We start from the raw sequence: 55,368 nt of genomic DNA on the forward strand, positions 1-55,368 counted from the left end.
GGCCATCAGCAGCGCGCCGACGGCGAAGATCGTCATCCCGAAGCCGGCCGCCCTGATCTCGCCGTGCCTCGTGATCGCGGCGGTGGCGGTGAGCGCGCCCGCGATCGCCCCGACGCCCTGCACGGCCATCAGCACGCCCACGAACGAGTCCGGCTTGCCGAGCTGGTGCGGGAGCTCGAACAGCAGCGTCTCGCTAAAGCCGATCACGAGCATGCAGGTCGCACAGCCGATGACCATGCGCTTGAGCTCAGCGCTGCGGCCGATGTGGCGTGCGCCGGCGGCGATGCCGGGGTCGGCGTGCGGCTCGGGGTCGGGCTCGCGGGTCCTCAGCGCCAGCAGGGCGCCGGTCGCGAGCAGGAACGTCGCCGCGTCGAGGATCGCGACCGCCGCGCCACCCGCGAGCGTGTACAGGCCCGCGCCGGCGATCGGGGTGATCAGCCGCAGGGACTCCCTCACGGTCTGGAGCGTCGCGTTGGCCTTGGCCAGCTGGTCCTGCGGGACGAGCGTGTGCAGCAGCGCGGACTGGCCGGCGGCGAGGACGACGTAGGAGGCGCCGTAGGCGGTGGCGACGGCGTAGATGATCCAGACGTCGCTTTGGTCGTGCACCGCGAGCAGCGGCAGGATCGCGAGCGCGGTGAGCGGGTTGACCGCGAGCAGCAGGCGGCGCCGGTTGACGCGGTCGACGAGCAGCCCCGCGAACGGGCTCGCCAGCTGCGGCGCCACGATGCACAGGATCACCAGACCCGCGGCGCTGCTCGAGCCTGTGAGGTCCTTCGCCCACAGGCCGAGCGCGAGCCACAGCGCGGTGTCTCCGAGCAGGCTCAGCGACTGGCCCGTGAGGAAGATGCGCGTGTCGCGGCTCATACGCGGTACGCGAACGTGAGGATCTCGACGCGCTCGGCCTCGGCCGGCTGCTCCGGGCTCGGCGTCCGGCGGTCGGCGAACCGGTTCAGCAGGATCTCGACGATCTCCTCGTCGACCGCCTTCAGTTCCTCGGGCGTGAGGTAGAGCCGCATCTGGTTGACGCCCGTGACCGCGCGCCAGTCCTGCGGCAGCGCATGGCGCTCCTCCAGCCCGCGGCGTGCGCGGTCGAGATAGCGGTCGAACGTGATCCGGCCGAGCTGGCGGGCCGCACCCGCGAGCTCCTGGTCGTCGTGGACGTCGGTCCAGCGCATGCCCAGGTGCTTGAGCCGCCACGGCCGCTTGCGGCCGGTGCCGCCGGGCGCCTCCTCCACGAAGCCGTACTTGGCGAGCTGCCGGAGGTGGAACGAGGCGTTCGCGGGGCTCTCCCCCACCCGCTCGCCCGCTTCGGTGGCGGTCAGCGACTGCGCGTCGGCCAGCGCCTCGAGCAGCGCGAGCCGCACCGGATGCGCGAGCGCCCGCATCGCCTTGGGGTCGTCAAGCTCCCGCGGCTTGTCGAAAGACATGTTTCGAAAGATAGCTTTCGATGCTCGTCAGTCAAGGGCGATCAACTCGAAGGTCAGCGTTGTGCCATCGATGCGGGCCAGCCCCATCGTGTGCCGCGGCTCGCGCCGGCGTTCCGTCGGCGAGCCGGGGTTGAAGATCTGAAAGCCGTCCCGTTCTTCGTGCAGCGGGATGTGGCTGTGCCCGAACACCACCGCGTGCGCGTCGGGAAAGCGCCGCCGGAGCCGGTCCAGCCGTCCGTCGCGCGGCCCCGCGTCGTGGATCATCGCGATCCGGACGTCCCCGAACTGCACCGTCGTCTGGACCGGGAGCCCGAGGATCAGCTCACGCGAGTCGACGTTCCCGCACACGGCATGCACCGGCGGCCCCAGCGCCTGCAGCTCGTGCAGGACGCTCGGCTCGCTGAAGTCCCCGGCGTGCAGGATCGCGTCCGCGCTGCGCAGCCGCTGGACGCACCCCTCGGGAATCCGCCGCCTGCCGCGTGGCAGGTGCGTGTCCGAGATGACCGCGACGATCACACGAGCCGCGGCGTCAATGCGAGCCCCACCAGTGTGAGCGCGATCCACGCAGGGGCACCGAAGATCCCGCCCGCGACCACGAAGGCGACGATGGCGGCGATGTCGGAGCGGCGCATACCCGGAACCCTACGTGACTTCGCATCGATCCATGCCCGACTTTCCGCCAGCGCTAAGCTTGCGACCCCGAGCGCCCGTAGCTCAGTGGATAGAGCGCGCGCCTCCGGAGCGCGAGGTCACAGGTTCGAATCCTGTCGGGCGCGTTTCTCAGCGGTTTGGGCCAGTCAGTTCCGGTTGGGGCCAAGGTGTAGCGCGCTGGCGCGTTGTGGCGCGGTTTGGCGCACTTGCCCGTCGCCATTCCGCGTCGCGGCGCGAACCCCGTTTCGAGCGCCGCAAGTCACGCCGTGAGTCACACCGGCGTCCGTGACTCAGCACCGTTGCGGGCGTTCTACGGTGGCCGTGCGGCGTGGGTTGTCTCCGCGTCGCCACGCCCCCGGACGTTTGCGGCGTCGCGGGGGCAAACTCATGCCGCGCAAGCCGCGTTGCACCGTCGGTGACTGGTCGTCCAAGTTGAGACGAAAAGTGTCTCGTGGCCTGGACTTCGAGCCGCCGTGCGCGGCCGTGGGTATCTGGCCTGATACGCGGTCAGAAAGCCGTCTTGGGGCCGCGCGTCGCCCTGGCGCGGTGGCCGGCCGGATGGGCGAAAGCGACGACCGACCTCAGCGAACGGGCTGGTTGGCCGTCGTGGCGCGAGCGACCGAATTGGTGGACACCGCGCCGGCGGGTGTGAACCTCCGTGGACTCTTCAAGGCGTTGGTGGACGAAGGGCTGTTGCGAGATACGGAGAGCCAATACGTCGGACTTTCCGAGAGACGCTGAAGGCGCGCCGCGAGGGACGGTTCCCGGCGCTGCGCGAGCCCGGGTAGTTACGCGTCCGGTTCGACGCCTTCGACGATGTCGGCGAGGCGATCGAACCCGTTGGCGCGCCAGTGCGTAACGGTCTCGCGTTTGAACGCATCGGCGTCCACTACCACGACCTGATGGCCGGGTGCGACCTCACGCCGTCGCGGGTTCAGGAACTTCGTCCGCCTCCATTCCCACCGCAGGGTGAACGCGACCGCTCGCAACGTTCGCAAGCGGCGCGCGTATTCAGCCGTGTCGGGGATGGGCGGATCGGGGTTCCACGCGAGATGCACGGCGATCTCGAAGGTTTGGGCGTCGTCACGTTCGAGTGTCAAGGCAACTGGGCGACCGATTGGCATGTCGAGCCGGTCGATACCGCTCCACAGTCGCCGGCCGGCGTTGTCTTCGTGAAAGTCCGTCGTATCGAAACGCGTGACGACGGTTCCGGTCGCGCCCGTGTTGGCAAGGAAGAGGTACACCGCCGCGTATGCGCCTGCGGGCATCCCGTCGCTGTTGGTCCCGCCCTGACGCAGACCGCCGATCTCGTGCAGGCGATCAACCTCGACTTTCGCCCGCCGCAACGACGTAAGCCACAACGAAGCGAACGACACGATGAATGCGACGCCGGCGAGCAAGACCGAAGCCGAATCGGTCCACGACACGTCACCCGAATTCGCCGCAGCCGCAACAATCACGCAGCAGACCTTGACCGGTTCGGCGGACGGAATCTGACTGGACCGCCGCGCCGGCGCGCACAATCATCCGTAGACGCCGGCGATGTTGTCGGAGCGCCCTTCGGGATGCCGGGGCGCTCGGCGCTCCCCGTGGGAGTTCGACGGGCGCGACGTTGTCGGATCGTCAGGGGCTAGTTGGCTTCGGGGGCCACTCAGTCGTCATCCCGGACTGAACGAGCCGAGCATGCTCGAAATCGATGTCGGGAAACAGCTTCCTCCACACCCGCCCGACCTCCGGGAATTTTGGCCTCCGTCGAATCAGTGTCTTGGGCGTGTACGCGGCGCCCGCGTGCGTCCGGTAGTGCGCGAATCCTTCGGCATCTCGATAGCTGACTATCGCGGCAAGGTCCGGTAGATCGCCACGTGTGGCGCTGGTGTCAACGGGTCCGACAAGGCTTCCAACAGATACGCGCTGATGCGGGACGATGAAGCCGTCGGCCAGGACACCTTCCGCGAACAGCCCGCCGCCGTGCAGGACGTAACGCGCGCCGCGCGCAACACCGCGTCCGGTGTTGATGACGGAGAGCCCCAGCATGCCGGACAAGGGGTCCGCGAGAACTTGTGGTTCGAGAAGGGGTCGATCCGCCGCTTCGATTGTGTGTCGCCCTTGCCGGGTGGTAGCCCAAGCGGCGGCAGCGGCAACGGCCGCGAGGAACGCGCTGGCACTCCCGGCAATGGCCTGGACATCGTCCGCTGAGAGATTCCCGATGAGCAGCATCCGCGCGCGGATGGTAGGCAGGGCGGCGCCGGTACGTTCGCCCGCACCCTGTCATCGCGGCGCGAGTTGCGGGGCTGTCGTTGGGTGACGTATGCGTGCTGGCCGCCGCATACCTGCGCCACCACCCGGCCGGCTGATTACGTCGGCCGCGCCGGGTAGTTTCCAGCGGCTTTGTTCACGCGCGATTCGCTTCGAGAATGGCCGATCATCGCGGCCGGTACGTTCGTCGTCGGCGCCGGAACCGTGTACGGCGCGACCAAGACGGACTACACCGCGCCGATCCTCACCTTCGCCGGCGTCTTGTTAGTGGCGCTGATCACCGCGTTTACCGCGACACGCGCACGCGAAGCCGAATCGCAACGGCAACGCGAACGACTCGACGCCGAGTCGCATCGGCAACGTGACGCAATCGCCGGCGAACGCGACCGGCTACGGCTGCAGCTTGCCCACGAACGCGCGATGACCGACCTTGAGCTTCTGCGAGCGTTGCTCGACGAGGCGGCGGTGAACCTCCACGAGGTTGACCATACGCTCACGAGCTTGGTGGTCCTCCGAAGTAGGCGTGGCGCCGCGACCGGCGATGAACCCGCGCCTGAAATCGTGCGGAGCCTGACTCTCACGAAGGACCTTGACCGACTCAAAGAGCGACTCGCTGTTCGACTTGGCCGGAATCATGACGCCGTGAAGGCGTTGAATGCGGCCCAATACTCGCTCTTGCAGACGATGCAAGCGGTGGACAGGGCGCCGAATTCTGCCCAGGAAGAATTGGAGGAAGCTCTGAGCAACGCGGGCGCACGGTTCTTAGATGCGCGGGCCGAGTTTCTGGACGCCGCTTCCAACACGGCGGGTGTCCAAATTCCCGACGCGGCACCACTCGACTGACCGCCGTTGACGAGCCACACGTTGCCGTCGTGGGAGCCTCCCGAGCGCGGACCACGCAACCGAACCTCAATGTTCGGTGATAGGTTCACAAACTATGGCTTCGCTTCCGCCCCGTGCATACGTGCGGCGTTGCCCGCATTGCGGAACCCAATCGCGGTTCGAGTTCGCCAGTGAGCAGCGGGTGTCCGACGCCAACGGGGAAATGCGTGCGTGGCTGACAGTTACATGTCCAGCCTGCGGCGGAGCGGTGTTGTTGGAACTCGACCCAAACCGCGACGACATCGTGCAGCGAATGGTGCCCGAGCACATCGGCGAATGGAGCGTTCGGCACCTTCCTGACGACGTCGCCGCCGATTGGGCCGAAGCCGTGAAGGTCTTCGACGTCGCCGCCCATCGAATGACGGTGGTCGCCTGCGGACGTACCTTGGAAGCCGCCGCTGATGCGCGCGGCGTTGAAGGCAAGACCCTGGAGCGCCGCATCCGCAAGATGCTGGACGACGGGGTAATCACGACCGAATTCGGCGCGGCCATGACGTACGTCCGGTTCATCCGAAACACCGGCGCCCATGCCGGTCAGGACGTCCCGGCCGACGCGGCGGAAGGCACCATGCAGTTCACCTTGCAGGCCCTTCGATTGCTCTTCGAGGTTCCCGGCGAGCTAGCTCGGCTCCAAGGCCCACCGGCCGAGCTTGCCGACGGACCCGCCCATCTGGAGTGAAGGCGAGACGCCGGGATCGTGTTTCGGCGCGATCTTGACCACCGGCGTGGGCGTCACTGCGGCCAGGCGGCTCGAATGTCGATCGTGAGCGTGCGCGGCTTCAGTGGCGACGGGTCAACGCGGCCGTATGGCGGTGCCGCGTGGTAGCCGGTGGCGACGGTGCCGCCGGTCGGAGGAACTTCCGGGCTGAACCTCAGGTGCCCGTCGGGAACCGCCGCGCCGGCCGTCACCGGCACCGACGGCGAGTCGAACACCTGCCGCGCCAGGGTCACGCCACCGACGGCGCCAGCAAGAACCAACATGCTCACAGCGAGTGGCCGTCGCCACGGCTCGAACGCGGTCGGCCGCATGAACGGACGTTCGTAGTGCGCGGGAACGGTGGCGGCCGATGAAGCAATCATGAGTTTCTCGCCAGGCTAGGCGCATTCCCGGACGGATCGCACGGTCACTCCAACGCGTCGGCCGGGAAGACGAAGCGCCGATGGTCAGTCGTGTCGGCCGGCGCGACCGCGCGGCCAGGCCGTAGGCCGGTCCATTCGGGTGGTCGCGGATTGTCCACGTGGCCGCCGCGCTCTTCGACCCACGCTTGGACGGCTTCAAGATCGCCGCCGTGCGCTTCCACGTGGCCGAACGGCGCCGATAGCCACCCTGGCCGCATGTCCATGGTCTGGCGGCCCACCGTGGCCAGTAGATCGCGGATCGGATCGGCGCTCATGCGTAGAAGTCTGCGGCCAGGAGCGGACGGCTATCGACGGCGACGACGCACCTGGCGGACGGCTACCACCCAACCGGCGACGAAGCCGACCCCTTCGCCCCACGCGGCGCCACCCGTCAGGACACCGCCGACGAATCCGCCCGTCGTGGCCATGCCGGCCACGTACATCGTTTCGTGAGTCGGATCGACCGCTTGGCGGATCGCCTGGCCGACTTCGTAGGGCACGATGCGAAGCGACACGTCGCCGCCGCCAGCGAAAGCCCCACCGCCACCGCCGCTTGCGGTGAGGCGAACCGACGCCGACGGCGCGAAGCCGCTTGAGAACGCCGGAACGGCGTGAACCGTGGCGTCCCGTCGCATCACCAAGGCCGGCGCACCGCGAATCCCGCGCACCGCGTTCTCAATCTGAGCGATGCGTGTTCGACGGCGCGGCACCCCACCAGATATTGCGGGTCGCGGGCGACGGAATAAGGTCCGTGCGCCTTTCGCCCGACTTCGATCGCGCTATTCCTCTGGGCTTCGTCCGGCTATTCGGCTGCTGGAACCCTCAACCGCGCCGTGGCGCACCGTGTGCACCGGCGTCGCGTAGGCCGTCACGCCGTACAGATTTCGTGCGCGATGGGAGAGGCGGCGCACGAGAGGCGCCGAGGGGGTTGACCCCCTCCCCTCACACGTCGAAGCCTGACCCGTGGCCGCGTGAGGCCGCGACGATGGCCACGAGCGTTTCCCCATGCGTCATCGGCGCTTGCTCGGGCACGACGGCACCGACGACGCCGTGGCTCGTGCTCCTGGCTCCACCGTCGAAGCCTCCCGTCCGCGCCGGTTCGGGTTCGGCCGGGGCGATCTGGCCGCCGGTGAGCGCGGTCAAGAGGCTGGCGCGCTGCTCGGCGTTGGCCTGGCGTGCGGCGTCCACGATGCTCACGACGCCACCCGCTCGGGTTCGAGCACGGCGCCTTCGATCACGCGCCTGACCGGGACGGGCGCGACTTCCCCGCCGGCGAGCAACGCCGCATCGACCGCTTGGGCGACGGCTTCGAGGCGTGTATGCGGCACGGACCCAGCGCGCGGTCCTCCCACGAGCGAGAGGAGCGCAAGCGCGCGTTGCTCGACATGCGCACGCGCCTGGTACGCGTCCGAGATCTCGCACAGGGCGGCATCGCATCGCACCTTCACTTCGCGCGCGTCGTCGGCAAGCTCGGCCGCCAGGTCGCGCCAGTGCTCGCCGGCGAAGCGCCCAACGGCGTCGCTGGCGTCTTGAAGGGCGCGCGAGAGGCCGTCGCGGCGTTCGCTCCACGGTTCACCGGCCTTGGCCTTGGCGTCGGCCACGGCACGTTCGGCGTGCTTGCGTTCGGCGTCGCCGACGGGCTGGCTGGCGGCGCGGCGCTCTAGCTCGGCCAGGCTTGCCGACGCGTCACGGGCGGCGCTGGCCGCGTCGCGTTGGGACTGTTCGAGCGCGCGCAGTTCGCTGGCGATCCGGTCGCGTTCGTCAAGCGCGGCGTTCAGGCCAAGGCTGGCCGCGCTGCTCGGGCTCGGGAATCTCAGGGCGTCCATGCTTCCCATTCTCCGCTCGGTTGCTCGGGTGGCCGTAGCGCTCGGCCTGGATCGGTCGGCCTGGCCATGGTCATGGCCCACGCCGTGCCGTGCAGGTAGCCGGTCTGGACGTGCAGCCGATCCGGTGCGCTTGGCTGGCGACGGCGTGACGCCAGCGCCGTGCGGTGTCGGGCGGTAGCTCGCGCTGGACGTAGCCGCGCACCACGAGCGTGTGGAAGTCGTGCGCGGCTTGCTCTCGGATCGCCAGCAACACCCTGACGCCACGGTACTGGCCGGGTAGTTCGTGGCCGATCCACGAATCGTTCCCCGCGACACGTGCGCCACGCTCGCGTTCGGGCCTAAGATCGGCTGTGGATCGGAGTGGTGTCCGTTCCACGGCGCCTGGCCAGCGCTGCTTTCGTTCGAGTAGGCCGCCCGGTTTTTTCGTCACAGTTCCTTCCGGGCGGTCACTCGAATTACCCGTGCAAACGCGCGGTTTTCCGCCGCGTTAAGACCGTCGGGTTGCCTCCGAGTGGCGCGCAAGGGTTCTCCGCGTCGGCTCCACCACCGACGCGGAAGGAACCGTGACCCGCGCGACCCTCACTCCCACCGATCCGGCCGAGACACCGGTCGAAGTCCTGCGCCGCCTCCGCGCCGCGTGGACGCCGGACGACACGGCGCATGACCCGGCCGAGCTTGCCGTCGTGCTCGAACGCAACGCCGAGCTTTTGCGCACGATCGTGCGCGAGCACCGGCGTCGGCTACGCGCTCGGACTCGGGCATTGCCCGGTACGACTTGCCGTTCTATCGCTCGCCGCCCGCGTGCCCGTGGCGCCGGCCGTCCGGCTGGTCGACGTGTCCGCTCCACCACGAACCGTGATTCGGATGGCGACTCGGAACGCGCGCGGGCTCCACCGGGACGCGTCTTCGTCCAGTCCGAAGAGGCGCCCGAGCGGCAACGCGGTGCGGTCCGCTCGGAGCGCCATGTCCGTGTGGGAGTCAGACACTTTGAATCGTAAGACACAAACCGAACCGTCCACCGATCGCCGCCAGGCTCGGCGCGCGGCGCTTGCGCACGCCAAGGCGCACGGGTGCAAGTGCGCACCGGGCTTCAAGCTGATGCGTACCGACGACGGCCGCGACGCCGGCGTGATCGCGCACGAGGCGTGGTGCCCACGCCTGCGCGAACTTCGCGCTCTGGCCGGCGTAGAGCGCTTGCCGTTCCCGCTCGTGACGGCCGCGATCGAAGGGCGGCGGTCGTGATCGCGCTGACCCTCCCGACGCGCAAAGGGTGGTCAGGCGCGCTCGAACGGCTCGGCGTGGGCTTCGAGGCTGGCCGCTTCGTGTTCCGCTTGGAGGCCGACGACGGAACGCCGGTCGGCGCCGTGCGCTACGCCGACGATGGACGCGAGCCGAAGATGCTGGCCGACAAAGGCACGACCCGTGAACTTTGGCCGCGCCCGGAAGTCGTGCCCGGACGCACGATCTTCGAAGTCGAAGGCGAGCCGGACGCGCTGACGATGGCCGAACTTGACCTACCGGCGAGCGGCTATCCCGGCACGGGCAAGACCGATCCGGAGTGGCCGCGCCGGCTGATCTTCGGGCCGGAGGGGCGCCGCGAACGCGTCGTGTTCATTCCCGATTGCGACACCGGCGGGCGCGCTAAGGCGCGTGCGTTCGCATCCGATGTTGCGGCGCTTGGCGTGCCGGCGTTCGTCGCGGACCTGGCGCCCGAGCGCCACGACGGCTTCGACGTGGGCGACCTGCTGACCGAAGCGCTGGCCTTCGATCCCGAGCATGGCCGCGAAACCGCGCGACGTTGGATCGAAGCGTGCGTGGAGGCGGCCGAGCCCGTGCCGCCGGCGCTCCACGACGCGGCCGAGCCGGCGCCACGGACACGGCGCACCGTGACCTTGACGCCGGCGAGCGCGATCCGTTCCGAACGCGGCCGATGGCTCTGGCGTGATCGCTTCCCGCTACGCGGCCTGACCGTCGTGGCCGGCGAGAAAGGTCTAGGAAAGTCGATCCTGACCAACGCGCACATCGTCGCGGCGATCACGCGCGGCACCGTCGAAGGCGAGCTATCCGGCACGCCGGCCGACGTGCTGATCGTGACCGCCGAAGACGACTGGCGTTCGGTGGTCAAGCCACGCCTGATGGCGGCCAACGCCGACCTTGACCGCGTGCACCGTGTCGAAGTCCACGACGCCGACGGCGCGTCAATCCTGACCCTGCCCGACGACGTGGCCGCGCTCGAAGCCGAGATAGCGCACTTGCGCGACGCCGGCCGGATCGTGGCCATGGTCGTGGTCGATCCGATTGGCGCGTTCGTGCCCGAGACGGCCAACACGCACGCCGACGCGCCCGTGCGGCGCATCCTTGCGCCGCTGGCCGCACTGGCCGACCGTCAAGACCTGGCGGTGATCGCGGTCATGCATTTGACCAAGGACGAAGCCAAGCGGCTGATTCAGCGCGTGAGCGGCGCCGGCGCGTTCGTCAACGCGGCGCGTAGCTACCTGGCGATGGTCAAAGACCCCGACGACGCCGACGGCGAACAGGGCACGCGCCGGCTGATCGTGCACGTAGCGACCAACTGGGGGACCTACGCGCCGACGCTGCTCGTGCATGTCGAGGCGCGCGCTGTGGACACCGACGACGGCGAACGCGCCGAAGTCGGCTATCTGATCGTGGACGGCGAATCGACCGCGACCGTTGACGACGTACAGCGCGGCCGTGACGACGAAGACGACCCGACCGACACCGAAGAGGCGATTGGTGAAGCGCTCAAGGCGGGCGAGCGGCGAAGCCTTGACGTGAAGGCGGAAGTGGCCGAACGGCTTGGCTGTTCGCGCAAGACGGTGCAACGCGCGGCCATGCGGATGCGCGATCGGGGCGAATTGACCGTGGAGAAGTCGGGCTTCCCGCCGACCTCCACGTGGACCCTCGTGCGCGCGCACGAGGGCGGTTCGCGTGTCCCCAATGACGAAAACGACGCCGTAGAGCCAAATCCCCGTGTCCCCAACGGGAACGATTCGAACGGCGCGTGTCCCCAACGTGAGAACGGCGCCGTAGAGCCAAATCCAACCACTTCCAGCGCCATTGGGGACACCCACGCGGCCGTCGTGCGCGCGCACGTGCGCGGGGCCGACGCCCACGGCACGACTCCCGACCTCCGAGCCGAGCTCGCCGCTCGCGCCGGCGGGCACACCTTCGACGCACCCGTGGACCCACCCGAGCGCGACGACGACCGCGAGGATTGGAGGCAACGGTGACCGCGCCGGCGCTCACCTTCGCCGACGAACGGCGTGCCAGGCGCAACGTCGAGCGTTCCCGTAAGACCTACGCCGCCGCCCTGGCAGCGTTGGACCTGGCGCACGCCGGACGCGTGCTCGCCGCCGAACACGCCGACCGCATGAGCGGCGCGGCGGCTCCGGTGTGCCGGTGCGCCGGCGGCTGGACCGACGACGGCTTTTCGTGCGGCCGGTGCGGCCGAAGCATCTTCAACGGGAGCGAGGCAGGATCGTGAGCGATCTACGAAGCATCGACGCCAGCGGCGAAGCGTACGTGGACATGCGCGAGCTTGCCGCGCTCATGGGCGTGTCCACGCGCACGATCAAGCGCATGGTGGCGGAAGGAATGCCGTCCGAAACGTGGGGCATGGCGCGCACGCGTCGGTTTCTGCCGTCCGTTGCCATGGCGTGGGCACGCGAGCGCCGATCTAGGATGTTGACGAACAACAAGCGCTCGATGCCGCCGCAAACGACAACGGGCCGACCGTGAGAAGGAGACAACCCTTCATGGCTGACCAACTTCCATCCGGACGGTGGCGTGGCCGCGTCCGTGACCCCCGCACCGGTAAGCAGGTGACGCCGCACGCCGTGATCGGCGGACCCAAGACGTTCCCGAGCAAGCGGGAGGCCGAGCGCGCCGAAGACGCCGCCCGCGACGTGCTGACCGACATGGCGGTACGCGGCAAGACGGTCGCCGAGTTCTGGCAGGAATGGACCACCGATCCGTTGTGGGCGCGTGACGCGGAATCCACGAACCTGCACAACAAAGAGCGCACGAAGGCTTTCGCGGATGCCTACGGCGATCGGCCGTTGCGCGCGATCGACGCCACGGTGGTGGCCGAATGGCTCAAGGGCGGTAGGAATCTCGGCACGGTCAATTCCCTGCGTGCGATGTTCAACGACGCGCGCCGACCGCACGCCGGAATGTTGGTTACGACCAACCCATTTGCGGGGCTCGGGCTCAAGCGCTCGAAGGGTCGGAAGCACGTCCAGCCACCGGCACCGGGCGAAGTCGCGCGCCTCATCGCCACCGCCGACGCGCTCACGCCACCGAGCTTCGCGGCGTACCTGCTCACGGCGTGCTACACGGCGATGCGGCCTGGCGAGCTTGACGCGCTCATGTGGACCGACCTGGACTTCACGCCGGATGCGGAGTCAATCCGGATCGAACGCCAATGGAACGTGAAGACCAAGAAACTCACGCGGCCAAAGCACGATTCGTGCGGCACCGTCGCCATGGTGGAGCCGGTGCGCGAACGGCTGGCGAACCTCCCCCGCGAATCGGAATGGGTGTTCACGACCCTGCGCGGCCATCACTACGTGCCGTCCACGCGCAACCACCATTGGAACCGCGTCCGCGCCGGCGTCGGGCTCGGCAACACGGCGTTGTACGAGGCCACGCGGCACTACTTCGCGTGGTACCTGCTCAACGTCTTGGAGTTGCCCGATCACGTCGTGGCCGCCCAACTGCGGCACTCGGACGGTGGCACCCTGGTGCGCGAGCTTTACGGGCACCCTGACGCGGCGATGGCGCGCGACCGAATCCGTGCCGCGTTCCGGGACCAAGCGACGATCAAGGCGTTGCCCGTGAGTCACGAAACGAGTCACGACGGCTTGCGAGCCGTGGTCTAGAGCCAAACCTGTCCTTTCGGGCGCGTCACGCGTGGTCATCGCCGCGACACGGACGCGGTGTACGTTGTGGGCGTGACCTTCGCCGCGCCGCACCGCTGCAGTTCCTCGTCCTCCCACTGAACCAATCCACGGAGGGCGCGCCGCGGGGTGCGGCACGCGACTGCTAATCGCGCGGCCTAACTAGCCTGCCGGGTTCGACGCCCGGGCCCTCCGCCTCGCCTTGGAGGGCGCGGCCGGGGACGGTCCCGGCGCCGGTCTTGAAAACCGGTCAGGCTCATCACCTGGGGGTTCGACTCCTCCGCCCTCCGCTATTCGTACGTGATGTAGCCCTCGAACGGGCGCGTCACCAGGTGGGAGAAGGCGTCGCGGACGTCGATCGACTGCTCGGTGACGCGGACGAAGAGGCCGCCGCGCAGGGAGCGGAGCAGACCGACGACGTCGGCGGAGGTGGCGTCGGAGAGCTTGAGGGCGTCGGCGATCTCGCGTGGGTGCACGACGACGACGTGCGGGACCTCGAGGATCGCGCCGAGGAGCGGCGGGCCGAACTTGTCGAGCCACCAGGTGCGTTCGCGGTGGGTGTCGCGGTCGATGAGGCGGAAGGCGATCGCGTCGGCGGTGCCGTTCTTGCCGGCGCCCCAGACGCCCCAGTAGTTCGGGCTCGGGACGCTGTTCTCGCGCGCGAAGGCGGCGGTGAGGTCGTCGTCGGCGCTGTCGTCGACCACCCAGACGATGATCGGGGGTGTGCCCGAGGCGCGGATCAGATGACAGCGGACCGCCGGTTCCATGAGTGCGCACTGTATGCAGGACTCGACTATCGAGCGGTGGTCGACACATGTAGCGTTGGCGGCGATGGTGTCCACGACCAAGAGCCTCCAGCAGCAGGTCCGGGAGATCCAGAAGCTGATCTCGGACGCCGAAGAGACCCTCGCCCAGGCCAAGTGGGCGCTCGAGACGCTGGTCTTCCGGCTCGCTCAGGAAGACGACGAGGCGGCACCCTCCGGCTGACCGCGGCCCGCGATGGCGCCGCCCGCGGCGCCGAGCAGCGCTCCGCCGAGCAGGAAGATCACGAAGACGGAGGCGTCGTCGGCGTCGCCGTGGAGCAGGCCGCCGGCTCCGACGACGAGGACCGCCATCGCGAGCGCCCACGCCGGGCCGGTGAGCGCGCCCCAGAGAGCGCCCCGCCGGCGCGTGGTCGCCCCGACCGCTCGGGCCGCCGAGACCCCGCCGTAGAGCGCCGCGAGCGCGACCATGCCCATCAGCAGCACGATCGCGGGGACGAGCACGCCTGTGGGGATCGCGCGGTCGTAGGAGAAGATCCTCAAGCCGCCGTCGCCGCTCGGGACGGCGTTGGCGTCGGCGACCGGGAACGGCAGGCCGAGCGGGCCCGTCGCATCCGTCGTGAACCGCGCGCCCGCGGCCAGCGCGTTCAGGTGGATGCCGTGCTCGCCGACGTAGGCCGCCTCCTCGACCGCCGCGGTGAGCGCTGGGCGGCCGGCCCGGACGCCGCCCGCGTCGCGCGCCACCTGGACCATCCACCCGGCGAGCCCGAGCGCGGTGCAGACGATCAGGACCGCGGCGAGCGGACGCAGTGCGGCGAGGGCGGCGTCTAGCGCCGTCCGCGCACCCGGCGGGACCCGCTCGAGGACGTCCTCGAGCCCGAGCACGGTCGCCGCGCCGATCAAGCCGCCGAGCGCGCCCCAGAGCAGCCCGAGCGCGAGCGCCCCGCCGGCCGAGGTCGAGATCCGCGTCGTGTCGCTGTCCCCGCCGATCAGCGCGAACGCCAGCATCAGCAGGCCGAACGGCACCGCCGCCAGCGCCGCCCACCCGAACCGCGCCATCGTCGTGGCGCCCTCGGTGCGATACAGCTGGCGCCGGGTCATCACGATCAGCGTCCCGAGCGGGATCGCGAGCAGCAGCAGCGGGTGGATGCGCCGCGTGCCGGAGACGAGCAGCCCCGGCTCCTCAACCATCGCGGTCAGCTGCGTCCCCACCGCCTGCCGGAACGCTTCGGTGACAAAGCTCGCGTCGATCCCGACCGCGCCGAGGATCGAGTTGTCCGGCGTGATCAGCGCGAGCAGGGCGCCGGCGACGAGCACGACGGCCGCCGACACCCCCGCGGTGATCCCCGCCGCCACGATCCCGGGCGCGAGCGCGCGCTCGCCGGTTGCCTCCATCGCGCCGTATGGGTATCACTTGCGGCCGATGGAGGCGACGTGCGGGTTCTGATCATCAGCGACATGGAAGGGGTCGCGGGCATCTGCCGCTGGGAGCAGGTGAGCGCGGGCAAGGCCGGCTACGAGGAAGGCCGGCGCCTCTACACCGAGGAGCTCAACGCGGCGGTGCGCGGGGCATTCGCGGCCGATGCGACCGAGGTCGTGGTCATGGACTGCCACGGTGCGGGCGGGGACTGGTCGTTCAACTCGCTGATCCCGGACCAGCTCGACCCGCGGTGCGAGTTCGTCGTGCAGAACGAGTGGACCGAGTACACCGAGATGCTCGAGACCGGCTGCGACGCCGCGCTCTTCGTCGGCCAGCACGCCCGCGCCGGCGCCGAGCGCGGCGTGCTCTCGCACACGGTCAGCTCGACCAAGTGGCGCAACCTGCGCTTCAACGGCACCACGGTCGGCGAGGTCGGCATCAACGCCGCCCTCTGTGGGACCTGGAACGTCCCGGTGGCGCTCGTCACGGGCGACGACGTCGTCTGCCAGGAGTCGACAGAGCTCCTCGGCCCGAACCTCCACACGCTGGCGGTCAAGCGGGGCCTCGGCCGCTTCAGCGCCCGCCACCTCTCCCCCGCCAAGGCCCGCGAACGGCTCGAACGGGCCGCCAAGGAGGCGCTGGAGAACGTCGCGAGCGCCCCGGTCTACAACCCCGGGGCGCCCTGCACGATCGAGGTGGAGCTCGCGACGTCAGATCACGCCGACGTCTACCGCCACCGGCCGAACGTCACGCTGACGGACCCGCGCACGATCACGATCACGGCGCCCACCTGGTGGGACGCCTGGCGATCGGTGTACCTCTAGCCGCAGAACGGGATCTTCTTGGCCATCGCCTGGTCGTTCTCCTTGATCAGCGCGACCGTGACGTTGCGGCACTCGTAGTCGGCGGTCAGCTGCGCGGCGAGCGCGAGGTCCTGGTTGGTCAGCGGGAACGTCACGCCCACGGTGCCCGCCTTGGGCGCGCCGCACGAGGCCCAGTCGTCGTCGCCGAACGCCGACCAGCAGGCGGTCGCGATCCCGGGCGGGCGGAACCACGCGGCCTTGAGCACGCCGCAGCCGGAGGTGAGCAGGCCGGTGAAGCTCTTGTCGCCGCCGAAGAACCCGACCTGGACCTGGCAGGAGTCGGGCCACGGGACCTCGGAGTTCTCGGTCGTGTCGTCGGCTCCGCCGCAGCCGGGGTCGGGATCGGTCGTGCCGGCCGCGTCGCGCGAGTCGACGAGCCCGTCGCCGTCGTCGTCCTTGCCGTTGCGGCACTGCGGCGGCGGGGCCGGGAGGTTCTTGCAGTTGTTGACCGGCTCGCGCAGCTCGGCGACCTCGCCGTTGGGGCGGAAGAACGCGATCGTCGCGAGCTTCGTGCAGTCCACCGGGGCCTTCAGGTGCAGGTCGACGTCGACCATGTCGGTCGCCCCGGCCTTGCGGTCCGCGCTCGCGATCGGGTCGAAGACCGTGCACTCGAAGCCGTTGTTGGCGCTGCAGGAAGCGATCCCGGGCGGAACGTCGACCTCGACGCTCGTGAACTGACCGCAGCCCTGGTTGATCCCCGCGCCGAGCCACGTCGGGTCGTCGGCCATGCCGACACCGGAGCTCGCGGCGCACTCGGCGGACACCGGGACCTCGGAGTTCTCGGTCGTGTCGCCGGCGTCCGAGCAGCCCGGGTCCTCCCAGTCGGTCTGACCGTCCGCGTCATTGTCGATGCCGTCGTCGCAGGCCTTCTTGCCGCCGCCGACCGGGGTCGCCGTCGGCGTCGGGGTCGCGGTCGGGCGCGGCGTCGTGGCCCCCGGGCGGGTGATCGTGCCGCCCGTGGGGGGCGCCGGGGAGCTCGGCCCCGGCGCGGGCGCCGCGGGCGCGCCGAGCCCGGCCTTGGACAGCACGTCGGCAGCACCCGCGGGCGCCGTCTTGCCGCACAGCTTCGCCGCCAGCACCGGCGCCAGCGCCTTCATGTCGGCCGTGCCCTTCAACCGCTTCGCCAGCAGCGCGCCGAGGTCCGCGCAGCCCGGCGCCTTGCCGCCATCGAGCGCCTTCGGGAACGTCTTGACGCCCTTCAGCTGGCCCTTGATCGTGAAGACGACCTTGCCGGACGCGGCGACGCCGCGCGGACGCACGACCGCGACGGCGATCCGGCCCTTCTTCACGCCGCCGGAGACGGTCACGCCCGCCGGGGCCGACTTGACCTTCACCGACTTCGCGCCGGAACCGATCGCCACCGCGACCTGACCCTCGGGCGGGACCGTCACGGAGAGCCCTTTGGCCTCGGCGGCGGTCGTGGATATCAGGAGAACGGCCAGTGTCACCAGCGAAAGGCGCAGGGCGGGGAGCATGCCGCCGAAGCTACGGCCGGCGGCCCTTCAGCGCATCGGGGTTCTCCCTAGACGTGGGTAGTGCTGACTCGATGGCGTTGAGCGACCTCCACAGGTAATTACCTGATTCCCGATCAGCTTTACGTAGTCTGCGCCTCTCGTCAAAACACGAGGGGGTCTACGTGTCCATCAAGCGCACTTTTGCGCTTTCCGTAGTCGTATCACTGCTCGCGGCGGTACCCGCCGCGGCGGCACAGGAAGAACACATCACGCCGTACACGACGACGGTCTCCACCGAGGAGGCCCAGTTCATCGCGGACCAGACGGGCACCGAGCTCGACCACGTCGGGTTCGACCCGGCCGAGAACACGCAGCACCTGAACCTGGAGCTGTTCCCGTCGCAGGCCGCCAAGCTCGAAGACGAGGGCTTCGCGCTGCAGCAGCAGGTCCTGCCCAAGCTCGGCCCGAAGGCCGCGCGGGCGACGGGCGGCGACAGCCCGAACCCCTACTACGACGTCTTCCGCTCCTACTCGGAGGCGGGCGGCATCGCCGACGAGCTGCGGACGCTCGCGCGCGACAACCCGGAGGTCGTCAAGCTCGTCCAGATCGGCACGTCGCTGCTCGGCAAGCCGATCCTGACGATCAAGATCACCGACAACGCGCGCAACACGCCCGACGGGACGCGCCCGGCGATCCTCTACGGCGCGACCAACCACGCGCGCGAATGGATCACGCCCGAGGTCGTCCGCCGCGAGGCGCACTGGGTCCTGGACCATCGCGACGACCCGCGGGTCCAGCGGATCCTCGCCAAGACCGAGCTCTGGTTCCTCCCGGTCCAGAACCCGGACGGCTACGACTACACCTTCACGTGCGGCCAGGGCACCGCGGTCAAGGTCTGCGGCCCAGGCGAGGCGAACTCGAACCGCCTGTGGCGCAAGACGCTGCGCGACAACAACAACAACGGGATCTACGGCGACTCCGCCGACGGCGTCGACCCCAACCGCAACTTCCCCGAGCAGTGGGCGCTGGACGAGGAGGGCTCGTCCGCGAACATCTCCAACGCCGACTACCGCGGCCCGTACGCGAACTCGGAGCCGGAGAACTTCGCCTATGACCGCCTGCTGCGCCGGATCAAGCCGGTCGGCAACCTCAACTACCACTCGGCCGCGCAGCTGCTCAACAGCTCCTTCGGGTTCATCACCAACCGGCCGGCCGACGACAACACGCTCGCGCGCTCGCTGACCGGCACCGATGGCGACGCGGCGGTCGACCCGTACCAGCCCGACCAGGCGTCGGACCTCTACGTGACCCACGGCGAGACCGTCGACTGGGCGTACTTCCAGTTCGGCACGATCGGCTTCACGCCCGAGCTCGACACCGCCCAGACGGCGGGCTCGAGCGCCAACTCGTTCGTCTTCCCCGACGACGAGGGCAAGGTCGAGGCCGTCTTCGAGAAGAACCTGCCGCTGGCGCTGAACCTCGCGTGGTCGGCCACGAGCAAGGACTTCGACCGCCCGTCGAACTTCTTCGACGACGCCTCGCGCTACAAGGTCAAGGCGACGCTCGACATCGAGCCGACCTCCTTCGACGTCTCCTACGGCGGCGACCAGATCGTCGAGGCCGTGGTGCGCCGCTCCCTCGGCCAGACGGACTTCCAGGTCTCGGTCTCGGGCCCGGGTGGCCGCAACCAGACGCTGTACCTGCCCGGCCAGGACTACGCGGGCGGCGAGCGCTACGGCGACGTGCCCGGGAAGTACTTCGGCCGTGAGCGGGCGGTCGTCCCCGCCTCCTTCCCGCCCACGAGCACCACGGGCAGCGGCGCCACGCCGCGACCGGTGATCGCGGGCGACACGGTCGCGGTGACCGTGCGCGCGGGCGGCCAGGAGCAGAGCTTCACCTACAAGGTCGTCTCCACCCGCCAGGACGCCGCGAAGAAGCGGATCCTGGTCGTCGCGGCCGAGGACTACAGCGGCACGGCGCCGAACAAGACGCCGTACGCGACCGCGCCACGCTACCTCGCGCAGCACGTCGACGCGTTGAAGGCCGCCGGCTATGAGGTCGACACCTACAACATCGACGCCCCTCCGGGCACGATCAAGTACCCGACGTTCCTCGGCGTGCTCTCGCACTTCGACGGCGTCCTCTACTACACGGGCGATGACCTCGTCCCCCAGGACCCGGGCCTGACGAACTACCGGCGGCTCTCCAGCGCCACCGCGCTGACCGGCTCGACGCTGATCTCTCAGTGGGGCGCCAAGGGCTGGTTCAACCTGCGCGACTACCTCAACGAGGGCGGCAAGATCGTCATCGACGGCCGCAACGCGCACCAGACGTTCGCGTCCTCGTCGACCAGCCTGACCGCGTACTCGGGCTACCAGTTCAACCCGGATCCGTTCTACGGCTTCTACTACCCGGCCGACAACCTCGGCGACGACCACCGCCCCGGCACGGCATTCATCCGCCAGCACGAGGTCAACAACGACATCGAGCAGTACTTCTTCGGCGTCGGCGCGAGGCAGGGCGGCGCGGGGACGACGACCTACAACGCGGCGACGATCTCACCCACGGCGGACTCGATCTTCGCCGGCGTGACGCCGTTCACGGTCGACACCGCGGCGGGCAACGACCCGACGCAGGACCTCGACGGCAACGCGACGCCGCGGGCCAAGTCGATCACCCGCCTGCGGACGTTCACGAGCGTGCTGTCGACGCCGACGCTGCAGCAGCCGCTGCGCCAGGAGAAGGCCGAGCTCGACGTCCCCGGCCAGACGACGGGCGGCGGCGTCGCCGTCTCGACGCGTGACACGGTGGCGTTCGGGTTCGGCCTGGAGCAGGTCGACCAGGCCACGCGCGAGTCGCTCGTGGCCAAGGCGTTCGCATACCTGTTGCCGACCGCGGCCGACACGACCGCGCCGGTGGCGGAGTTCACCTACCCGGCGGAGCTCAAGGAGGTCACCGCCGTCGACCCGGTCGACCTCGAGGTCAAGGGCTACGACGAGCGCGGGGACATCAAGGAGGTGCGCCTGTACGCGAACGACTCGCTCGTCAAGGCCAAGCGCTCCTTCCCGTTCCAGTTCCGGTACTACGTCCCGTCCGGCGCCGCGGCGAACTCGATCATCACGTTCAAGGCCGAGGCCGAGGACAAGGCGGGCAACGTGAAGACGATCACCCGCCAGGTGCGCGTGGTGTCCGCCCAGGCGATCGCGCAGACGCCGATCGCGGTCGGAACGCCGGTGCTCACCGGCACGCCGACGGTCGGCTCGACGCTGTCGATCACCGGGATCGCCTTCATCAACACGCCGACCAGCACGCGCTACGTCTGGCTGCGTGACGGCGAGCCGATCGCGGGTGCCACGAAGGCCACCTACGTCCTGACGAACGACGACCTCGGTCACCTGGTGAGCGCCCGCGTGTACGCCGGCAACGCCGACGGCGAGGGCGACGCCAAGACCAAGGGCCTCTACGTGTCCGCCGCGCCGATCGTCGGCCCGACCGGTCCCGCCGGTCCCACCGGCCCCGCGGGTCCCACCGGCGCGGCCGGCCCCGCCGGCCCGACGGGCGCCGCGGGTCCCGCCGGCCCCGCGGGTCCGACCGGCGCCACCGGCGCGACCGGCTCAGCCGGCGCGAAGGGCGACAAGGGTGAGAAGGGCGACAAGGGCGACACGCCCAACGTCCGCGTCACGTGCGACCTGGCCGCCGACGGCAAGTCGATCACCTGCACCATCTCGGCGATCCCGCCGACCACCACCAACGCCACGATCAAGGGCACCGTGCGCATCGCGGGCTCTAAGACCAGCAAGCGCGTGAGCGGCACGGGCAAGGTGAAGGTCCGCCTGCGCTCGGCCAAGAAGCTCAAGAAGACGCCGAAGGTCGTCGTGAAGATCGGGTCCGCCAAGACCCGCACCGTCACGGCGCGCTAGACCGCGCTCCAGGGCGCTCCGCGTTCGCGCGGGGCGCCCTGCCCGGCGTAACCCTTTATGCCGCGTCGCGGAACGCCGAGCGCGACGCGAAGCGACCGGAGACGAAGGCCGCGTACGTCGCCGCGGCGTCGGCGCTCATCCCCGTGACGTGCGCGACCTGGCGGCTGGCTTCGGTCTCTTCGAGCCGGGTTACGTCTGGATCCGTCCGGTCTTCTGACTTGTCCTGCTCCATTCCCTCACGCTACGGCACGGTCCGGCGTCATGGAACGAGCCGTAGGTCCAGGGTTGCTGGCATGCTGACGTCGTCGTGAGCGTCCAGGAGCACCGTGACGCGTTGCTCGCCGCCCTGCTGGCGCGGGATTCCGCGCGGGCGCGGACGGCGGTGGAGACCGCGCTCCAGGAGGGCGTGCCGATCCCGGACATCTACCTCGAGATGCTCGAGCCGGCGTTGCGCGAGGTCGGGCACCGGTGGGCGATGGGCGCGCTCAACATCGCCGAGGAGCACTACGCGACCGCGGTCGCCCAGTCGATCCTCGACGGGCTCTCACGGCGCATGACCCGCGCGCCGAAGGACGGGCGGCTGGCGGTCGTGTCGGGTACGCCGGACGAGCTGCACGCGGTCGGGCTGCGGATGGTCGCGGACTTCCTCGAGGCCGACGGGTGGGAGGTCATCCTGCTCGGCCCGGGAGCGCCCGCGCATGACATCGCCGCGCTCGTCGAGTCCGAGCAGCCCGATCTGGTGGCGCTCTCGACCGCGACCGCGGGGGTGATCGAGGGCGTCGTCGAGGTGCTGCGGTCGCTCCACGCGATCGAGCCGCGGCCCTGCATCGTCGCGGGCGGCCAGTTCTGGACGGCCGAGACGAGCCCGACCGCGCTCGAGTTCGGTGCCGACCTCGTCTTCCAGGACCCGCGCGAGTTCGTCGCGGCCTTGCATCAGCGCATTCCGCCGCTAGGACAGTGCGAATGATCATCCGGGAGGGCACGCCGGCGGATACCGCGACCGTGCTGGCGCTCTTCGACGAGGCGGTCGCGTGGCTCGTCGCCCGCGGGCAGACGGGCCAGTGGGGCTCGACGCCGTTCTCGGCCATCGACGCCCGGGTCGCCGCGGCGGCCGAATGGGCGGCCTCAGGCGGGTTGCGGATCGCGGAGGAGGGCGACCGGGCGGTCGGCGCGATCGTCCTGGGCGCGCGGCCGGAGCACGTGTCTCCCCCACCGCGGCCCGAGCGCTACATCACCGCGCTGGTCACGTCGCGCGCACACGCCGGCAAGGGCATCGGCGCGGCGCTCGTGCACCGCGCGGTCAAGGAGACGCGCACGGCGGGCCTGAAACTGCTGCGCGTCGATTGTTGGGCGGGCGCCCCGGCGCTCGTCGGCTGGTATGAGCGCCAGGGCTTCCGCCGCAGTGGGACCTTCACCGTGCGCGACTGGCACGGTCAGGTTCTCTCGATGGAGCTGCCTTAGGCTTCCGGGGCGTCGCGGTGATGCAGCCACCGCATGCCCGTGTGGAAGTCCAGGAACGTCTTGGCGGAGTCCGCCGTCATGCCGGTGAGGCCGGAGACGCGGGTCTCGTCGTGCGAGTCGAGCGGGTCTGGGCCAGGGTTGGGATTCGGGTTTTCCATATTTCCCTCCTGAGCACGGTTATCGGCCCCTTGATACGGGGGTCACAATCGGATTTCTGTCCGATCGGGCGCGTAGGTTCGCGCCATGGCCGCGATGACCATGTGCCCGCGTTGCGGGTCGACGTTCCTGCAGCCGCTGCGCTGCGAGGCCAAGGGCTCCGATGTGGTCGTCGTCGAGCTGCGCTGTCCCGATTGCATGACGTGGCTCAAGGCGCCGCACACCCGCGCCGACATGCGCGAGCTCGACCGCCGCCAGGCCGAGTTCCGCGGCGAGATCGTGGCGAGTTACGAGAAGCTCGTCGCCGAGAGCATGGAGGCGCTGGCCGAGTGCTGGGGCCGCGCGCTGGAGCTCGACCTCGTCGGCGCCGACGACTTCGCGATCACGCCGGTACGCGACGGCCGATCAGGCCCCAGATGATCAGCCCGATGCCGCCGAGCGCCAGGAACGCGCCGCCGATGATCGACAGGATGCTGCGCAGGATGCCCGTTCCGCCGGGCGTCACGACGTAGTCGTCGGCCGTCGGCCCGGCGCAGACGATGTCGATCGTCCCGGCGGTCCCGTCGAAGCGGCCGACCGAGGACGCGCTGCCGAGCGTCACGCTCGTCCCCTGCCGGGCGCCGCTGAAGCGCCCGCCGCTTGAGGTCTGGCAACCGGTCCGGCTGACGATCAGGTCCGCGCGCCGCGAGATCACGTAGACCGTGTAGCGAACCCCGGCCTCGCCTTCGAAGCTCGTCGGCTGGCCGAGCGGAGCCCGCGCGACGGCGTCGTCCTCGATGTCCGAGCGTGCGTTGACCGCGCCCGCGATCCCCACGACGACCCCGAGCGCGCCGAAGCCCACCATCGCGAGCCCGATCAGGACGCGGACCCAGCCGCGCCGACGCCGCGTCATCGGATCGGCGGCCAGCAATAGCGGTACGGGATCGGTTCTTCATCCAGCCCGTCGAACCAGTTGTCCCAGTGCAGGCGCTCGAGCAGCTCGGCCGCGCGCTCCAGGCGGCCCGGCTCATTGGACTCGACCCGGCGCGGGATCCCCGTTCCACGCTCGAGCTTGGCGTGCAGCTGCTCGCCCGCGTACGCGGCCCAGCGCTCGCGGCCGGCGACGTACTCCGGGCGGTCGCGGTAGACGAGCACGACGAGCTGGCAGCCGTGCGCGCGCATCCGGTCCTTGCCGTCGGCGCACGGCTGCTTGGGGCCGAGGTTCGTGTGCGCGCCGCCGAGCATCCGCACGCCGTCGACCGTCGCCTGTGCGCTGTAGGAGTCCTCCGGCCGGACGCCGACGACCTCGAGATAGGCGCGCAGCAGCTCCTGGGGCGTCGCGGGGAGGTACGGGAACGGCGAGGGAACCGGCGGCGGGTGGGTCGCGCGGGTGTGGACGGCGGCCGCGATCGCCGCCCAGTTGAGGATCTCGACGTGGATGCCGGTGGGCTCGTGCAGGAGCAGCGGCGCGGCGGCGCGCATCCGCTCGTAGGCGTCGGAGTCGGTACGCGGGTGGACGGCGACGACGCCGCGCACCAGCGTGCAGACCGGGCTCATGCCGTCGGCGTCGCCGTCGTGCAGCGCCCGGAACTCGGACACCCGCGCGATCCCGGCGCAGTGCTCGGGGCCGATCCCGGCGGAGAGGCAGAAGGCGAGCGCCAGCTCCTCGTCGAGCACCGACGGCTCCCCCACCCGCCGCGCCACCCACTGCTCTTCCGCGGCGAACGCGGTGGCCACGAACGGCGCGGAGGTCCCGTGCGGATCGGAGTGCACGACGTCCCACTCGACCGGCCGGCCCTTCTCGGAGTGCGGCGTGACCGCCTGGCTGATGCGGTCGGGAACGCGGTAGACGCCGAAGATCCGGTCCGGCGCCAGCCCGCTGGCGTTCAGATAGCCGAGGACCTGGTCGAGCTGGGTCTTGCCGCGAGTGGTCAAGCGGCTGACGTGGATCGGGACCGCGTGCGGCCCCCGGTACGGCGCGCGGGCCTGGTCGCGGGCGGCTCGCGCGGCGGCGGCGTGGTGCGCGCGCTGGACCGGGTCCTCGATCTGCGGCACCTCGGGCCGGCCGACGACCTGGCGGACGGTTCGCCTGAACTCGACGCGGGCGAAGCGCAGCGACGCGCCCTGCTGCTCGTCGATCGTGGGGCCGTGGACGGCGGACCCGGCTGGGCCGAAGAGCACGCGCCGCGCCTCGTCGCGGCTCTGCGCGTCGCGCGCCGCCGCCTCGGCCCGCTCGACCTGGGCGAGGTACGCGGCGCGCTGCTCGGGCGTGGCGGCTTCGAGCACCGCCTCGACGTCCTCCGAGCTCGCCGGCCGCAGCCCTCGGGCCAGGTTGGCGGGCTTGAAGGCCTCGGCGGCGAGCTTGATCGTCCGCTTCATGAGAAGCGAACGTACACGAACCTAAAGGGGCCTGACCCCTTTAGGTGCGAGCGCGCCGTGGGCGCGCAGCGCGGAGACGATCGCGCGCGTGGCGGGCGAGCGGTTGAGCGTGTAGAGGTGGACGCCGGGCGCGCCGTCGGCCAACAGCTCGGCGGCCTGGGCGGTCGCGTAGGCGACGCCGAGCTCGGCCACTGCCCGCGGGTCGTCCTGCCGGCGCTCGAGCTCTCGCCGCAGGGCGGTCGGGATGCTCGCGCCGCACAGCTGCGCGATCCGCTCGATCTGGGCGATGCTCGTGACCGGGATGATCCCCGGCAACACCGGGACGTCGCTGCCGAGCGTGTCGACGAAGCGGGCGTAGTCGGCGTTGTCGAAGAACAGCTGGGTGACGAGCACGCGGGCGCCGGCGGCGAGCTTGGCGCGCACGTGGTCGAGGTCCTGCGCCGCCCCGCGCGAGTCGGGATGCGGCTCCGGGTAGGCGGCGGCGAGCACGCAGAAGCCGGCCTCGGCGGCCAGCTCGATCAGCTCGAGCGAGCTCTTGACGCCGCCTTCCGGCGCCGTCCAGGTCGATTCGCCGCGCGGCGGGTCGCCGCGCAGGGCGAGGACGTTGTCGGCCCCGCCGGAGCGGGCCTCGGCGAGCAGCTCGACGAGGCCCTCGCGGGTGAAGCCGGTGGCGGTGACGTGCGGGACCGCCTCCAGCCCGCGCTCGCGCGCCAGCCGGCGCACGACCGCGAGCGTCAGGTCGCGCGTCGTCCCGCCCGCGCCGCAGGTCACCGACACGAACGCGGGCTCGAGCGCGGCGAGCTCCTCGATCGCGCTCCAGAACGCCAGCTCGGCCTCGACCGTGCGCGGCGGCGAGAACTCGAAGCTGACGATCGGCTCCCCGCCGCGGAGCTTGTCGTCGAGGCGCATCTAGCCTCCCGCCACAGCCGGGAGGATCGTCACCTCGTCGCCGTCCGAGACCGGGGTCTCCAGCCCCTCCAGGAAGCGGATGTCCTCGCCCTTGAGGTAGACGTTGACGAAGCGGCGGAGCGCGCCGTCGCCGTCGGCGATCCGCTCGCGCAGCTCGCCGTGCTGCTCGTAGAGGGCGTCGAGCGCCTCGCCGACCGTGCTGCCGTCGACCTGGGCCGCCGTCTGGCCGCCCGCGGCATCGCGCAGCTGCGTCGGGAGCTTCACCGTGACGGCCATCAGACGGCCACCGCGAACTCGGCGTCGAACGCGTCGAGGCTGGCCGGGATCGTCGTCACCTCGAACGTGTCGCGGACCGCGTCGATCGTCTTCAGGCCGTCGCCGGTCACCATCGCCACGACGCGCTCGTCGCGGCCGATGTCGCCGCGCTCGGCCAGCTTGGCCAGCGTCGCGATCGTCACGCCGCCGGCGGTCTCGGTGAAGATGCCGGTCGTCTCGGCCAGCAGGCGGATGCCCGCGCGGATCTCGTCGTCGTCGACGGAGTCGATGCTGCCGCCCGTGTTCCTGGCCAGCTCGATCGCGTACGGGCCGTCGGCCGGATTGCCGATCGCGAGCGACTTGGCGATCGTGTCCGGCTTGACGGGGCGCACGATGTCGTGGCCCTCGGCGAACGCGGTCGCGACGGGCGAGCAGCCCAGCGCCTGGGCGCCGTTCATCGTCGGCACGCGGCCCTCCACGAGGCCGGCGTCGATGAACTCCTGGAAGCCGCGGGCGATCTTCGTGAACTGCGAACCCGAGGCGATCGGGCCGACGATCCGGTCCGGGAGCTCCCAGCCGAGCTGCTCGACCGTCTCGAACGCGAGCGTCTTGGAGCCCTCGGCGTAGTAGGGGCGCATGTTGATGTTCACGAACGCCCAGCCCGGCCGCTCGCCGGAGACCTCGGTGCAGAGGCGGTTGACGTCGTCATAGTTGCCCTTGACGGCGACGATCTGGGCGCCGTAGGCGCCGGTGGCGAGGATCTTCTGCTCCTCGAGGTCGTGCGGGATCAGCACGTAGGCGGGCAGACCGGCGGCCGCGGCGTGCGCCGCGACGGCGTTCGCCAGGTTGCCGGTCGACGCACACGCGAGCGTGTCGAACCCGAGCTCGACTGCACGCGCCAGCGCGACGGACACCACGCGGTCCTTGAAGGAGTGCGTCGGGTTCGCGGTCTCGTTCTTGATGTAGAGCTCGCCGAGACCGAGCCGCTCAGCGAGGCGGTCCGCCTTGACCAGCGGCGTCCAGCCCGTGGGCAGCGCGCTGCGCGCTGGACCCTGGAGGGGCAGGAAGTCGGCGTAGCGCCAGATGTTGTGCGGCCCGGCCTGGATCCGGCGCTTCAGCGCGGCCGGGTCGTCGCTCGCGATGGTGTAGCTCACCTCGAGCGGGCCGAAGCACCGCTCGCAGACGAAGCGCGCCTCGAGCGGGTACGTGGTCTGGCACTCCTTGCACTTCAGGGCATCTGCCGGCATGTCGTTTGGTCCTCCGCCCGGGGTGTGCGGCGGAGGTTCCAGTCGGCGAGGTGCACCGGGGAGAAGCCCCAACCGCATCTCCCAGGCCTTCTTGTTTGGAGCCTGATGGAATTGCCACCTTGCGTCCCGGCGTGCGACCGGGAGCAGGTTGGCGGGGTTTCATTGGGCCAATCCCTCCACCCCTCTGGATGCGTCCAGCTATGTATTCGGAAGCGTAGCGAACTTCTTTGACGGAGTCGTACACTTCCTGACGTGATGCTGCCGACCGAAGAACCCCTCAGTCCCGGTTATGCCGAGCCTGCCCCGGAGTCCGTTCGGTCGTCGCGGTCGCACGACCGCTGAGGCTGCGCCTGAGCGCACCGAGCCGCGCGTCGAGATCGTCGAGTCGCCCGGCCTGCGCTGGATCAACATTGAGCGCCCGCGTTCGCTCGAACAGACCTGGCTCGAGGAGCACTTCGACTTCCACGCCCTCGACTATGAGGACGTCCGCTCACGCAATCAGCGGCCGAAGGTCGACGAGTACGACGACTACCTGTTCATCGTGCTCCACTTCCCGCGCTACGACAAGAAGGTGTCGCGCCTCAACGCGGCCGAGGTCGACATCTTCGTCGGCCCCGACTTCCTGATCACGCTGCCCAACGAGCCGCTGGAGCCGATCAGCTACCTGTTCGAGCGCTGCCGCGCGAACGAGGAGCTCCGCGACGGGCTGTTCTCCAAGGGCCCGGGCTACCTGCTGTACAAGATCGTCGACGACTGCGTGGACTCGTCGTTCCCGATGCTCAACAAGATCGGGCTCAAGCTCGACCGCATCGAGGAGGAGATCTTCGAGGGCGACGGGGACGATGTCGTGCGCGACATCTCCAACGCCAAGCAGGAGATCATCAACTTCCGCAAGATCATCCGGCCGCAGCGCCTCGCCTTCCGCGATCTGGAGCGCAACAAGGCGCGCTACATCGCCGAGGACCTCGACATCTACTTCGACGACCTGATCGACGGTTCCGAGCGTGCCTGGGACATGCTCGAGAACTACAAGGAGGTCGTCGAGGGCCTGGAGTCCACGAACGAGTCGGCCATCGCGCACCGCACCAACGAGACCTTCCAGGTCCTGACCGCGATCTCGCTGATCTTCCTGCCGCTGACGCTGATCGCGAGCGTCTTCGGCATGAACGTGCCCGTGCCGGCGGAGCACGGCGCGCACGCGTTCTGGATCATCATCGGCGCCATGTTCGCGATCGTGGTGGCCGTGGCCGCCTTCTTCAAACGCCGCGGGTGGTTGTGAGCGACCCACTTTCGGGCGACGAACGCCCGAAACGCATGCTGGTCATCATCAACCCGGTCGCGACGAAGATGTCCGAGCGGGTGCGCTCCCTCGTGGTCTACGCGCTGCAGGGGCGCTTCGAGGTGACGACGCGGCTGACCGACGCCAAGGGGCACGCGATCGAGCTGTGCCGGGAGGCTGCCGAAGCGGGCTACGACATCGTCTGCGCCTTCGGCGGCGACGGGACGGTCAACGAGGCCGCGAACGGGCTCGCCGGCACGTCGACCGCGTTGACCGTGCTCCCGGGCGGGTCCAACAACGTGGTCGCGAAACTGCTCGGGATCCCCACCGACCTGGTCGACGCCACGGAGCACATCCTGCAACTCGCCGACCGCTGGGAGCCCCGCGTCGTCGACCTCGGGATCGTCAACGGGCGCTACTTCACGTTCGCGGCCGGCATGGGGCTCGACGCGTCGGTCGTCGAGCGCGTGGACCGCAACCCGAAGCTCAAGAAGCGCTTCGGCCCGTTCTACTTCGTCGAGTGCGCGATCGTGACCTTCCTGCGCAAGTACGTCGTCGACCCGCCGCGACTGGCGGTCACCGTCGACGGCCGCACGGTGAAGGGCGTGTCGCTGTTCATCCAGAACGCGGAGAACTACACGTACTTCAATGACCGTCCGGTCCCGCTGGTCGAGGGCGCGCGCTTCGATTCGGGCAATCTGGCCGGCGTCGTATTGACCAGGGCACGACCCTATGACGTGCCGACCGTGACCCTCCGGGCGCTGTCGGGCGCCGCGCGGATCGCCGCCCACCGTGGGATCGACGCGTTCGGCGCGTTCCACGAGGCCGTCGTGCGGTCGGCCGACGACCGCGCGATCCCGATCCAGGTCGACGGCGACCACATCTCCGACGAGCTCGAAGCGCGCTTCAGCGTCGCACCCGGCGTGCTCACCGTCGTCGCGTAACGACGACCGGGCGGGCGGCGTCCTCGACCAGCGCGTCGAGACAATGACCGCGGCGGAGCCGGAGTTCGTTCGGGCAGCTTGGGTGGAAGAGCCCATTTTGCAGCGCTGAACGTCCCCTTAGCGTGCAGGCACATGGTCTTGCCCGTCGCCGTCTTCGCCGGTTCCATCGCCTTGATCGCGTCCGAGAAGGTCGATCGGACGAAAGTCGCGTTGCTCGGCGCCGCGCTCGTGGTCGTGTTCGGCGCGATGGACCAGGAGGTCGCGATCGCCGCGGTCGAGTTCGAGGCGCTGGGGCTGCTGGCGGGGATGATGATCGTCGTCCGGTTGCTGGAGACGACGGGCGTGTTCTCGTTCGTCGCCATTCATGCGGCGCAGCTGTCGCGCGGGCAGCCGTTCGCGCTGGTGATGCTCCTGGCGTGCGCGACCGGCGTGATCGGCGCGTTCCTGGACAACCTGACGACGATCCTGCTGATCGTCCCGGTGACGTTCATGCTGGCGCGGACGCTGGATCTCGACCCGCGGCCGATCATCGTCATCGAGGTGATCGCGTCGAACCTGGGCGGGACCGCGACGCTGATCGGCGACCCGCCGAACATCATGATCGGCGGCCACACGGGGCTGTCCTTCAACGCGTTCATCGCCAACCTGGCGCCGGTCGCGTGGCTGTGCATGCTGGTCGTGACCGCCGCGCTCTACGCCACGCAGCGCAAGCAGCTGCGCGTGCCGAAGGAGGTCCGGCGCCGCGTCCACGACCTCGACGCGGGCGGCGAGCTCACGGACCGCGGCGAGCTCAGGCGCCTCCTCCCCGTCTTCGGGCTGATCATCGTCGCCTTCTTCATCCATCGCCCGCTGCACATGGAGCCGGCGACGGTCGCACTGGCCGGGGCGAGCCTCATGCTCGCGGTCTCCAGGCAGCGCCTGGACGAGGTCCTGCGCGGGATCGACTGGCCGACGCTGTTCTTCTTCCTCGGCCTGTTCGTGATGGTCGGGGCGCTCGAGCACGGTGGCGCGATCCACTCGCTCTCCCAAGCCCTGATCGACCTGACCGGCGGCGACCGGACGGCCGAGCTGCTCGGGATCGCGTGGATCTCAGCGCTCGTCGGCGGCGTCGTCGACAACATCCCGCTGACCGCGGCGATGATCCCGGTCGTCGAGGACATCTCGCGATCCGGCGACCCCGCCTACTGGTGGGCGCTCGCGATCGGCGCGTGCTACGGCGGGAACCTCACGCTCGTGGCGGCCGCGGCGAACGTCGCGGCGGCGGGGATGGCGGCCCGGGCCGGCCGGCCGATCGGGTTCATCTACTTCCTGCGCCTGGGCGTGCCGGCGACGCTGTTGTCGATGACGATCGCGACCGGCTACATCCTGCTCAGGTACGCCTAACGGGCGATGAGCAGGGAAGCGCGGACGAGGTCGCGCTGGCGGTCGTGCGCGGAACGGCCCGGAAGCAGGGCGGCGGCGACGACGTTGGCGACCTTCGGTTGGGGCTTGGCGGCGGGCATGGAACAACTATCTCGCCAGCCAGATGAGAGAGCCAGGCGACTACCTGGCCAAAGGGCCGGGGGTTGGCCGAACGAACGAAAAGTTAGTCTCGACCGCGGAGCCCGAGCAGCTCCCGCGCCTGCGCCGGCGTCGCCGGCTCGCGGTCCAGCTCGCGGGCGATCCGGACCGCCCGCTCGACCAGCTGGGCATTGGAATCCAGCGGTTCTCCACGCCGGTAGAGGACGTTGTCCTCCATCCCCACGCGGATGTTGAGCCCCATCGCCAGCGCGATCGTCGTCAGCGGCAGCTGCGTCGGCCCCATCGAGGACACGTTGATCCGCACGTCCTCCCCCAGCGCGCGGATCCGCCCCACCGCGTCGAGCAGGTTCTCCGGCGTCCCCCGCGTCCCGCCCTGGGTCGGCGTGTGGAAGACGAGGTTGATCACGTAGGGCGGCGACAGCACGCCCAGGCCGATCAGGTGCGCCACCTCTTCGAGCATCGCCGCCGAATAGACCTCGAGCTCCGGCTTGACGTCGCGCGCCGCGATCTCCCGCGCGAAGCGCTCGATGTCCGACCGGTGGTTGGCGAAGAACACCTGCTCGCCGCGGATGAAGAAGTTCAGCAGCCCCATGTTCAGCGAGCACATCTCGGGCGAGAGCAGCACCGTGTTGAGGCGTTCGGAGACCGGGAGGGTCGGCGAGCCGCCGGTGGTCAGCTGGATCACCGCGTCCGTCTCGGCGCGCAGCCGATCGTGCAACTCGCCGTAGATCTGCGGCGACATCGTGTTCGAGCCGTCCGGGTTGCGGGCGTGGACGTGGAGGATCGCCGCGCCCGCCTCGGCCGCCGCCACCCCCTGCGCGACGATCTCGTCCGGCTGCTCCGGGAGGTTCGGGTTCGCCTCCTTGCCGTGGATCCCGCCCGTCAGGGCGCAGGTGATGACGACCGGCGAGGGCATGCCCTCACTGTCGCACGCGTCCGGCCGTGTCGCGGACCACGAGCGTCGGCTCGACGATCCGCGTCACCCGCTCCTGGCGCCCCTCGATCCGCTCGATCAAGAGCTCCAGCGCCTGGCGCCCCATCGTCTGGCGCGGCTGGTCGACGGTCGTCAGCGACAGCTGCCGCAGCTCGGCGATGTAGATGTTGTCGTAGCCGACCAGCGAGACGTCGGCGGGAATCCGGATGCCGCCGCGTAGGAACGTGTCCATCATCCCCGCCGCGGTCAGGTCGTTGGCGGCGAAGACGGCGGTCGGGAGCTCGCCGCGGGTGAGGATCGTCTGCGCCGCGCGCACGCCCGCCTCCTCGGTGAAGTCCCCCGGCAGCGTGCGCCCCGGTCCGAGGCCGGCGGCCTCCATCGCGGCGTGGAAGCACGCCACTCGTGCCGCGGCGCCCGCGCCGTCGCCGCCGGTCACGTGGAGGATGTCGCGGTGGCCGAGCCCGGCCAGATAACTGACCACGGCGCGGACGCCGAGCGGCTCGTCGATCACGACCGTGTCGAACTCCGGCGCCTCCAGCTCGCGACCGATCACGACCGTCGGGATCCGGCTCGCGGCGGACACCAGCGCGTCCTCGTCGAACCGCGGGCTGACCAGGATCAGCCCGTCGACCCGGTAGTCGGCGAACGACGACACCACGGTCCGCTCGCGTTCGGGCCGGCGGCGGCCCGTCCCCAGCAGGAGCTGGTAGCCGAGCTCTGAGGCGAGCGCCTCGATCCCGCCCGCGATGTCGGCGAAGAACGGGTTGTGCAGGTCGTTGAGCAGGACGCCGATCGTCATCGTTCGCGACGACGCCAACCCGCGCGCCATCGCGTTCGGGCGATACTGCAGGCGCTCGGCCGCGTCGAGCACCGCCTGCCGGCGGGCCTCGGAGACCTTCGGGCTCCCGCGCATGACGAGCGACACGAGCGCGCGCGAGACGCCCGCCGCTGCGGCGACGTCCTCCATCGTCGGCGGCCGGCCTGGTGCTGCCATGCGCACGAACCTTAGAGATAGCGCGCTCTAACAGCAACTCCTTGACAGATCGGCCAAGTCGTGCGAACAATGGTGGAGCGGAGAGTAGAGCGCTCTAACGCTGTGCGCTCAGAACGAGGAGAGCTGTTCTTGTGACGAACCACCGCCGCTTGGTCGCGGCGCCGATCTCCTGGGGCATCTGCGAGGTGCCCGGATGGGGACGCATGCTCGATGCCGAGCGCGTCCTCGGCGAGATGGCCCAGCTGGGCATCACCGCCACCGAGCTCGGCGCGCCCGGCTTCCTGCCCGACGATGCCGACGCGCTGCGCGTCGTGCTCGCCCGCCACGGCATGTCGCTGGTCGGCAGCTTCTGGCCCGTCGTGGCGCATGAGCCGTCGGACGCCGTGGCCTCGGTGCGCGAGACCGCGCGCAAGCTCGCCGCGCTCGGCGGCGACGTGATCAGCCTCGCGCTGGTGCAGGATCTCGACTGGAGCGCTCCACGCGAGCTCTCCGATGGGCAGTGGGCGACGCTGGGAGCCACCGTGGCGCAGTGCGAAGCCGCAGCCGCGCAGGAAGGCGTCACGCTCGCGATCCACCCCCACGAGGGAACGCTGGTCTACACGGCCGAGCAGGTCGAGCGGGCGCTGGCCGAGACGTCGTGCGGCTGGTGCCTGGACACCGGACACCTCTATCTCGGCGGGGTCGATCCCGCCGCGTTCGCCGCCGAGCACGCGGAGCGCGTCGTCCACGTCCACCTCAAGGACGTCGACGCCGCCGTGGCCGCGCGCCTCAACAGCGGCGAGCTGTCGCTGCTCGAAGCCGTACAGGCGGGCGTGTTCGTCCCGCTGGGAGAGGGAGACGCGGGCGTCGCCCGCGCCATCGCCGAGCTCGACCGCGCGGGCTACTCGCGCTGGTGGGTGCTCGAGCAGGACACCGCGATCACCGGGCCGGAGCCGGCGGTGGGAAGCGGGCCGATGGTCGCCGTCAAGCGCAGCATCGAGTTCATAGAGACCCTGGCTCCGACCGAGGAGAGTGTTGCGTCGTGAGCCGTTTCCCGAAGCGCCTGGTCCTGCTGGTCATCGCCGCCGTGGCCGTATTCGTCGTCGGCTGTGGTGAGGTGAAGAACGCGGACGGAACGTCGAAGAGCTCGACCCCGGCGGCACAGACGGCGGGCGGCAGCGAGCCCACGAACCTGACGATCGCGATGGTCACCCACTCCGACGAGGGGTCCTTCTGGTCGGTGGTCAAGAAGGGCGCCGAGGCGGCCGCGAAGTCCGAGGGCGTGAAGCTGATCTGGAGCCCCTCCGACAACGACCCGCAGAAGGAGGCGCAGCTGATCCAGGCCGCCGTCTCCCAGAAGGTCGACGGGCTCGCGGTCTCGGTGCCCAACGCCGACGCCATCAAGGGCGCGCTCAAGCAGGCCACCGACGCGGGCATCCCGATCATCACGCTCAACTCGGGCGCGGACAAGTCCAAGGAGCTCGGCGCGATCACCCACGTCGGCCAGGACGAGGTCGTCGCCGGCCGCGCCGCCGGTCAGCGGCTCAAGGACGAAGGCGCCAAGAAGGTGCTCTGCATCATCCACGAGCAGTCCAACGTCGGCCTCGCACAGCGCTGCCAGGGCGTCAAGGAAGGCTTCGGGGCCGCCGTCACCGATCTGCAGGTCAAGGGCACGGCGGACATCGCCACCACCCAGACGGAGATCAAGTCCAAGCTGCAGGCCGACAAGTCCTATGACGCCGTGATGGCGCTCAACCCGGACATCGCCGAGGCCGCCAAGACCGCCATCAAGGGCGCCGGCTCCTCCGCCAAGCTCGCGACGTTCGACCAGAGCGGCCCGGTGATGAAGGACATCCAGGCCGGGACCATCTCGTTCGCCGTCGACCAGCAGCAGTACCTCCAGGGCTACCTGCCGATCGTCTTCCTCAAGCTCTACAAGACCAACCTGAACACCGTCGGCGGTGGCCAGCCCGTGCTGACCGGCCCGGGCTTCGTCGACAAGACCAACGCGGCGCAGATCGAGAAGCTCGCCGAGGCCGGGACCCGATGAGCCCGAGCGTCGTCAAACATCCGATCTCGGAAGGCGTCGGCGCCACCGAAGCCGTGCCGCCGAGCGACGAGCGCCTGGCGAACATCTCGCTCGCGGCGCGGGCACTGCGGCGCCCGGAGCTGGGCGCGGCGCTGGCGGCCGTCGTCGTCGCGGTGTTCTTCTGGACCCAGAACGGCCTGTTCCTCCAGCTCGCGGGCATCGCGAACTGGACCGACGTCGCGTCGACGATCGGCATCCCGGCCGTCGTGGTCGCGATGCTGATGATCGGCGGCGAGTTCGACCTGTCGGCCGGCGTGATGACCGGCACGGCCGGGCTGTTCATGGGCATCCTGGCCACCGAGGTCGGGATGAACATCTGGCTCGCGATCGTGTTCACGCTGATCGCCGCCGGGTGCATCGGGTTCCTCAACGGGTACCTGGTGATGCGCACCGGGCTGCCGAGCTTCATCGTCACGCTGGCGACGTTCTTCTGCCTGCAGGGCGCGAATCTCGGCGTCACCAAGCTGATCACCGACACCGTCTCGGTGGGCGGGATCGACACCGCGGCGGGCTACGCGTCCGCCAACAAGGTCTTCGGCGGCTCGTTCTGGGCGCCGTACGACTTCCGCATCACGGTCGTGTGGTGGATCGTGATCACGATCGTCGCCACGTGGATCCTGACCCGCACGACGATCGGCAACTGGATCTTCGGCGTCGGCGGCGACGCCAACGCCGCCCGTAACGTCGGCGTGCCGGTCAAGCAGACCAAGATCGGCCTGTTCATGGCCACGTCGATGGTGTGCGCCTTGACCGGGATCATGATCGCGCTGCGGCTGGCCTCCACGCAGGCCGGCCAGGGCGTCGGCGACGAGTTCACGTTCATCATCGCCGCGGTCGTGGGCGGCTGCGTGCTCACCGGCGGCTTCGGTTCGGCGATCGGCGCCTCGCTCGGCGCGACGATCGTCGGCATGGCGTTCATCGGCATCCAGTTCTCGGGCTGGAACACCGACTGGCGCTTCCTGTTCCTCGGCGTGATCCTGTTCATCGCCGTCCTCGTCAACACCTACATCCGCAAGCGCGCGGAGGGCATCCGCTGATGAGCTCGCTGCTCGAGGTGCGCAACGTGTCGAAGTTCTTCGGCAACGTGATCGCGCTCAAGGACATCTCGGTCGGCGTGGGCGCGGGTGAGGTCACCTGCGTGCTCGGCGACAACGGCGCCGGCAAGTCGACCTTCATCAAGATCCTCTCGGGCGTGCACGTGCACTCCGAGGGCGAGCTGTTGGTCGAGGGCAAGCCGACGCACTTCCACTCCCCGCGCGAGGCCAAGGAGCACGGGATCGCGACGGTCTACCAGGACCTCGCGACGGTCCCGCTGATGTCGATCTGGCGCAACTTCTTCCTCGGCTCGGAACCCACGAAGGGCCGCGGGCCGCTGAAGCGGCTCGACGTCAAGAACGCCAAGCGGATCATGCACGAGGAGATGCGCAAGATGGGCATCGACGTCCGCGACCCGGACCAGCCCGTCGGCACGCTCTCCGGCGGCGAGCGCCAGGCGGTCTCGATCGCCCGCGCCGTCTATTTCGGCGCGAAGGTGCTGATCCTGGACGAGCCCACTGCCGCGCTGGGCGTCAAGCAGTCCGGCGTCGTGCTGCGCTACGTCGCGCAGGCGCGTGACCGCGGGCTCGGCGTGATCTTCATCACCCACAACCCGCACCACGCGTTCCCGGTCGGCGATCGCTTCGTGATCCTCAACCGCGGCCGGCTGATGGGCAACTGGGCCAAGGGCGAGATCACCCGCGACGAGCTGATCCTGAAGATGTCGGGCGGCGCGGAGCTCGAGGCGCTCGAGCACGAGCTCAAGCGGCCTGTGGAGGCGGCATGAGCACCGCGGTTCAGGCCACCCGCGGGCCGCTGGGCTCGGGCGCGCGCCGCCAGGTGGGCATCGGCGTGATCGGGCTCGGCTGGCTCGGGCACGCGCATTCGCGCTCGATGCAGCGGATCCGGACCCACTTCGAGGACCGCACGTTCGACCCCGTGCTCGCCCATTGCGCCGACACGGTCCCGGCGCGTCGCGACGAGGCGCTCGGCTCGTTCGGGTTCGCCTCGGCGAGCGCGGACTGGCGCGCGGTGATCGACGATCCGGCCGTCGAGGTCGTCGTCATCACCGCGCCGAACATGCTCCACCTCGAGCTGATCGAGGCGGCCGCGCAGGCGGGCAAGCACATCTTCTGCGAGAAGCCGGTCGGCGGCACGCCTGCGCAGACGGCGCGCGCGGAGCGGGTCGCCCGCGACGTCATCACCGGCGTCGGTTACAACTACCGCTGGGCGCCGCTCGTGCGCTACGCCAAGCAGCAACTCGAGGCGGGCGCGCTCGGCACGCTCACGAACTACCGCGGCCGGTTCTTCAGCATGTACGGCGCCGACCCGCTCGGCCTCCTCTCGTGGCGCTTCCGGCTGGACGAGGGCGGCTACGGGGTCACCAGCGACCTGCTCTCGCACGCCGTCGACCTCGCCCACTTCCTGATCGGCCCGATCACGCGGCTGGTGGGGACGACCGAGACGTTCATCCGCGAGCGGCCGATCGCGCTTCCGGGCGCCGGCCACTACGGCCGCGGACGCCCGGAGGACCCGCACGGCGAGGTCACCAACGAGGACTACGCGGCGGTGCTGTGCGAGTTCGCGGACGGCACGCGCGGCACGTTCGAGGCGAGCCGCGCGATCGTCGGCCCGGAGAGCCAGATGGCGTTCGACGTCTACGGCACCGAGGGCGCGATGGGCTGGAACCTCGAAGACCTCAACCGCCTCCGTCACTACCGGCGCACGGAGGACCCCTCGTCCGGCTACACGACGGTCTACGGCGGCGATCGCTTCCCCTACCACGGGGCGTTCGTGCCGGGCGCGGCGAACGGGATCGGCTTCGAGGACCTGATCGTGATCGAGGACCTCGAGTACCTGCGCGCGGTCGTCGAGGATCGGCCGTACGAGGTCGCCTTCGCGCAGGCGGTCGACTGGGTGTCGGTGCAGGCCGCGCTGCTGAAGTCGGTCGAGACCGGCCGGTGGGAGGATGTCGTGTCCCTGCGGGAGGAGTGAGGATGGCCGTGGCCACCGGAACACTGCGGATCGGCGTGCTCGGCGTCGGGCGGATCGGGCGCATGCACGCGGAGCTGCTCGCGCGCCAGGTGCCCGGCGCGGCCGTGACCGCGGTCTACGACGCGTTCGAGCCGACCGCGCTCGACGTCGCCGCGCGCCTCGGCGTGCCCGCGACCGAGACGGCGGAGGAGCTGATCTCGGCGTCCGACGTCGACGCCGTCGCCATCTGCACCCCCACGGGCTTGCACGCGCCGCAGATGATCGCGGCCGCCGAGGCGGGCAAGGCGATCTTCTGCGAGAAGCCCGTGTCGCTCGATCTCGCGACCGTGGACGAGGCGCTGGCCGCGGTGGAAGCCGCGGGCGTGCCGTTCCAGATCGGCTTCAACCGGCGCTTCGATCCGGCCCACGCGGCGGTCGCGGCCGCCGTGGCCGACGGGTCCGTGGGCGAGCCGCACATCGCGCGGATCACCAGCCGCGACCCCGACCCGCCGCCGCTCGAGTACGCGCGCACGTCGGGCGGGCTGTTCCTGGACATGACGATCCACGACTTCGACATGGCGCGGTTCGTGGTCGGTTCTGAGATCGAGGAGGTCTACGCGCGGGCGTCCGTCCGCGTCGATCCGGCGATCGGCGAGTTCGGCGACGTCGACACCGCGGTGATCACCTTGACCCACGCCAACGGCTGCCTGACGACGATCGACAACTCGCGCCGCGCCCGCTACGGCTACGACCAGCGGGTCGAGGTCTTCGGGTCGGAGGGCATGGCGGCGTCCGGCAACCCGCTCGGCCACACCGCGACGGTCGCGACCGCCGTGGGGACGACGTCGGCCACCCTCCCCTACTTCTTCCTCGAGCGCTACATCCCGAGTTACCTGCGCGAGTGGGAGGCGTTCGTGGGCGCCGTGGCGTCGGGGGCGAAGCCGCCCGTCGGCGCGGTCGACGCGCGAGCCCCGTTGGTCGCGGGCCTGGCCGCCTGGAAGTCCGTGCGCGAGGGCCGCGCGGTCCGCACGGAGGCGATTTGATGGATCTGCGGTTGGACGGCAAGGTCATCATCGTCACGGGCGCGACGCAAGGTCTCGGGGCGGCGTTCGCCCGCCGCTGCCACGCGCTCGGCGCCCGACTCGTGCTGACCGGGCGCGACGCGGCACGCGGCGAAGCGGTGCGGGAAGAGCTCGACGCGGTCTTCGTCCCCGCCGAGTTGCAGGATGTCGACGCATGTCGAGCGGTGGTCGCCGGCGCCGAGCGTGCCTACGGGCGGCTGGACGGGCTTGTCAACGCCGCCGGACTGAGCTCTCGCGGGACGCTCGATTCGACCTCGGTCGAGCTGTGGGACACGCTGTTCGCGATCAACGTCCGCGCGCCGTTCGTGCTCACGCAGGCCGCGGCGCCGCTGATGCGGCGCGCCGGCGGCGGCAGCGTGGTCAACATCATCACGATGTCCTCGCACGGCGGACAGCCGGAGCTGATGGCGTACTCGAGCTCCAAGGCGGCGCTCGCCGGGTTCACCCGCAACGTCGGCAACGCGCTGGCGCGCGACCGGATCCGGGTCAACGGCCTCAACATCGGGTGGACGGCGACCGACGGCGAGCACGTCGTGCAGACCGGCGAGGGCGCCTCGGAGGACTGGCTGGCCGAGGCCGACGCCTCGCGCCCGCTCGGGCGTCTGCTCCGGCCCGAGGACATCGCGCCGATGGTCACCCATCTGCTGTCGGATGCGGCGGAGATGATCACCGGCTCGGTGATCGACTGGGACCAGACGGTGGTCGGGACGTGAAGGTGCTGATCACCGGCGCCCGCGGCTTCGTCGGCTCCAACCTCGTCCACGTCTTCGGCGAGGCGGGCGACGAGGTGCTGGCGCCCTCGCACGCCGAGCTCGACCTCGAGGACCGCGCCGCGACGGACGCCTACGTGCGCGAGCACGCGCCCGGCGCGATCGTGCACGCCGCGATCTGGAACGCGTTCGCGGGCCTTTTGAGCGACCGCCGGCGCGCGTGGTCGTCCTTCGTGGACGCCACCCGCAACGTCACCGATGCGGCGAACGCGGTCGATGCGCGGATGGTGCTCGTCTCGACCGACTGGGTCTTCGACGGCACCCAGGGGCCCGCCGCCGAGGACGACCCGCCGAACCCGACCTCGGCGTACGGGGTGCTGAAAGTGGTTTCCGAGAGCGTGGTGCGCGAGCGGGCGGACCGCGGCACGATCGCGCGGATCGCCGGCGTCCAGGGTGCGCACCGCGCGCAGGCCAAGACCGTGCGCGAGCAGGATGCGGGCTTCGGCTACCTCGTCGCCTCGGTGATCGACACTCTGCGCGAGGGCCGCGAGTTCACGGTCTGGGAAGGGCCGGAGCTGAACACGTGGGCCTCGCCCGTGAGCGCGATCGACGCCTCGCGGCTGATCCGGCGGGCGATCGACCGCGACGTCGACGGCATCCTGCACTGCTGCGGGGCCGAGCACATCGATCGCGTGTCGCTCGCCCGGCGCGCCGCAGCCGCCTTCGAGCTCGACGTCGGCCTGATCAAGACCGGTCCCGCTCCCGTCGAGGCGGGCGGCGGCCCGTTCGACACGCGGCTCGCGTCCGACGCCACCGCGGCCAAGCTCGACATGGCGCTCCCGGACCTTGACGACCTGCTCGACGTGTTGCGAGAGGAGCTGAGCCCCGCGTGGACCTCCTGACGATGGGCCGGATCAGCGTCGACCTCTATCCGGAGCAGATCGACGTGAAGCTCGAGGACGTCTCGACGTTCGCGAAGTCGCTCGGCGGCTCGCCCACGAACGTCGCGGTCGCGGCGGCGCGGCTGGGGGCGAAAAGCGCCGTGATCACCAAGGTCGGCGACGACCCGTTCGGCGTCTATTGCCGCCGCGCGCTGCGCGAGTTCGGGGTGGATGACGCCTTCGTCGGCGTCCACCCCACGCTGCGCACGCCGCTGGCGTTCTGCGAGATCCACCCGCCCGACGACTTCCCGCTGCTCTTCTACCGCGAGCCGAAGGCGCCGGACCTCGAGATCCGCGCCGACGAGCTCGACCTCGACGCCGTGCGCGCCGCCCGGATCCTGTGGGTGACCGGCACCGGGCTGAGCCAGGAGCCGAGCCGCGAGGCGACCCTGACCGCATTGCGCGCCCGCGAGGGCGGCGACGTGATCGTCGATCTCGACTACCGGCCGATGTTCTGGCCCGACGCGGCCGAGGCCACCGCGATGGTCCGTGAAGCGCTTCAGTACGCCACGGTCGCCGTGGGCAACCGCGAGGAGGTCGAAGTCGCCGTCGGCACCCGCGAGCCCGACGAGGCCGCCGACCGGCTGCTGGGTCTCGGCGTCCAGGTCGCGATCGTCAAGCAGGGCCCGGCGGGCGTGCTCGTCGCGACCCGGGACGGACGGACGAGCGTTCCTCCCGTCCCGACCGAGGTCGTCTGCGGGCTCGGTGCCGGCGACGCCTTCGGCGGCTCGCTCGCGTACGGTCTGCTGCAGGGTTGGCCGCCCGAGCGCGCGGTGCGGATGGCCAACGCGGCCGGATCGATCGTGGCCTCGCGGCTGGCCTGCGCCGACGCGATGCCGACCCTCGAGGAGCTGGAAGGAGTCCTGGCATGAGGTTGACCGTGGCTCAAGCGCTCGTGCGCTTCCTGGCCGTCCAGCGGCTGGAGCGCGACGGCGAATCGCAGCCGTTCTTCGCGGGCTGCCTGGGGATCTTCGGGCACGGGAACCTGTCCGGGATGGGCCAGGCCCTCTCCGAGGGCCAGCTGCGCTACGTGCCCGCCCGCAACGAGCAGTCGATGGTCCACGTCGCCACGGCCTACGCGCGCCAGCGCAACCGGCTCGCGACCTGGGCCTGCACGTCTTCGGTCGGCCCGGGTGCGACCAACATGGTCACCGGCGCGGCCGTGGCGACCGTCAACCGGCTGCCGGTCCTGCTCCTGCCCGGCGACACGTTCGCCACCCGCGCGCCGCACCCGGTGCTGCAGCAGATCGAGGCGCCGCACGACGGGATCCTGTCCTGCAACGACGCCTTCAAGTCGGTCTCGCGCTACTTCGACCGGATCACGCGGCCGGAGCAGCTGATTGGAGCGCTGATGGAGGCGATGCGGGTCCTGACCGACCCGGCGGAGACCGGCGCCGTCACGATCGCGCTGCCCGAGGACGTCCAGACGGAGGCGTTCGAGGTCCCGGACGCGTTCCTCGAGGAGCGCGTGTGGACGGTCTGGCGACGTCCGGCGGCGGCCGGCGCGGTGAAGCGCGCGGCGGAGCTGATCGAGACCGCCGAGCGGCCGCTGATCGTGGCCGGCGGCGGCGCGATCTACGCCGAGGCGCTGCACGAGCTGCGCACGTTCGCCGACGCGACCGGCATCCCGGTGTGCGAGACGCAGGCGGGGCGCGGCTCGATGCTCTCCGACGACCCGTTGGCCCTCGGCGCCGTGGGCGCGACGGGCACCGCGGCAGCGAACGCGCTGGCGGCTGTGGCGGACGTCGTGATCGGCATCGGCACGCGCTGGGGCGACTTCACGACCGCGTCCAAGACCGCGTTCCAGGACGAGAATGTTCGCTTCATCAACATCAACGTCGCGTCGTTGGACGTGCACAAGCACGGGGGCGTGGCGGTCGAGGCGGACGCTCGCGAAGCGCTGAGCGCGTTGCGGCGCGCGTTGGAGGGCCGCCACGCGCCGGCCGCGTGGACCGCGCGGGCGGGCGAGCTCTCGCGGGCGTGGGCGAAGACCGTCGCGGAGCTGGTCGCCCCCGGGCCGGAAGACCGGCCGCTGCGCCAGTCCGCCGTGATCGGCGCGGTCAACGACGTCGCCGGCGAGACGGGGGTCGTCGTCAACGCCGCCGGCTCGGCACCCGGCGACCTGCACAAGCTCTGGCGCGCCCGCGACCCCGAGGGCAAGGGCTATCACGTCGAGTACGGCTTCTCGTGCATGGGCTACGAGATCCCGGGCGGCGTGGGGACCAAGCTCGCCGCGCCCGAGCGCGAGGTGTGGGTGCTGGTCGGGGACGCGTCGTGGCTGATGTCTCCGGGCGAGCTCGTCACCGCCGTCCAGGAGGGCGTGCCGATCCGGCTCGTGCTGGTCGACAACCACGGCTACGCGTCGATCGGCGCGCTGTCGCGCTCGATCGGCTCCGACGGCTTCGGAACGATCCACCGCGCGTCGGCCAACGGGCACCTGCCGGTCGACGGCGAGGCCGTGACGGCGCCGCTGCCGGTCGACCTGGCGCTCAGCGTCGAGGCGCTCGGGGTCCCGGTCACCCGCGCGGCTTCCCTGGACGAGCTGCGTTCCGCGTTGGAAGGCATGCGCGGCGCCGCCGGGCCGACCTGCGTCTACGTCGAGACCGACCGCCACCAGGGCGTGCCGAACTTCGACAGCTGGTGGGACGTGCCGGTCGCCGAGGTCGCCTCGCAGCCGTCGGTCAACGAGGCCCGCGCGGCCTACGAGCAGGCGCGCACGCGCCAGCGGCTCTACACGTGAGTCACGAGCTTCGAGTCCCCCCGTCGGAGGGCGAGACGATCGTCTCGATCTCGCCGGAACGCGCGGGCTGGACCTATGTGGGCTTCGAGGCGCTGCGCCTGAACGGCTCGCCGGTCACCCGTGAGACCGGCGAGCGCGAGCTGTGCGTCGTGGTGATCTCCGGGCGGGCGCGGATCGGCGAGTGGGAGCTGGGCTCGCGACCGACGCCGTTCGAGGGCGCGCCGGACGCCGCCTACTTCCCGCCCGGCTCGACGGTGACGCTCGACGGGGACGCCGAGATCGGCCTGTGCTGGGCGCCCGCGCCCGACGGCGGCGCCGAGGCGCGGGCGCTGCCGGCGTCCGAGATCACCCCGGTGACCCGCGGCACAGGGTCGATGCAGCGCACGATCCACAACATCCTGATGCTCGAGCGCGAGGCCGATTCGCTGCTCGTGACCGAGGTCCAGACCCCGCCCGGGAACTGGTCCAGCTACCCGCCGCACCGCCACGAGCGCGACGCGCTGCCCGAGGAGTCCCTGCTCGAGGAGACGTACTACCACCGGGTCGATCCGGCGCACGGCTTCGTGGTGCAGCGCGTCTACACCGACGACCGCTCGCTCGACGAGGCGATCACCGCCCGCGACCGCGACACCGTGCTCGTCCCGCGCGGCTACCACCCGGTGGGCGTCCCGCCGGGCTACCGCTCCTACTACCTGAACGTCATGGCCGGCCCCCGCCGGACGTGGGCGTTCCACAACGATCCCGACCACGAATGGCTGATGGCATGACCGCGACCGACGTCCAGATCCTCGACAACTACGTGGGCGGTGCCTGGGTCCCGTCCTCGGCCGCGGAGCGTCTCGACGTGGTCAACCCGGCGACCGGCGAGCACCTCGCCGAGGTGCCGCTCTCCACCGCGGCCGACGTCGACGCGGCCGTGGCGGCGGCTCGCGCCGCGCTGCCGGCCTGGCGCGCGGTCTCGGTCCTCCAGCGCTCGAAGCTGCTGTTCACGCTGCGCGAGCGGCTGATGGAGCGTGTCGACGACCTCGCCCGCTCGGTCACGATCGAGATGGGCAAGACGCTCCCGGACGCGACCGCCGAGGTGATGCGGGCGATCGAGATGGTCGAAGCCGCCTGCGCCGTCCCGACGACGATGCAGGGGCGAATCCTGGAGGACGTCTCCCGCGGGGTCGATGCCGAAACGATTCGGCAGCCGGTGGGTGTGTGCGCCGCGATCGCCCCGTTCAACTTCCCCGCGATGGTCCCGTTCTGGTTCATGCCGTTCGCGATCGCGTGCGGGAACACGTTCATCCTCAAGCCGTCCGAGCAGGTGCCGCTGACCCAGCAGCTCGTCTTCGGCGTCCTCGACGAGCTCGGGCTGCCCGACGGCGTCGTGAACCTGGTCAACGGCGGGCGCGAGGTCGTCGAGTCGCTGCTCGACCACCCGGGCATCGACGCGATCTCGTTCGTCGGCTCCGCCCCGGTGGCCAAGCTCGTCTACCAGCGGGCGGCCGCCGCGGGGAAGCGGGTGCAGGCGCTCGGCGGCGCGAAGAACCACATGGTCGTGATGCCGGACGCCGTGGTCGGCAAGACCGTCGACGGGCTGATCGCCTCGGGGTTCGGTGCCGCCGGCCAGCGCTGCATGGCGGGCTCCGTGGTCGTGACCGTCGGCGAGGCGCACGAGCGCGTGGTGCCGGAGCTGGTGCGGGCGACAGAGGCGCTCCGGGTCGGTGACGGGCTCGAGACCGGCGTCGACGTCGGGCCGGTGATCTCGTGCTCGGCCCGCGACCGCATCCACGGTTTCATCGACCGCGCGCAGGCCGACGGCGCCCGCGTGGTGGTGGACGGCCGCGGCGCCGGCGGTCCGGATGGCTCGTCGTTCGTCGGCCCCACGATCATCGACAACGTCGCGCCCGGCTCCGAGCTGGCCGCGCAGGAGGTCTTCGGCCCGGTCCTCTCGATCGTCGCCGTCGACACGCTCGACGCGGCGATCGAGCTGGTCAACTCGTCGCCGTTCGGCAACGGCACGTCGATCTTCACCGAGTCCGGCGCCTCGGTCCGCCGCTACCGCCATGACGTCGAGGTCGGCATGATCGGCGTCAACATCGGGGTCGCGGCGCCGGTCGCGTTCTTCCCGTTCTCCGGCTGGAAGGACTCGTTCCTGGGCGACCTCCACGCCCACGGCCCGGACGCGGTCGAGTTCTTCACCCGCAAGAAGACCGTCACGAGCCGCTGGTTCTCGGACGGCCAGGGCCACGGGTCCTACTTCGTGGAGTCCGCCTCGAGCTGATGTATTCACATATCGCGCATCGTGCTCTGACTCCTAGACATGATGCTGCTTACGCTCCAAGCCAACGAGTGGGTGGGGATGTTCACGGCGGTCGTCGGGATCATCCTGTCGGCCACGAGCCTGGTCCTCGGTCAGCGCCAACGCGCCGCTGAGGCACGCGCCAAGACCGCTCGCGATCACCTCGACGATGCGGAGCAGTACGAGCGCGAGCAACTGTCGCTCAACGCCGCGACCGAGGAGCGGGCACGAGCGCAGCGCGACGCGATGCGCCGGCGGGCGGAGGCCGAACGGGCCTACGAGGACGCGACACGTGCGCTGCCTTGGCGCCGGCGTATCAGCTTCAAGGCCGTCGCGGCGGCCTCGATCGGGACGATGACCGTGCTGGGCGCGGGGCTCACCCTCGCCGCCGCGGACGTCAACGGCGAGACGATCAGCGCCCAGGACACGGCCGGGATGTGGTTCTGGGCGGTCGTCGCCGTCCTGCTCGGCTTCAGCGCGCGGCGGGACGTGAAGGCCGAGCCGGGGCGATACGGGATCAAACTGGCCTGGGTCGGGATCGGCACCGCCGTGTTCGCCGTGCTCGCCACCGCCGCACCTCCGCAGCCGGCGGAGTCCAGCCCCGAGAAGCCCAACCTCGTGGTCGCGATCCTCGACGACTGCACCGGGTATCGCGTGATGAACGACGGACCGACCGCGGCGGGGGCGTTCCAGGTCGTCGGAACCAACAGCGGCGGCAGCTCGAGTTTCGCGCATGACGGACTTCCGGCCGGCCAGGTCGCGGACTTCCGCTTCTTCGACACCGGAGATCGCTCGGAGGGGCTGACGACGGTGCGGGTCGACGCCACGAACGCCGTCGCCGAATCCGACGAGAGCGACAACGGCGCCCAGCTCCTGTGCTGAACGCGCGCAGCTACGAGTCCGACGCGTAACGCAGTGCCGCGACCGCGGCGCGGGCCTGGACCGGGTCCGCGCCGTCGGCCACCGCGGCGAGCGCCGCACGCCAGGCGGCCGCCAGCACGCGGCCGAACACGGGACCGCCGAGCAGCTCGGCGAGCCGGTCGCGCTCCCCGGCCGGCGGGTCGCCGAGGATCCGCAGGAACCCCTCGCGGACGGCGAAGTCGAACCCGACGAGGAGCGCGCCCGTCACGGGCGCCGACGCCGCGAGCGCGCCCTCCATCCGGTCCAGAAGCCGTTGCTCGACGTCCGCGCGCACGAACGCGTAGAGCCCGAGCTTGCTCTCGAAGTGGTGGTAGAGCGCGCCGGTCGTGACGTTCGCCGCCGCCGAGAGCTCGGCCACGGTGACCTCCTCGAACCCCCGGTTCCCGAACTCGCGGACCGCGGCGAGCGCCAATCTCCCCTTCGGAGACGTGGAAATCGGGATCCAGTCGGGCACAAACGAGCATAATGGCGTTACGCTCTCTCATAATCCAATTACGGACGGAGGGTTGCACCATGAAGCTGGAGTTCCTGTTCACCCCCACGTCGGATCTGAAGGGCTCGCTCGCCCTCTATCGGGATGGCCTCGGGTTCACCGAGGCCTGGCGCGAGGGCGACTCGACCGTCGCGCTCGTCGTACCGGGCTCGGACGTGCAGCTGATGCTCGACGCGAACGACCCGACCGCGCCGGGAGGGCCGCTGTTCGTGGTCGACAGCGTCGAGGCGTTCCATGCCGGGCGCCCGGAGGCGCTGATCGTGCTCGAAGGTCCGTCGGAGATCCCCGGGGGGTTCCTCGCCGTCTACCAGGACCCGGGCGGGGCGACGATCTACGTCATGGACCAGTCGACCGACCAGTAGCGTCGAGCACGGCGTCCGCGAACGCCTGCGGCGCTTCCAGCGGCAGGAAGTGACCGGCACCGGGCAGCACACGCAGCTCGGCGTCGGTGAACGACTCCGGCACGCTCTCGCTCCAAGCGACCGGGAACAGTGGGTCCTGGTCGCCCCAGAGCACGATCGTGCGGACGCCGATCGGCGCCTGGCTGCCGCTCGGGTTGGCGGAGTACCAGGCGACGCTGGCCGTGAACGCTCCGGGTCGCGCGTACTCGTCCACGAGCGCGGCGAACTCGTCGCCGCCGGTGAGGTCCTGTGCAGCCCAGGTCCCCCAGATGTGGGTCAGATACGCGTGGACCTCCTCCGCGCGGCCGTCGAGCAGCTGCGTGGAGAGCGGCAGGCGGTGGAAGTGCTGGTACCAGTAGTGCGGCGCCATCTCCGGGGCGGTCGAGTAGCGCTGCATCGCCGGGAACGCGGGCGTGACGACGAGGCCGGCGATCCGGTCGGGCTCGAGCCGCGCCATCGCCTGCGCGATGCGGCTGCCGATGTCGTAGCCCGCGACGACCAGCGGGCCGTCGGTGGCGTCCAACAGGCGCCGGGCGTGCGCCTCGGCGGTGACGTCCTCGAGCGCCACCGGCCCGGAGAACGCGCTGCCGAACCCCAGCAGGTCCGGGGCCAGCGCCGGGAGGTCCTCCGGCAGGTGGCCGGCGACGCGGCGGTAGTCGCGCGCCGAGCCCGGCCAGCCGTGCAGCAGCAGGACCGTCTTAGTGTCCCGAGTCACAAGTTCGCGAGCCGCTACCGGACGCCTCGCCGCGCCTGGTGGCCGCCGGCGATCCCGCACGTACCACCAGTATGCACCGGATCACCGGCGACCCCCAGCCACGACGATGCGGGCCGCTATCGACGCCCGAACTTCCGACTCGCGACACTAGCCGCCAGCGGGGATCACGCGGTAGGCGTCGAACACGGAATCGATCGCGCGGAGGCGGTTGATCGCCGACTTCAGCGCCTGCGTGTCGCCGACCTCGATGACGAAGCGGTTGCGGGTCATCGGGTGCTGGACGAGGCAGCGGGCCTCGATGATGTTGATGCCCGCCTCGGCGAAGGTCCGCGAGAGATCCTCGAGCAGGCGGTGGCGGTCCCAGGCGTCGACCTGGATCTCGACCTTGAAGCCGGTCTCGTTGTCGCCGTCCCAGGAGACCGGGACGAAGCGCTCCGGGTCCTTGCGAAGGGCGCCGACGTTCGGGCAGTCGTCGCGGTGGATCGTGATGCCGCGACCGAGGCTCACGTAGCCCACGATCGGATCGCCGGACACGGGGCGGCAGCACTTGGCCAGGCGCAGCGGGACGTCGGAGACGCCCTCGACGCGGATGCCGAACTTCGCGGCGTTCCCGTCCGGGCGCCGCAGCGCGGGCGCCTTGCGGCGGTCGAGCAGCAGGTCCTCGCCCGGGCTGGGCTCCTCGACGCCCGCCTCGCCCTGCTTGAGCCGCTGCAGGACCTTGTTGACGACGACCTTGGGCGAGATCTTCGCGCCGCCGAGGGCGATGTAGAAATCGTCGGCCTTCTTGAAGCCGAGCTCACGGATGACGTCGGCCAGCAGCGGCGAGCCGGTCAGCTTCTGCGCGGGCAGCCCGGCCTTGTTGAGGTGCTCCTGGAGCAGCTCGCGGCCGGTGTGCTCGGAGTCGTCGCGGCTCTCGGCCTTGAACCAGGCCTTGATCTTGTTGCGCGCACGGGTCGTCTTGACCAGCGCCAGCCAGTCGCGTGACGGGCCGCGCTCGCGCTTGGACGTGAGGATCTCGACGATGTCGCCCGACTGCAACTCGTAGTGCAGCGGCACGATCTTGCCGTTGACCCGCGCGCCGACGCAGCGGTGGCCGACGTCGGTGTGGATCTCGTAGGCGAAGTCCAGCGGGGTCGCGCCCATCGCCAGCGACTTGACCTCGCCCTTGGGCGTGAAGACGAAGACCTCGTCCTCGATCAGCTCGCCGCGGAGCTGGTCGGTGAACTCCGTCGGGTCGCCCTCGTTCTCGGTCTGCCAGTCCAGCAGCGACTTGAGCCACTTGAGCTTCTGGTCGGTCGGGTCCTGGCGCGCCTGGGTCGAGTTCTCCTTGTAGCGCCAGTGCGCGGCGACGCCGTACTCGGCCGTCTCGTGCATGTCGCGCGTGCGGATCTGGATCTCCAGCGGCCGCCCCTCGGGCCCGATCACCGTCGTGTGCAGCGCCTGGTACATGTTGAACTTCGGCATCGCCACCATGTCCTTGAAGCGGCCCGGGAGGGGCTTCCACAGGGAATGGATGACGCCGACGGCGCCGTAGCAGTCCTTGACGGAGTCGACGATCACGCGCATCGCCGTCAGGTCGTAGATCTCGTTGAACTCGCGGCCCTTGCGGGTCATCTTCGAGTAGATCGAGTAGAAGTGCTTGGCGCGGCCGGAGATCTCCGACCGGATGCCGAGCGCCTCCAGCTCCTTCGCGAGGTAGCCGCCGGCTTTGGCGACGTAGCGCTCGCGCTCCTCGCGCTGCTGGTTGACCAGGCCCTTGATCTCCTGGTACTTGCGCGGGTGCAGCGTGGCGAACGCGAGGTCCTCGAGCTCCCACTTGATCGCGTGGATACCGAGGCGATGCGCGAGCGGCGCGTAGATCTCGAGGGTCTCCTTGGCCTTCTCGATCTGCTTCTGCTTGGGCATCGCGCCCAGCGTGCGCATGTTGTGCAGGCGGTCGGCGAGCTTGATCAGGATGACCCGGATGTCCGTGGCCATCGCGACCATCATCTTGCGGTAGTTCTCGGCCTGCGCCTCGTCGCGGCTCTGGAACGTGATCCCGGTGAGCTTGGTCACGCCGTCGACCAGGCCGGCGATCTCCTCGCCGAACTGCTCGTTGACCTCGTCGAGGGACGCGGTCGTGTCCTCGACCGTGTCGTGCAGCAGCGCGGCGCACAGCGTCGCCGTGTCCAGGCGCATGCCGGCGCAGATCTTGGCCACGCCGACCGGGTGGGTGATGAAGTCCTCGCCGCTGACGCGCCGCTGGTCGGCGTGGTGCTCGCAGGCGAACAGGAACGCGTCCAGGACGGCCTTGCGGTCGATCGGCTCGGCGACCTCGTCCGCGTGCTCGGAGACGATCGCGAACAGGTCGGCCAGCAGCTCGTGCTCGAGCGTGGTCAGGTCGTCGGGGATCGCCAGCGTGCCGTCGTCGCCGTGGGCGACGCGGTCGACCGGGCAATGCGCGGCCACCGCGACCGGGATCGCGTCTCCGCCCGTCAGCGGACGATCGCCGTTCGCGCCGGCATCGTTCAGGCCGCTTGCGGGAGCCTCGGATTGCTGGGAATCAGGTATTGCCGTCCGTCCTCGAGCCGTCGCTGGTAGGCCACGAACGCCGCGGAGCGCTCGAGCGCGGTGCGCTCCGGGTGCTCCGCCACGCGAAGGGTCTGAGCGTCGCGATCGAGCTCGGCGAGCCCCAGCTCGACGAGGACCCGCACCAGCCGGCCCGCGAGCGCCGCGGACCTCGGCTGCGGCCCGTCTCCGCGGAGCAGCGCCTCACCCGGCTCACCGCACGCCACCTTCGCCGCGCGCAATGCGCGGTAGAGAGCGGTCAGCGGGTCGCGCAGGTCGAAGTCCCATTCGTGTATCCGTACCGCAAAGTCTAGTTCAGACCTACCCCACGCCAGATGGGTCCAGCCCTCACCTTCCGGATGGTCCAACAGCGGCCGACTGGGCGGGTCGACAACGACCACGTGGGTGTACCGCCGGGCCAGCCCGGGATCGTCCTCGATCGCCCCCCAGCTCGCGACCGCGAACCCGCCGACGCGCTCCGCGAGCGCCCGAGCCCGATGCGGCGCGTGGGCGGCGACGGCGAGAACCGGCTCGCCGGACGCGACGAGGTCGCCGAGGATGCCCGCGATGCCGGTGCCGCGCAGGTCGCGCGTGAGCCGGAGGCCGCCAGCCGCGCCGACGGCCTCACCCCGCGCCGCGCCACCGGCCGCCTCGCCCGGCGCCGCGGCGTCGGCGGCCTCGCCCGGCGCCGCGCCACCGGCGGCCTCGCCCGGCGCCGCGGCGTCGGCGGCCTCGCCCGGCGCCGCGCCACCCGCGGCCTCGCCCCGCGGCGCCACGCCCCCGCCCGGCTCGCCGGCCGCCCACGCGGCCAGGTCGCGCGCGAGCTCGCGCGTCACCCCCGCGGCGAACTCGGGCTCGCCGACCACCTCGATCGTCCCGCCGGCGCACCGCCGGGCCTGGCGCAGCACCAGTTTCGGGGAGATGGCGCCGTTCCAGCGGTCGATCTCCAGGCGGACGGCGGCGTCGGCGAGCTCATTCTCGCCCACCGGCAGCGAGTCGCCGCCGCCGAACGCCACGCAGCGCGAGTTGGCGCCGCCCGCGCTCAAGGTGAAGGACACGTGGCGGCCTTCGCCGATCCCGCGCGGGTCGGACATGGTCGCGGCCGGGACGAGCAGCGAGACCGCCGGGTTGCCCATCCCGAACGGGGCGAGCCCCTGGAGCTCCTCCGCCAGGTCGAGCGATAGGGCATCACCCTGCGCAACCGCGTCGATCCGCACCTCGGGGACGAGGTCCTCGTCGGTGAGCACCGCGTCGGCGTGGGCGAGGAACGCCTCGCGGAACGCGTCGACCTCGCTCGCGGCGATCGTCAGGCCCGCCGCGGCCTTGTGGCCGCCGTAGCGGAGCAGGTGGCCGGCGGCGGCGTGCAGGCCGCCGAGCAGGTCGAACGCCTTGATCGAGCGCCCGGAGCCTGAGCCCTCCTCGCCCTCGAGCGCGATCAGGATCGCGGGGCGGTGGTGGCGCTCGGCGATCCGCGAGGCGACGATGCCGATCACGCCGGGATGCCAGCCCTCGGACGCCAGCACCAGCGCGCGCCCCGGCGGGTGCTCGGCCACCAACGCTTCAGCCTGGAAGCGGATCTGGGTCTCGACGTCGCGTCGCTCGGCGTTGACGGCGTCGAGCTCGGCGGCGACCGCCTTCGCCCGGTCGCGGTCGTCGGTCAGCAGCAGCTCGAGCCCCGCGTCGGCCCGGTAGAGCCGGCCCGCCGCGTTCAGCCGCGGGCCGAGGCGGAAGCCGATCGCGGACTCGTCGAGCCCGCTCGGGTCGACGCGGGCGACGTCCATCAGCGCCCGCAGCCCGACCTTGCGGGTCCCGGCCAACACCCGCAGCCCGTCGCGGACGAGGCGCCGGTTCTCGCCCTGCAGCGGGACGACGTCGGCGACGGTGGCGAGCGCGACCAGGTCGAGGTCCTCGTCGGCGAGCGTCACGTCCTCCCCGGCCCCCTCGAGCAGCGCCTGCGCGAGCTTGTGCGCGACGCCCGCCGCGCACAGGTCCGGGCACGGGTAGCCGTTCACCCGCGGGTGCACGAGCGGCGCGTCGGGCAGCACGCCGTCCGCCCGCGGCGAGTGGTGGTCGGTGACGATCACGTCGACCCCGAGCGACCGCGCCAGCGCGACCTCCTCGACCGCCGTCACCGCGCAGTCGACCGTGATCAGCAGTTGGGTCCCGCGCGCGGCGAGCTTCTCCACCGTCGAGCGCGCGAGGCCATAGCCGTCGTCGATCCGGCTCGGCAGGTACCAGTCGACGTCCGCGCCGAGCGTGCGCAGCACGCGCACGAGGATCGCCGTCGAGCAGACGCCGTCGACGTCGTAGTCGCCGTGGATGGTGATCCGCGAGCCCCGCTCGACGTGCTCGAGCACCCGCCACGCCGTGCGCGCCAGACCGGGCCACGCCGAGAGCGAGTGACTGACCCCCGCGTCGAGGAAGCGTCGCGCGGCCGCCGGGTCGGCCAGGCCTCGCCGCACGAGAACTTGCGCGAGGACGTGCGAGCAGCTCAACTCCGCCGTCAGCCGCGAGGCTGCGGCGAACTCGTACGGCGAAACCTGGAGCCGGACATCCATCCCAAGCGTGAGGCTAGGCGCGCCGTAGGACGGAAACCGGGCACACTCCTCACATGAGCCCGGACTTTCCGGACGGCTTCTTCGAGCGCACCACGCCCCGAGGCACCGTCTCGCCCTTCGATGATGCGGCCGTCGCGGCCGTGCGCGATCTCTACAGCGATCTCGGCATCGACGGGCGTGTGCTCGACCTCGGCGGCTCGCCCCTCGCGCTCTTCGACGTGCCGCCCGACGAGCTGGTCTCGTTCGACGGCGACCCGGACGCCGGCCTGCCGTACGGCGACGACGCGTTCGACGACGTCGTCTGCTGCAACGTGGTCGGCGGGCTCACCCGCCCGGCGGAGACGTTCGCCGACGTCGCGCGGGTGCTTCGCCCCGGCGGGCGGTTCGTGTGCACGTTCGCCCGCGACGCCGCGGTCGCGGTGCGCGGGTGGGCCGGCAATGACGACGCCGGCCGCGTGCGGATCGTGCGGGCGTACTTCTCACTCGCGCCCGCGTTCGGCCCTGCCGAGAGCGACCTCCGGACCTCCCTTACGGGAGCCGGAGATCGGCTCTGGGCCGTGTGGGCCGCGAAGAAGCGGGGCTAAGCGTTAGCGAGGCGGGGGGCTTCGGCGGCCAGCTTGCGCACGCCGAGCCACCACATGATCCCGAGGCCGATCAACGTGCCCGGGATGGCTTCGACGCCCGTCATCAGATCGGTGCCGCTCTCCCCCGGGATCGACCCGAGGTTGACGATGATCCCGAAGATGTTGGCCCCGAGCAGGGCACCGCAGAACGCGCCCACGATGCCGCCGTAGAAGTTGTCCGGAAGGAAGACGGTGAAGTGCCAGAGGGCCAGTCCGACCATGGTCCAAACGAGCGCAGCCATATCAGCGCGGCCTTCCGTGACGACGATTGCGGGGCTTGCGGTCCTTGGCGTCGCCGTCCTCACCGTTGCCGGACTCCGACGTGGACGGACCTGTGGGCGGTGAGCCGTTCCCGCCGCCCTCTGCTCGGGCACGGGCGCGGCGGCCGCCGACCGGGCGCCCACCGGCACCCGCGGCCGCGGGCTGGCGAGCCGCAGGCTTGTCTTCTTCGACGCCGAGGTCGCGCACCATGTCCTGGAACTCCGACGCCGAGACCTCCTGGCCGGGCGGGGCCGAGATGCTCTTGCGGCGGCCGCCCTCCTTGGGCTGGACGTCGATCGGGCCGCCCTGCTCGACCGTCGCGTACGCCGGAACCGTGCCCAGGCGCTCGAGGATGCGGGCATGGCGGGCGCGGAACCCGGGCTCACGCTCCTTCCAGTGCTGGAGCACCGGGGTGGCGATGAAGATCGAGGAGTACGTGCCGGACGCGATACCGAT

General features: G+C 70.7%; 60 protein-coding genes, 2 tRNA genes and 1 riboswitch (2 of these 63 cut by a window edge). Of the genes, 33 read left to right on the plus strand and 29 right to left on the minus strand.

The annotated features are described in order from the left end of the window. The 3 genes in view from G569_RS61390 to G569_RS0122780 are tightly spaced (at most 27 nt apart) and all read right to left on the minus strand, a layout consistent with a single transcriptional unit that may run on beyond the window. Positions 1–864, minus strand: partial view of an MFS transporter gene (locus G569_RS61390; protein ID WP_084285401.1) — the 5' portion only. 393 nt of this gene lie to the left of the window's left edge; the window shows 864 of its 1,257 coding nt (coding positions 1–864); the start codon lies at positions 862–864; the stop codon falls past the left edge of the window. Next, positions 861–1,427, minus strand: a complete 567-nt coding sequence (locus tag G569_RS50790; RefSeq protein WP_037498430.1) for a winged helix-turn-helix domain-containing protein — start codon at positions 1,425–1,427, stop codon at positions 861–863. Before G569_RS50790 ends, G569_RS61390 begins: the two co-directional genes overlap by 4 nt. Before the next feature lie 27 nt (positions 1,428–1,454). Then, positions 1,455–1,943, minus strand: coding sequence for a metallophosphoesterase family protein (locus G569_RS0122780; RefSeq protein ID WP_028065128.1), 489 nt, complete (start codon positions 1,941–1,943; stop codon positions 1,455–1,457). Positions 1,944–2,130: 187 nt separating this feature from the next. On the opposite strand from G569_RS0122780, the gene G569_RS0122790 reads away from it, so the two are divergent. Then, a tRNA-Arg gene (locus G569_RS0122790) sits at positions 2,131–2,203 on the plus strand. Between the two features lie 663 nt (positions 2,204–2,866). Here the strand turns inward: G569_RS0122790 and G569_RS0122795 are convergent. Both G569_RS0122795 and G569_RS62855 read right to left on the minus strand, forming a co-directional pair. Next, entirely contained in the window at positions 2,867–3,538 is a 672-nt protein-coding gene (locus tag G569_RS0122795; protein WP_157592232.1) for a hypothetical protein, read from the minus strand. 163 nt (positions 3,539–3,701) lie between these two features. Continuing rightward, on the minus strand, positions 3,702–4,295 hold the full coding sequence (locus G569_RS62855; protein WP_028065130.1) for a DUF8453 domain-containing protein: 594 nt from the start codon (positions 4,293–4,295) through the stop codon (positions 3,702–3,704). A 171-nt stretch (positions 4,296–4,466) separates the two neighbouring features. Between G569_RS62855 and G569_RS0122805 the strand changes: the two genes are divergently transcribed. Together G569_RS0122805 and G569_RS0122810 are read left to right on the plus strand one after the other, a co-directional pair. Beyond that, positions 4,467–5,177 carry a hypothetical protein gene (locus G569_RS0122805; RefSeq protein ID WP_028065131.1) on the plus strand — a complete coding sequence of 237 codons (711 nt, stop codon included), beginning with the start codon at positions 4,467–4,469 and terminating at the stop codon, positions 5,175–5,177. A 247-nt stretch (positions 5,178–5,424) separates the two neighbouring features. Further along, on the plus strand, positions 5,425–5,895 hold the full coding sequence (locus G569_RS0122810) for a DUF4145 domain-containing protein (protein WP_028065132.1): 471 nt from the start codon (positions 5,425–5,427) through the stop codon (positions 5,893–5,895). A 53-nt stretch (positions 5,896–5,948) separates the two neighbouring features. Here G569_RS0122810 and G569_RS0122815 read toward each other — a convergent pair whose 3' ends face one another. The 5 genes from G569_RS0122815 to G569_RS0122835 form a co-directional block, all read right to left on the minus strand. Then, a complete protein-coding gene (locus tag G569_RS0122815) occupies positions 5,949–6,245 on the minus strand; it encodes a hypothetical protein (RefSeq protein ID WP_157592233.1) in 297 nt (98 codons plus the stop codon). A 95-nt stretch (positions 6,246–6,340) separates the two neighbouring features. Then, positions 6,341–6,610: a hypothetical protein gene (locus G569_RS62860; RefSeq protein ID WP_157592234.1), complete on the minus strand. Its 270-nt coding sequence runs from the start codon at positions 6,608–6,610 to the stop codon at positions 6,341–6,343. A gap of 30 nt (positions 6,611–6,640) precedes the next feature. Next, a complete protein-coding gene (locus G569_RS0122825) occupies positions 6,641–7,045 on the minus strand; it encodes a hypothetical protein (protein ID WP_157592235.1) in 405 nt (134 codons plus the stop codon). A gap of 232 nt (positions 7,046–7,277) precedes the next feature. Then, positions 7,278–7,532: a hypothetical protein gene (locus tag G569_RS0122830; RefSeq protein WP_028065135.1), complete on the minus strand. Its 255-nt coding sequence runs from the start codon at positions 7,530–7,532 to the stop codon at positions 7,278–7,280. Further along, positions 7,529–8,161: a hypothetical protein gene (locus tag G569_RS0122835; RefSeq protein WP_028065136.1), complete on the minus strand. Its 633-nt coding sequence runs from the start codon at positions 8,159–8,161 to the stop codon at positions 7,529–7,531. Before G569_RS0122835 ends, G569_RS0122830 begins: the two co-directional genes overlap by 4 nt. A 963-nt stretch (positions 8,162–9,124) precedes the next feature. On the opposite strand from G569_RS0122835, the gene G569_RS62865 reads away from it, so the two are divergent. From G569_RS62865 to G569_RS62870, 6 genes are all read left to right on the plus strand, one after another. Continuing rightward, positions 9,125–9,403 carry a hypothetical protein gene (locus G569_RS62865; RefSeq protein ID WP_157592236.1) on the plus strand — a complete coding sequence of 93 codons (279 nt, stop codon included), beginning with the start codon at positions 9,125–9,127 and terminating at the stop codon, positions 9,401–9,403. Next, positions 9,400–11,412, plus strand: a complete 2,013-nt coding sequence (locus tag G569_RS0122845) for an AAA family ATPase (protein ID WP_028065137.1) — start codon at positions 9,400–9,402, stop codon at positions 11,410–11,412. Before G569_RS62865 ends, G569_RS0122845 begins: the two co-directional genes overlap by 4 nt. Beyond that, positions 11,409–11,666 (plus strand): hypothetical protein, encoded by a 258-nt coding sequence (locus G569_RS0122850; RefSeq protein ID WP_028065138.1) that lies wholly within the window; start codon positions 11,409–11,411, stop codon positions 11,664–11,666. Before G569_RS0122845 ends, G569_RS0122850 begins: the two co-directional genes overlap by 4 nt. Beyond that, positions 11,663–11,920 carry a hypothetical protein gene (locus tag G569_RS0122855; RefSeq protein ID WP_028065139.1) on the plus strand — a complete coding sequence of 86 codons (258 nt, stop codon included), beginning with the start codon at positions 11,663–11,665 and terminating at the stop codon, positions 11,918–11,920. The genes G569_RS0122850 and G569_RS0122855 overlap by 4 nt, the downstream gene beginning before the upstream one ends. 17 nt (positions 11,921–11,937) lie before the next feature. After that, the gene (locus G569_RS0122860; RefSeq protein ID WP_084285405.1) at positions 11,938–13,062 is read left to right on the plus strand and encodes a tyrosine-type recombinase/integrase; all 1,125 of its coding nucleotides are present in this window, start codon (positions 11,938–11,940) and stop codon (positions 13,060–13,062) included. 222 nt (positions 13,063–13,284) lie between these two features. Further along, positions 13,285–13,370: transfer RNA gene (locus tag G569_RS62870), tRNA-OTHER, on the plus strand. Here G569_RS62870 and G569_RS0122865 read toward each other — a convergent pair. Continuing rightward, positions 13,371–13,847, minus strand: a complete 477-nt coding sequence (locus G569_RS0122865) for a hypothetical protein (RefSeq protein ID WP_028065141.1) — start codon at positions 13,845–13,847, stop codon at positions 13,371–13,373. 64 nt (positions 13,848–13,911) lie between these two features. Between G569_RS0122865 and G569_RS0122870 the strand changes: the two genes are divergently transcribed. After that, positions 13,912–14,067, plus strand: coding sequence for a hypothetical protein (locus G569_RS0122870; RefSeq protein ID WP_157592237.1), 156 nt, complete (start codon positions 13,912–13,914; stop codon positions 14,065–14,067). Here G569_RS0122870 and G569_RS0122875 read toward each other — a convergent pair. Beyond that, a complete protein-coding gene (locus G569_RS0122875) occupies positions 14,034–15,236 on the minus strand; it encodes a hypothetical protein (RefSeq protein WP_028065143.1) in 1,203 nt (400 codons plus the stop codon). The genes G569_RS0122870 and G569_RS0122875 overlap by 34 nt on opposite strands. 39 nt (positions 15,237–15,275) lie before the next feature. Here G569_RS0122875 and G569_RS0122880 point away from each other — a divergent pair, with 39 nt between their 5' ends. Continuing rightward, positions 15,276–16,085 (plus strand): M55 family metallopeptidase, encoded by an 810-nt coding sequence (locus tag G569_RS0122880; RefSeq protein WP_028065144.1) that lies wholly within the window; start codon positions 15,276–15,278, stop codon positions 16,083–16,085. Here G569_RS0122880 and G569_RS0122885 read toward each other — a convergent pair. Next, positions 16,082–17,599 carry a hypothetical protein gene (locus tag G569_RS0122885; protein WP_028065145.1) on the minus strand — a complete coding sequence of 506 codons (1,518 nt, stop codon included), beginning with the start codon at positions 17,597–17,599 and terminating at the stop codon, positions 16,082–16,084. The two genes, G569_RS0122880 and G569_RS0122885, sit on opposite strands and share 4 nt — an antisense overlap. A gap of 161 nt (positions 17,600–17,760) precedes the next feature. Between G569_RS0122885 and G569_RS58685 the strand changes: the two genes are divergently transcribed. After that, complete coding sequence (locus tag G569_RS58685) at positions 17,761–21,498, plus strand: M14 family zinc carboxypeptidase (RefSeq protein WP_053226843.1); 3,738 nt, start codon at positions 17,761–17,763, stop codon at positions 21,496–21,498. 55 nt (positions 21,499–21,553) lie between these two features. On the opposite strand, the gene G569_RS62875 is transcribed toward G569_RS58685, so the two are convergent. Further along, positions 21,554–21,730, minus strand: a complete 177-nt coding sequence (locus G569_RS62875; protein ID WP_157592238.1) for a hypothetical protein — start codon at positions 21,728–21,730, stop codon at positions 21,554–21,556. Between the two features lie 75 nt (positions 21,731–21,805). On the opposite strand from G569_RS62875, the gene G569_RS50805 reads away from it, so the two are divergent. Then, positions 21,806–22,465: a cobalamin B12-binding domain-containing protein gene (locus tag G569_RS50805; protein ID WP_053226844.1), complete on the plus strand. Its 660-nt coding sequence runs from the start codon at positions 21,806–21,808 to the stop codon at positions 22,463–22,465. After that, positions 22,462–22,959 carry a GNAT family N-acetyltransferase gene (locus G569_RS0122905; RefSeq protein ID WP_028065146.1) on the plus strand — a complete coding sequence of 166 codons (498 nt, stop codon included), beginning with the start codon at positions 22,462–22,464 and terminating at the stop codon, positions 22,957–22,959. The genes G569_RS50805 and G569_RS0122905 overlap by 4 nt, the downstream gene beginning before the upstream one ends. Here G569_RS0122905 and G569_RS62880 read toward each other — a convergent pair. Continuing rightward, the gene (locus G569_RS62880) at positions 22,956–23,117 is read right to left on the minus strand and encodes a hypothetical protein (RefSeq protein ID WP_157592239.1); all 162 of its coding nucleotides are present in this window, start codon (positions 23,115–23,117) and stop codon (positions 22,956–22,958) included. The two genes, G569_RS0122905 and G569_RS62880, sit on opposite strands and share 4 nt — an antisense overlap. 85 nt (positions 23,118–23,202) lie before the next feature. On the opposite strand from G569_RS62880, the gene G569_RS0122915 reads away from it, so the two are divergent. Next, on the plus strand, positions 23,203–23,535 hold the full coding sequence (locus tag G569_RS0122915; RefSeq protein ID WP_028065147.1) for a hypothetical protein: 333 nt from the start codon (positions 23,203–23,205) through the stop codon (positions 23,533–23,535). On the opposite strand, the gene G569_RS0122920 is transcribed toward G569_RS0122915, so the two are convergent. From G569_RS0122920 to thrC, 5 genes are read right to left on the minus strand one after another with little or no spacing between them, the layout of a single operon-like run. Beyond that, entirely contained in the window at positions 23,498–24,007 is a 510-nt protein-coding gene (locus G569_RS0122920; protein WP_157592240.1) for a hypothetical protein, read from the minus strand. The genes G569_RS0122915 and G569_RS0122920 overlap by 38 nt on opposite strands. Continuing rightward, the gene (locus tag G569_RS0122925; protein WP_028065149.1) at positions 24,004–25,473 is read right to left on the minus strand and encodes a hypothetical protein; all 1,470 of its coding nucleotides are present in this window, start codon (positions 25,471–25,473) and stop codon (positions 24,004–24,006) included. Before G569_RS0122925 ends, G569_RS0122920 begins: the two co-directional genes overlap by 4 nt. 21 nt (positions 25,474–25,494) lie before the next feature. Next, a complete protein-coding gene (locus G569_RS50810; RefSeq protein ID WP_053226845.1) occupies positions 25,495–26,382 on the minus strand; it encodes a methylenetetrahydrofolate reductase in 888 nt (295 codons plus the stop codon). After that, positions 26,383–26,658: a ubiquitin-like small modifier protein 1 gene (locus G569_RS0122935; RefSeq protein WP_028065150.1), complete on the minus strand. Its 276-nt coding sequence runs from the start codon at positions 26,656–26,658 to the stop codon at positions 26,383–26,385. After that, complete coding sequence (thrC, locus tag G569_RS0122940) at positions 26,658–27,884, minus strand: threonine synthase (protein ID WP_028065151.1); 1,227 nt, start codon at positions 27,882–27,884, stop codon at positions 26,658–26,660. Before thrC ends, G569_RS0122935 begins: the two co-directional genes overlap by 1 nt. A gap of 71 nt (positions 27,885–27,955) precedes the next feature. Continuing rightward, positions 27,956–28,079, minus strand: a riboswitch (SAM riboswitch). Between the two features lie 94 nt (positions 28,080–28,173). Between thrC and G569_RS0122945 the strand changes: the two genes are divergently transcribed. The 3 genes from G569_RS0122945 (at position 28,174) to G569_RS0122955 (ending at position 31,490) form a co-directional block, all read left to right on the plus strand. After that, positions 28,174–29,163: a magnesium transporter CorA family protein gene (locus G569_RS0122945; protein ID WP_028065152.1), complete on the plus strand. Its 990-nt coding sequence runs from the start codon at positions 28,174–28,176 to the stop codon at positions 29,161–29,163. Between the two features lie 35 nt (positions 29,164–29,198). Next, positions 29,199–30,107: a diacylglycerol/lipid kinase family protein gene (locus G569_RS50815; protein ID WP_053226846.1), complete on the plus strand. Its 909-nt coding sequence runs from the start codon at positions 29,199–29,201 to the stop codon at positions 30,105–30,107. 132 nt (positions 30,108–30,239) lie between these two features. After that, complete coding sequence (locus G569_RS0122955) at positions 30,240–31,490, plus strand: ArsB/NhaD family transporter (protein WP_028065153.1); 1,251 nt, start codon at positions 30,240–30,242, stop codon at positions 31,488–31,490. On the opposite strand, the gene G569_RS66045 is transcribed toward G569_RS0122955, so the two are convergent. The 3 genes from G569_RS66045 to G569_RS0122970 all read right to left on the minus strand — a co-directional run bounded on the left by G569_RS66045 (position 31,487) and on the right by G569_RS0122970 (position 33,556). Next, positions 31,487–31,609 (minus strand): hypothetical protein, encoded by a 123-nt coding sequence (locus G569_RS66045; RefSeq protein WP_306765193.1) that lies wholly within the window; start codon positions 31,607–31,609, stop codon positions 31,487–31,489. The two genes, G569_RS0122955 and G569_RS66045, sit on opposite strands and share 4 nt — an antisense overlap. Positions 31,610–31,692: 83 nt before the next feature. Then, entirely contained in the window at positions 31,693–32,544 is an 852-nt protein-coding gene (locus G569_RS0122965) for a beta-keto acid cleavage family enzyme (protein WP_028065154.1), read from the minus strand. A gap of 4 nt (positions 32,545–32,548) precedes the next feature. Further along, on the minus strand, positions 32,549–33,556 hold the full coding sequence (locus tag G569_RS0122970) for a LacI family DNA-binding transcriptional regulator (RefSeq protein ID WP_037498445.1): 1,008 nt from the start codon (positions 33,554–33,556) through the stop codon (positions 32,549–32,551). A 131-nt stretch (positions 33,557–33,687) separates the two neighbouring features. Between G569_RS0122970 and G569_RS50820 the strand changes: the two genes are divergently transcribed. Genes G569_RS50820 through G569_RS0123035 form a run of 13 tightly spaced genes read left to right on the plus strand, consistent with a single transcriptional unit; the run spans position 33,688 to position 47,275 of the window. Beyond that, positions 33,688–34,581, plus strand: coding sequence for a TIM barrel protein (locus G569_RS50820; RefSeq protein WP_037498448.1), 894 nt, complete (start codon positions 33,688–33,690; stop codon positions 34,579–34,581). Continuing rightward, positions 34,578–35,585: a sugar ABC transporter substrate-binding protein gene (locus G569_RS0122980; RefSeq protein ID WP_028065156.1), complete on the plus strand. Its 1,008-nt coding sequence runs from the start codon at positions 34,578–34,580 to the stop codon at positions 35,583–35,585. The genes G569_RS50820 and G569_RS0122980 overlap by 4 nt, the downstream gene beginning before the upstream one ends. After that, positions 35,582–36,661 (plus strand): ABC transporter permease, encoded by a 1,080-nt coding sequence (locus G569_RS0122985; protein WP_084285406.1) that lies wholly within the window; start codon positions 35,582–35,584, stop codon positions 36,659–36,661. Before G569_RS0122980 ends, G569_RS0122985 begins: the two co-directional genes overlap by 4 nt. Then, positions 36,661–37,446: an ATP-binding cassette domain-containing protein gene (locus G569_RS0122990; protein ID WP_028065158.1), complete on the plus strand. Its 786-nt coding sequence runs from the start codon at positions 36,661–36,663 to the stop codon at positions 37,444–37,446. Before G569_RS0122985 ends, G569_RS0122990 begins: the two co-directional genes overlap by 1 nt. Further along, entirely contained in the window at positions 37,443–38,654 is a 1,212-nt protein-coding gene (locus G569_RS0122995) for a Gfo/Idh/MocA family protein (protein ID WP_053226847.1), read from the plus strand. The genes G569_RS0122990 and G569_RS0122995 overlap by 4 nt, the downstream gene beginning before the upstream one ends. Positions 38,655–38,662: 8 nt before the next feature. Next, complete coding sequence (gene iolG / locus G569_RS0123000) at positions 38,663–39,676, plus strand: inositol 2-dehydrogenase (RefSeq protein ID WP_211233053.1); 1,014 nt, start codon at positions 38,663–38,665, stop codon at positions 39,674–39,676. Beyond that, complete coding sequence (locus G569_RS0123005; RefSeq protein ID WP_028065161.1) at positions 39,676–40,428, plus strand: SDR family oxidoreductase; 753 nt, start codon at positions 39,676–39,678, stop codon at positions 40,426–40,428. The genes iolG and G569_RS0123005 overlap by 1 nt, the downstream gene beginning before the upstream one ends. Then, positions 40,425–41,327, plus strand: coding sequence for an SDR family oxidoreductase (locus tag G569_RS58690; protein ID WP_053226848.1), 903 nt, complete (start codon positions 40,425–40,427; stop codon positions 41,325–41,327). Before G569_RS0123005 ends, G569_RS58690 begins: the two co-directional genes overlap by 4 nt. A gap of 2 nt (positions 41,328–41,329) precedes the next feature. Beyond that, entirely contained in the window at positions 41,330–42,238 is a 909-nt protein-coding gene (iolC, locus tag G569_RS0123015; RefSeq protein ID WP_053226865.1) for a 5-dehydro-2-deoxygluconokinase, read from the plus strand. After that, complete coding sequence (iolD, locus tag G569_RS0123020) at positions 42,235–44,106, plus strand: 3D-(3,5/4)-trihydroxycyclohexane-1,2-dione acylhydrolase (decyclizing) (RefSeq protein WP_028065163.1); 1,872 nt, start codon at positions 42,235–42,237, stop codon at positions 44,104–44,106. The genes iolC and iolD overlap by 4 nt, the downstream gene beginning before the upstream one ends. Then, a complete protein-coding gene (gene iolB / locus G569_RS0123025) occupies positions 44,103–44,873 on the plus strand; it encodes a 5-deoxy-glucuronate isomerase (protein WP_028065164.1) in 771 nt (256 codons plus the stop codon). Before iolD ends, iolB begins: the two co-directional genes overlap by 4 nt. Further along, complete coding sequence (locus G569_RS50830; protein WP_053226849.1) at positions 44,870–46,375, plus strand: CoA-acylating methylmalonate-semialdehyde dehydrogenase; 1,506 nt, start codon at positions 44,870–44,872, stop codon at positions 46,373–46,375. Before iolB ends, G569_RS50830 begins: the two co-directional genes overlap by 4 nt. A 39-nt stretch (positions 46,376–46,414) precedes the next feature. Next, positions 46,415–47,275 carry a CARDB domain-containing protein gene (locus tag G569_RS0123035; RefSeq protein ID WP_028065165.1) on the plus strand — a complete coding sequence of 287 codons (861 nt, stop codon included), beginning with the start codon at positions 46,415–46,417 and terminating at the stop codon, positions 47,273–47,275. 10 nt (positions 47,276–47,285) lie between these two features. Here the strand turns inward: G569_RS0123035 and G569_RS0123040 are convergent, their stop codons facing one another. Next, positions 47,286–47,768 carry a TetR/AcrR family transcriptional regulator gene (locus G569_RS0123040; RefSeq protein WP_064750429.1) on the minus strand — a complete coding sequence of 161 codons (483 nt, stop codon included), beginning with the start codon at positions 47,766–47,768 and terminating at the stop codon, positions 47,286–47,288. A 59-nt stretch (positions 47,769–47,827) separates the two neighbouring features. Here G569_RS0123040 and G569_RS50835 point away from each other — a divergent pair, with 59 nt between their 5' ends. Then, the gene (locus G569_RS50835) at positions 47,828–48,169 is read left to right on the plus strand and encodes a VOC family protein (protein WP_053226851.1); all 342 of its coding nucleotides are present in this window, start codon (positions 47,828–47,830) and stop codon (positions 48,167–48,169) included. Here the strand turns inward: G569_RS50835 and G569_RS0123050 are convergent. The 3 genes from G569_RS0123050 to recJ form a co-directional block, all read right to left on the minus strand. Then, positions 48,144–48,923: an alpha/beta fold hydrolase gene (locus G569_RS0123050; protein ID WP_028065167.1), complete on the minus strand. Its 780-nt coding sequence runs from the start codon at positions 48,921–48,923 to the stop codon at positions 48,144–48,146. The two genes, G569_RS50835 and G569_RS0123050, sit on opposite strands and share 26 nt — an antisense overlap. Before the next feature lie 147 nt (positions 48,924–49,070). Continuing rightward, entirely contained in the window at positions 49,071–51,371 is a 2,301-nt protein-coding gene (locus G569_RS50840) for a RelA/SpoT family protein (protein WP_245602538.1), read from the minus strand. A 59-nt stretch (positions 51,372–51,430) separates the two neighbouring features. Continuing rightward, the gene (recJ, locus tag G569_RS58695; RefSeq protein WP_053226852.1) at positions 51,431–54,028 is read right to left on the minus strand and encodes a single-stranded-DNA-specific exonuclease RecJ; all 2,598 of its coding nucleotides are present in this window, start codon (positions 54,026–54,028) and stop codon (positions 51,431–51,433) included. Positions 54,029–54,081: 53 nt separating this feature from the next. Here recJ and G569_RS58700 point away from each other — a divergent pair, with 53 nt between their 5' ends. After that, on the plus strand, positions 54,082–54,612 hold the full coding sequence (locus G569_RS58700; RefSeq protein ID WP_053226853.1) for a methyltransferase domain-containing protein: 531 nt from the start codon (positions 54,082–54,084) through the stop codon (positions 54,610–54,612). Here the strand turns inward: G569_RS58700 and G569_RS0123075 are convergent. After that, on the minus strand, positions 54,609–54,872 hold the full coding sequence (locus G569_RS0123075) for a hypothetical protein (RefSeq protein WP_245602539.1): 264 nt from the start codon (positions 54,870–54,872) through the stop codon (positions 54,609–54,611). The two genes, G569_RS58700 and G569_RS0123075, sit on opposite strands and share 4 nt — an antisense overlap. A gap of 22 nt (positions 54,873–54,894) precedes the next feature. Beyond that, positions 54,895–55,368, minus strand: partial view of a protein translocase subunit SecDF gene (locus G569_RS0123080; RefSeq protein ID WP_028065169.1) — the 3' portion only. Its footprint extends 2,427 nt past the window's final position; the window shows 474 of its 2,901 coding nt (coding positions 2,428–2,901); its start codon lies beyond the right edge, outside the window; the stop codon is at positions 54,895–54,897.

The sequence above is a fragment of the Solirubrobacter soli DSM 22325 genome (assembly GCF_000423665.1).
GTDB lineage: Bacteria > Actinomycetota > Thermoleophilia > Solirubrobacterales > Solirubrobacteraceae > Solirubrobacter > Solirubrobacter soli.

Coding starts and splice junctions, on each gene's coding strand:
- G569_RS50790 (WP_037498430.1), bottom strand. CDS start 1,427: ATGTCTTTCGACAAGCCGCGGGAGCTTGACGACCCCAAGGCGATGCGG.
- G569_RS62855 (WP_028065130.1), bottom strand. CDS start 4,295: ATGCTGCTCATCGGGAATCTCTCAGCGGACGATGTCCAGGCCATTGCC.
- G569_RS0122815 (WP_157592233.1), bottom strand. CDS start 6,245: ATGCGGCCGACCGCGTTCGAGCCGTGGCGACGGCCACTCGCTGTGAGC.
- G569_RS62860 (WP_157592234.1), bottom strand. CDS start 6,610: ATGAGCGCCGATCCGATCCGCGATCTACTGGCCACGGTGGGCCGCCAG.
- G569_RS0122835 (WP_028065136.1), bottom strand. CDS start 8,161: ATGGACGCCCTGAGATTCCCGAGCCCGAGCAGCGCGGCCAGCCTTGGC.
- G569_RS62865 (WP_157592236.1), top strand. CDS start 9,125: ATGTCCGTGTGGGAGTCAGACACTTTGAATCGTAAGACACAAACCGAA.
- G569_RS0122860 (WP_084285405.1), top strand. CDS start 11,938: ATGGCTGACCAACTTCCATCCGGACGGTGGCGTGGCCGCGTCCGTGAC.
- G569_RS0122865 (WP_028065141.1), bottom strand. CDS start 13,847: ATGGAACCGGCGGTCCGCTGTCATCTGATCCGCGCCTCGGGCACACCC.
- G569_RS0122870 (WP_157592237.1), top strand. CDS start 13,912: ATGGTGTCCACGACCAAGAGCCTCCAGCAGCAGGTCCGGGAGATCCAG.
- G569_RS0122875 (WP_028065143.1), bottom strand. CDS start 15,236: ATGGAGGCAACCGGCGAGCGCGCGCTCGCGCCCGGGATCGTGGCGGCG.
- G569_RS0122885 (WP_028065145.1), bottom strand. CDS start 17,599: ATGCTCCCCGCCCTGCGCCTTTCGCTGGTGACACTGGCCGTTCTCCTG.
- G569_RS62875 (WP_157592238.1), bottom strand. CDS start 21,730: ATGGAGCAGGACAAGTCAGAAGACCGGACGGATCCAGACGTAACCCGG.
- G569_RS0122905 (WP_028065146.1), top strand. CDS start 22,462: ATGATCATCCGGGAGGGCACGCCGGCGGATACCGCGACCGTGCTGGCG.
- G569_RS62880 (WP_157592239.1), bottom strand. CDS start 23,117: ATGGAAAACCCGAATCCCAACCCTGGCCCAGACCCGCTCGACTCGCAC.
- G569_RS0122915 (WP_028065147.1), top strand. CDS start 23,203: ATGGCCGCGATGACCATGTGCCCGCGTTGCGGGTCGACGTTCCTGCAG.
- G569_RS0122920 (WP_157592240.1), bottom strand. CDS start 24,007: ATGACGCGGCGTCGGCGCGGCTGGGTCCGCGTCCTGATCGGGCTCGCG.
- G569_RS0122925 (WP_028065149.1), bottom strand. CDS start 25,473: ATGAAGCGGACGATCAAGCTCGCCGCCGAGGCCTTCAAGCCCGCCAAC.
- G569_RS50810 (WP_053226845.1), bottom strand. CDS start 26,382: ATGCGCCTCGACGACAAGCTCCGCGGCGGGGAGCCGATCGTCAGCTTC.
- G569_RS0122935 (WP_028065150.1), bottom strand. CDS start 26,658: ATGGCCGTCACGGTGAAGCTCCCGACGCAGCTGCGCGATGCCGCGGGC.
- thrC (WP_028065151.1), bottom strand. CDS start 27,884: ATGCCGGCAGATGCCCTGAAGTGCAAGGAGTGCCAGACCACGTACCCG.
- G569_RS0122945 (WP_028065152.1), top strand. CDS start 28,174: ATGCCGAGCCTGCCCCGGAGTCCGTTCGGTCGTCGCGGTCGCACGACC.
- G569_RS50815 (WP_053226846.1), top strand. CDS start 29,199: ATGCTGGTCATCATCAACCCGGTCGCGACGAAGATGTCCGAGCGGGTG.
- G569_RS0122955 (WP_028065153.1), top strand. CDS start 30,240: ATGGTCTTGCCCGTCGCCGTCTTCGCCGGTTCCATCGCCTTGATCGCG.
- G569_RS66045 (WP_306765193.1), bottom strand. CDS start 31,609: ATGCCCGCCGCCAAGCCCCAACCGAAGGTCGCCAACGTCGTCGCCGCC.
- G569_RS0122965 (WP_028065154.1), bottom strand. CDS start 32,544: ATGCCCTCGCCGGTCGTCATCACCTGCGCCCTGACGGGCGGGATCCAC.
- G569_RS0122970 (WP_037498445.1), bottom strand. CDS start 33,556: ATGGCAGCACCAGGCCGGCCGCCGACGATGGAGGACGTCGCCGCAGCG.
- G569_RS0122985 (WP_084285406.1), top strand. CDS start 35,582: ATGAGCCCGAGCGTCGTCAAACATCCGATCTCGGAAGGCGTCGGCGCC.
- G569_RS0122990 (WP_028065158.1), top strand. CDS start 36,661: ATGAGCTCGCTGCTCGAGGTGCGCAACGTGTCGAAGTTCTTCGGCAAC.
- G569_RS0122995 (WP_053226847.1), top strand. CDS start 37,443: ATGAGCACCGCGGTTCAGGCCACCCGCGGGCCGCTGGGCTCGGGCGCG.
- G569_RS0123005 (WP_028065161.1), top strand. CDS start 39,676: ATGGATCTGCGGTTGGACGGCAAGGTCATCATCGTCACGGGCGCGACG.
- iolC (WP_053226865.1), top strand. CDS start 41,330: ATGGGCCGGATCAGCGTCGACCTCTATCCGGAGCAGATCGACGTGAAG.
- iolD (WP_028065163.1), top strand. CDS start 42,235: ATGAGGTTGACCGTGGCTCAAGCGCTCGTGCGCTTCCTGGCCGTCCAG.
- G569_RS50830 (WP_053226849.1), top strand. CDS start 44,870: ATGACCGCGACCGACGTCCAGATCCTCGACAACTACGTGGGCGGTGCC.
- G569_RS0123035 (WP_028065165.1), top strand. CDS start 46,415: ATGATGCTGCTTACGCTCCAAGCCAACGAGTGGGTGGGGATGTTCACG.
- G569_RS50835 (WP_053226851.1), top strand. CDS start 47,828: ATGAAGCTGGAGTTCCTGTTCACCCCCACGTCGGATCTGAAGGGCTCG.
- recJ (WP_053226852.1), bottom strand. CDS start 54,028: ATGGATGTCCGGCTCCAGGTTTCGCCGTACGAGTTCGCCGCAGCCTCG.
- G569_RS58700 (WP_053226853.1), top strand. CDS start 54,082: ATGAGCCCGGACTTTCCGGACGGCTTCTTCGAGCGCACCACGCCCCGA.
- G569_RS0123075 (WP_245602539.1), bottom strand. CDS start 54,872: ATGGTCGGACTGGCCCTCTGGCACTTCACCGTCTTCCTTCCGGACAAC.